We start from the raw sequence: 55,302 nt of genomic DNA on the forward strand, positions 1-55,302 counted from the left end.
CGCCCGCCCGGCCAACGTGCTGGTGCTCGACGAACCGACCAACGACCTGGACATCGACACCCTGGAACTGCTGGAGAATCTGTTGCAGGACTACCCGGGCACCGTCTTCCTGGTCAGCCACGACCGGGCCTTCCTCGACAACGTGGTGACCCAGGTGATCGCCGCCGAGGGCAACGGCGTGTGGCGCGAGCACGTCGGCGGTTACGACGACTGGGCCCGTTGGCGGGTGGCCCAGGGGGCGCGTCCCTCGGGCTTCGCCGACGCGCCCGCCGCGAACGCCGCGCCGCGCAAGGCGTCCAGCGATGCCCCTGTCGAGAAGGCCGCCCCGTCTGGGGTTTCGGCCGATGCCCCGGCCAAGGCCAAGCCGGTCAAGCTGTCCTACAAGGAGCAGCGCGAACTCGATGCCCTTCCCGACCGCATCGCCGCCCTGGAATCCGAACAGGCCGCCCTGACCCAGCGCCTGGAAGACCCCAACCTCTACGCCAACGCCCCCCAGGAGGCCAACGCCTTCGCCGCGCGCCTGTCGGCCATCGACGACGAGCTGCTGGAACTGCTCGGCCGCTGGGAGGAGCTGGAGGCCAAGCAGAAGGGCGCCTGAGCGCCCCGACCTACTCCTGGGATTCGGGGATGGCCTGGCGCACCGGCAGGATGACCTGGAAGCGGGTACCCACCCCTACCTCGCTGTCCACTTCGATGCGCCCGTGGTGGCGCTGGACGATGCCGTAGGAGAGGGAGAGGCCGAGGCCGGTGCCCTTGCCCACCGGCTTGGTGGTGAAGAAGGGGTCGAAGATGCGGGCCAGGTTTTCCCGGGAGATGCCGCAGCCGGTGTCGGTGATGCCGATGCACACCTCGTCCTGTTCCGGCAGGTGGCGGGTGGTGACGGTAATGCGCCCCTTGTCCTGGATGGCGTGGGCCGCATTCACCAGCAGGTTGAGGAACACCTGGTTGAGCTGGCTCAGATTGGCCTCGATGGGCGGCAGCTCTCCCAGGTCGGTGACCACCTCGGCCTTGTACTTCAGTTCGTTGTGCACGATGTTGAGGGTGGAGGCGATCCCCGGGTTCAGGTCCACCCAGGCGAACTTGCCCTCGTCCGGGTGGGAGAAATCGCGCAGGTCCTGGACGATCTTGCGCACCCGGGCCACCCCGTCCCGGGATTCGGCCAGCAGCTTGGGCACGTCGTCGCGCAGGAATTCCAGGTCCCGTTCCGCGCTGGCGGCGAGGATGCGCTGGCGCAGCGGATGCCCGTCGGGCAGGGCGTCACCCACCTCTTCGAGCAGGTCGGCGAGGGCGAACAGGTCCTCCAGGTAGGAGCTCAACGAGCCCAGGTTCGATTGGACGAAGCCCACCGGGTTGTTGATCTCGTGGGCCACGCCGGCGGCCAGCTGGCCGATGGAGGCCATCTTTTCCGAATACAGCAACTGCTGCTTGGTGTCTTCCAGGCGGGTGATCAGGGCCGCCTGTTCCTTCTTTTCTCGTTGCAGGGCGACTTCCGTTTCCTTGCGCTCGACCAGTTCCCGGCGCAGTTCGTCGTTGCGCTGGTTGAGTTCGGTCGAGGTCAGGTCCAGGGCCCGCTTGATCAGGTCCAGATCCCGGTCGGATTGTTCGTAGGCTTCGCTCACGGCGGCGAACAGGGCCGGCCAGGCCGGGGCGTCGGGTGCGGGCAGGGGGGTGTCCTCCGCCGTTTTCAGGTAACGGCGGAGTTGGCGCTGGAGCAGCGGGTGCATGGCGGGGCGTCGCTCGGTCAGTCGTCGAGGTGAATGGCCCCGTCGGGGCCACGCCGGACCTGGGTGATGCCCGGCTCTTCTGCCTCTAGGCGGCGGCGCTCCAGTTCCTCGGCGGACAGCTGGCCCAGCTCGCCGCGGCGCTCGTCGGCCAGGCGTCGGGCTTCCTCGTCCTTGGCCTGGTCCGCCAGGGCCGCCGCCAGGGCGTCGGCCATCTCCCGGTCGTCCCAGGGCTTGATCAGGTAGCGCTGGAGGCCCACGTCGTTGACCGCGCTGACCAGCACGTCGAAGTCGGTGACGCCGGACAGCATCAGCCGCCGCGCCCGGGGCTGGAGTTCGCTGAAGGCCTTGAGGAAGGCCAGCCCGTCGAGTTCGGGCATGCGGTAGTCGCTCACCACCAGGGCGAAGGGCACTTCCAGGGCCCGGGCCAGGGCCGCCCGGGGCGAGGTGTGGGCCTCGACCTGGGCCGTGCCGGCCAGCTCCCGGCGCAGGAGGCGTTGCAGGGCGGACAGCACGTGGGGTTCGTCATCCACCAGCAGGATGCGGGGCAGGGGGCGTTCAGCCATGGCGGGGGGCCTCCACGGGGGGGCGGACGTGCAGTTGCAGGCGGCCGCCCTCGGCGCGCTCGTAGTCGCCGATCTGGCGGATCAGGCCTTCGTCCAGGATGTAGTCGGCGGCCAGGAGCAGGACGCCCTCCCGGCTGATGAAGTCGCGGGACAGCACCATGCCCGGCTTGAGGTCCGCCGGGGCCAGGGCCAGGTCGGTGACCTGGGCTTCCTTGGCGCCGCCGGAGAGGGCGAAGAAAGTCTCCACCACCTGGGGGTCGTAGCGCTTGCCCTTGCCCTGGAGCAGGTGCTGGCGGGCCTCCTGCTCGTCCAGGCGCCGGCCGGTGACGCTGCCCTCGCGCAGGCCGTCGTAGTCGTTGGCCAGGGCCAGGATGCGGGCGCCCAGGGGGATGATCAGACCGGACAGCCCTTCCGGATAGCCCTGGCCGTCGTAACGCTCGTGGTGGGAACGGATCAGCCGGGCGGCGCCGCGCAGGTCCTCCAGGGCCATCAGGGCCTGTTCGCCCTTGGCTGGGTGTTTGCGCCACAGGCCGCGCTCGTCGGCGCTCATCTGGGGTTCCGGCTTGTTCAGCAGGTGGTCGGGGATGCCGATCTTGCCGATGTCGTGGAGCAGACCGGCAAGAAAGACGTCCTGGACTTCCCAGGGGGCCAGGCCCATGTGCTTGGCGATGCGCCGCGCCAGGTCGGCGACCCGGCGGGAATGGCCGGCCATGCGCCCCTCGCGCAGCTCGATCAGGTTGGCGAAGACCCGGATCGAGGTCATGAAGCCGGTCTTGAGCTTGTCGTTGGCCTTGCGCAGTTCCTCGGTGCGGGCCCGGACCTTGTCCTCCAGGCTGGCGTTGAGGGCCTTCAACTCTTCGTTCTGGGCCTGGGTGAGGGCCTCCAGCCGGGCCTTTTCCCGCTCCAGGGACTGGCGATCGAGCACGTCGCGCACCGTCAGCAGCACCTCGCCGTCGTTCCACGGCTTGGCGATGTAGCGGTAGATCTCGCCCTGGTTGATGGCCGCCACGGTGGATTCGATGTCGGCGTAGCCGGTGAGCAGGATGCGCGCCGGCCGGGGCCAGCGGGCCTTGACCTGGGCGAGGAAGCGGGCGCCGTCCATCTCCGGCATGCGCATGTCCGAGATCACCACGTCCACCGCGCCGTTCTCGGCCTCGAGCAGGGCCAGCCCTTCGGCGCCGCCGTTGGCGATCAGGACCCGGTAGCCGGTGGGGCGGAACAGGCGGCGCAGGGCCGAGAGGATGTTGGCCTCGTCATCCACGCACAGGATGGTGGCGGGCTGGGGGGCGCCGTCGGTCATGGGGGTGTTCCCTCTTTGGTCTGGCTGGGCTGGCGTACCGGCAGGACCACCCGGAAGGTGGTGCCCTGGCCGGGTTGGCTGGTGACGAGGATCTGGCCGTGGTGCTTCTGGACGATGCCGTAGGAGAGGGAGAGGCCGAGGCCGGTGCCCTTGCCCACCGGCTTGGTGGTGAAGAAGGGGTCGAAGATGCGGTGCAGGTGCTCCGGCGCGATGCCCCGGCCGGTGTCGGCCACTTCGACCCAGACCCGTTCGTCGGCATCGCTGCCGCTGTGCCCGGTGCGCAGGGTGATGCGCCCGCGCTCGCCGTCGGGCATGGCGTGGGCGGCGTTGACCAGCAGGTTGAGGAAGACCTGGTTGAGCTGGGAGGGCAGGCATTCGATTTCCGGCAGGGCGCCGTAGTCGCGCACCACCTCGGCCCGGTACTTGACCTCGTTGTTGACAATGTTGAGGGTGGAGTCGAGGCCCTGGCGCAGGTCGGCCCGTTGCCAGTCCTGGCCGGAATCGAGGCGAGAAAAATCCTTCAGGTCGGCGACGATCTTGCGCACCCGGTCGATGCCCTCCTGGGACTGGGCCGTCAGGTCCGGCAGGTCTTCGAGCAGGAAGTCGAAGTCCCGCTCCTGCTTGAGCCGGGCCACTTCCTGGGCAGCGGGGTGCTCGGGCGGCAACTGGGCCGCCGCCGCGTCCAGGGCTGCGAGCACGGCATGCACGTCGCCAAGGTAGCGCTCCAGGGTGGTGAGGTTGGACTGGACGTAGCCGATCGGGTTGTTGATCTCGTGGGCGACGCCGGCGGCCAACTGGCCGATGGATGCCAGCTTTTCCGACTGCACCAGCTGTTCCTGGGTTTCCTGGAGGCGGGCGTTCACTTCCACCAGTTCGGCGTTGCGGCGGCGCAGCTCGGCTTCCGAGGCTTCCCGTTTGGCCACGTCCTCTTCCAGGGCCTGCTTGGCCTGGGCGAGCTGGGCGGTGCGGCGTTCCACCAGGGTTTCCAGTTCGGCATGGGCGTTGCGCAGGGCGGCTTCGGCCTCCTTGCGCTCGGTGATGTCCACCAGGGTTTCGATGGCGCCGATGATCCGCCCCTGGTCGTCGTGCAGTGGGGCGGCGGTGAAGAACAGCCAGCGCCCGCCGGTGCCGAAGCGGGGAAAGAATCCCTCGGCCTCGTAGGCGCCGGGGATGACCTCGGAGCGGCGGTAGAAGTTGCCGTAGAAGCTGTCGATGCGCGCTTCGATGTCGCCGTCCACGATCAGGTCGGCCAGCACCGGCCGCTCCGTGTCGTAGAAGCCGGTCCAGGCCAGTCGGGTACCGAGCAGGCGGGCGGCGGGGGTGCCGGTGATCAGGCCGCAGGCGGCGTTCCAGTGGGTGACGCGGTGCTCGGCGTCGATGACGAAGGTGGGCACCGGATCGCCGTCGATGATCTGTTGCAGCACCTGCTGGATGTGGCGCTGGGCGGCTTCGGCCTGGCGCCGCTCGGTGATGTCGATGGCGGTGCCCAGGGCGGCGTAGCCGTCGTCGTAGTCGATGCGGGTGGCGGTGACTTCGAGCCAGCGGATGTCGCCGCCCTTGGTGCGGATCGGTACTTCGTAGATCGGCGCCACCGGTTCGCCCCGCAGCCGTGCGGCGGCCCGGGCGCGCAGGCTCTCCTGGGCGTCCGGCCGGGCCAGCTGGTAGAACGGCATGCCCAGCAGCTCGTCCCGGCTGTAGCCGGAAATGCGCTCCATGGCCCGGTTGGCGTAGATCAACCGTTCGCCCTGGTGGAGAAAAACCGCGGCGCTGATGGTCTCGGTGAGGCCGCGGAAGCGGGCCTCGCTGTGGCGGAACTGCTGCTCGGCCTCCACCAGCCGGGTGATGTCCGAGCCCAGCCCGACGTAGCAACATGGAGCATCGCCGTCCCCGGGCAGGGGCACTACGGTGAGCTCGATCCAGAACTCGCTGCCGTCCTTGCGCCGGTTGGCCACTTCGCCGCGCCAGTCGAACCCGGACCGGGCGGTCTGCCACATGGTGCGGAAGAAGTCCTCGGGGTGGCGCCCGCTGGAGAGCAGGGCGGAGCGCTGCCCGATCAGTTCGTCCCGGGTGTAGCCGCTGGCGTCGCAGAAGCGGTCGTTGACGTAGAGGATGATGCCCGCGTCGTCCACTACGCTGACTTGCAGGTGGCGCAGCAGAACCTGGTCGCCCAGGGCGGCGGAAAGGTCAGGCAATGAGGGCATGGAGGGTGTCCTCGAATTCGCCGGCGATGCGGTCCAGGGCTGGTGGCAGGTTTGCCCAGGAGATGTTGAGGCGGGCCCAGGCGGTGTCGGAAAGGGTCGGCACCGGCTCGTCGGGAGGGGTGGCCAGGGCCAGGGCGTGGGACAGAACGTTGGCGGTGTGGGTGAGGTCCGCCAGGGAATCGGCGGTGGCGTCGTCGGGCTGGTGGTGCAGGGCGATGGCCTCCCGGATCGCCACCGGCAATCCCCAGCGCTCGGCCAGCAGGGCGCCGGCCTCGGCGTGGGTGGTGCCGATCATCTGGCGTTCCACGTCGAGCAGGGGGCTGGCGTGCCGCTGGATCCTCTGGTGGATGGCCGCGTAGTGGGCCGGGAAGGAGACGGCCAATACCAGTTGGCCGATGTCGTGGAGCAGGCCGGCGGCGAAGGCCGATTCCGGGTTGCGCCCGGCCAGCAGGGCCAGGTGGCGGGCGGACACGGCGGTGCCGATGCTGTGGCGCCAGAAGGGGTGGGGGTCGAAGTGCTTGTCTGGCTTGAGGGTGGCCAGGGCCTGGACCGCCGCGGCGGATATGACCAGGGAGCGCACGGCGCGGAAGCCGAGCACGACGATGGCTTCCTGGATCGACACCACCTGGCCCTGGAGGCCGTAGAAGGGAGAATTGGCGACGCGCAGGGCCCGGGCGGCCAGGGTCTGGTCGGCGGCGATGCGCCGGGCGAGCAGGCCCGTGTCCATGTCTTCCATCTCGTTCAGGCTCAGCAGGTCGGAGGCGATGCTGGGCAAGGTGGGCAGGGCCGCGATCCGGGCGGCGATTTCCTCGAGACTGGGCCGGGGCGGGAGATGGTCGGACATGGTCAGTCCTCCGCTTTGCCCAGTTGTCGCGTCAGCAGTACCTGGAAAAGGGCCCGACTGGCCGGGTTGTCGCCTGCCTGGGCGAAGCGCCGTTTCAGTTGGCGGCGGATTTCCTTTTCCCGGGCGGTGGCCGGGTCGCCGGCCGCTGGGTCGGGCGGGACGACGGGCAGGCTGGCGATGCCCTGGCGGGCCAGTTCTTCGAGCCGGCGGGCATCGAGCCGGGAGCCGGCGGTGAGGATCGTCTGGCCGGCAGCATCCAGCAGGTCGGCGCCCAGGTGCATGTCCGGCGCGATGTCGGCGATCGGCATCCAGAGCGGCGGGGTCGTCATGGCGCGGCTCCTTCCGGGATCAGGGTGATGGCGAGCCCTCGCCCCGCCGAGGACAGGCCCAAGGCGTGGCGGCAGGCCCGGTAGGTGCGGCCGCCCAGAGTCACCGGCAATTCCTGGGCATTCTCGCGCAGGAAGCTGTCCACCACCTGAGGTGGGAGCACCGTGCCCAGGGGCAGGCCGAGCAGACCGCCCTGGGGACCCACCAAGTCTTCGGCCAAGTTGTTCATGGCGACGATCAGGCCGTCTTCGTCCACCCCGAGCAAGGGCCAGGGCAGGACTTCCAGGACCTCGTGCAGCACGCCCAGGGCGGTTTCGTTGCGGCTGATGCGCTCTTCCCGCTCGGCGAGCAGCTGTTGCAGGCGCTGGTTGGTCGCCTCCAGCTCCCGGTTGGCCCGTTGCACGGCGCTGGCCAGGCGCAGGTTCTCGTCCGCCAACTCTTTCTGGCGGAAGGCCTCGGCGATGTGCTCGCGCAGGTGGTCGTCGTCCCAGGGCTTGGTCAGGAACTTGTAGATGGCGCCCTCGTTGATGGCGCCGGTGATCGATTGCAGCTCGGTGTAGCCGGACAGGACGATGCGGACCGTGTTGGGGAAGAGAACCTTGGCGCGGCGTAGGAATTCGACCCCGGTCATGCCCGGCATGCGCTGGTCGGAGATGATCACGTCCACCGGATGGTTGGCCAGTACCTCCAGGCCCTCTTCGCCACCCGCGGCGGTGAGAATCTCGTAGCCTTCCTTGCGCAGCAGGCGCTTCATGGCCGAGAGAATGTTGGCCTCGTCGTCCACCAGCAACAGGGTGCGCTTCTTCTCCTGGGGGCGGATCAGGTCGCCTGGAATCGCCTTGCCTGCCATGAGCATCTGCTCCATCTCGGCGGCCGGCACGGGGCGGCTGAAGTAGTAGCCCTGAATCTCGTCGCAGCGGTTGGCGATGAGCAGGGCCAGTTGGGCCTCGGTTTCCACACCTTCGGCGATCACCTTCATTTGCAGGGCGTGGGCCATGGTGATCACCGCCCGGGTGATGGAGATGTCGTTGGGATCGGCGGCAATGTCCTGGACGAAGGAGCGGTCCACCTTCACCGCATCCAGGGGGAAGCGCTTCAGGTAGGCCAGGCTCGAATAGCCGGTGCCGAAATCGTCCACCGACAGCCGTACCCCCATGGCGCGCAACTCGGTGAGGATGGCGATGGTGTCCTCCACATCCTCCATCAGCATCGATTCGGTCAGTTCCAGTTCCAGCCAGCGCGGCGGCAGGCCGGTATCGGCCAGGGCCTGGCGCACCTTGGCCACCAGGTTGCCTTCCTGGAGCTGGCGTCCCGACAGGTTCACCGCCATGGTGAACGGCCCCAGCCCCTGGGCGTGCCACCGGGCGGCCTGGATGCAGGCCTGGCGCAGCACCCAGTGGCCCACCGCCAGCACCAGCCCGCTTTCTTCCATGGCCGGGATGAACTCGGCGGGGGACACCAGCCCGCGCTGGGGATGCTGCCAGCGGATCAGGGCCTCGGCGCCGATGATGGTGCCGTTGCTACAGCTGACCTTGGGCTGGTAGTGGAGGATGAATTGGTCTTCCTGGATCGCCTGGCGCAGGGAGTGTTCGGTCTGGAGCTTGGTGCGCAGCCGCTCGTTGGCGGCGGCCTCGAAGAAGCGGTAGCTGCCGCCGCCGTTTTCCTTGGCGTCGTGCAGGGCGGTTTCCGCCCGGTAGAGCAACTGGTCGATGCTGTCGCCGTCGGTGGGAAAGGCGGCGATGCCGATGCTGGTGCCCAGGTACAGAGTGTGGCCGTCCACATCGAGGGGGGCGGAAGTCTGCTCGATCAGGCGGCGGGCGGCATTGGCGATGTCGATAGGGCTGTCCAGTTCGCTCAGGAAAACGCCGAACAGGTCGCCGCCGAGCCGGCCGAGCAGGTCACCGGCGCGCAGGTCGCGCCCCAGGCGCCGGGCCAGCTGGGCCAGGGCCTCGTCCCCGGTCCGGTAGCCCAGGTTCTCGTTGACGCTCTGGAAACCGTCCAGGCCCAGGCAGAACAGCACCGCCTGGCGGTGGTGCCGCTCGGCATGGCGCAGCGATTCGGCCACCTGCTCGCGGAACTGGTTGCGGTTGGGCAGGCCGGTGAGCTCGTCGAAGTGGGCCAGGTGGTGGGCCCGGGCCTCCGCCGCCAGGGCGTCGGTGACGTCGAAGGCGATGCCGCCGATGGTGTGGGGGCGCGGGCCGTCGCCGATGGCGAAGCTCTTCATGTGCAGCCAGCGCACCTCGCCGGTGGGGCCGATGACCCGGAAGCGGATATCCAGCCCCCCGTAGGGGCGGCGGTGGAGGGAGGCCCGCAAGCGGCCCACCTCTTCCGGATGGACCCGGTTCAGCCAGTCGAAGCGGTCGGCGAAGAGCGCGTCCCGGGAGGCGTTCCAGACCTTTTCATAGGCCGGGTTGGCGTAGACCACCCGCCGTTCGATCACATCCACCAGCCAGAGGCTTTCCGGCAGGAACTCGGCCAAAAGGGCAATACGTTCCGCCAGCCCGGCCGGAGGCGGGCTCGTGGTGATTGTGGACGTGGGTTCCATGCCGGGCGCGTATATGGGGTTTGGCTTCAATCTTTTCGCCAAATCCCAAAAACTGCAAGGGCATATGTCCTATGCCTAGCACCGCATTCGGGGGGAAGACCTGTTTCCCCTGGGGGCGGAGCGGTCAGCCTTTTATCGACTTGGCGTAGCTGGCCCGGTCCAGGTCGGCGATCTCGGCGGAAAGCTGGATCGTCAGGCCGTCCACCGCCGGCACCCCGGCGTGGAGGGCCCCGGCCACGGCGGCGGCCAGTTCCTGCTTCACTTCCGGCGGGCGGCCGGAGAGGATCGCCAGCCGCACATGGACGAAGCCCCGGCCGGTGTTGTGCACGCCGATGGCGTAGTCGTCGAGGCGGATCGCCCGGCTCTTGATGTCCGGCTCGTCGAAATGGCCCGAGGCGGCCAGCTCGGCGTTGATGCCGGCGAGCAGGGTAGGGGCGTCCAGGGCACCGTCCAGGTTGGCGGTGTATTCCAGGGTCAGGTGGGGCATGGGGAATCCTTGGGCGGTGGCGCCCGCCGCGACGGCGGCGGGCAAGGGGCAATGGTAAGGCCGGCCGGGCAGAGGTGTCCGAACGCGGCGCCCGCAAGGGGCGCCTAAAGCGGGGCGCCTTCGGCCCACAGCCAGGGCAGGCCGGCCACGGCGGCGAAGAACAGGGCCAGGTGGAACAGGCACCACAGGCCGTAGCGGCGGGCGAGCTTGGCTTCGGACAGATTGCTCACCAGGAACAGGCGGCCGTCGGCGGGGCGGGCGAGGAGGTGGATGTCCGGGGCGGCGCGCAGGGCGTCGTGGTTGCGCGCCACCTCGCGCTTGGCCGCCTGGCGGGCGAGCAGCCATTCCTGTTCGTCGATGGTGCCGTCGCCGTTCAGGTCGAAGCGCCTGGCCAGGGCGGCCGGGTCCTTCTTCCATTCGGCCAGCAGGTCGCGCACGTCGGCGTTGGGGTCCAGCTCCCCGGACAGGCCGGTGACGGTGCGGAAGTCGCCGATGGCGTAGAGCGGGTCGCCATTGAGCAGCAGCCACAGGGTGGTGCGGGTGTCGTCGGCGACGGTGGTTTCCTTGTGCCGGGTGACGATTTCGGCGCCAGCCGGGTCGATCAGGCACTGGCCGGTGCCGTCGTCGAGGATGAAGGAGCCCTCGGACTCGCTGCGCTGCACCTCGGTCCATTCCCGCTTGTGGTTGCGCTCTTCCACCAGGTAGCGGAACCACAGGCAGGGCACGTGGCGGCCCGGGGCGACGATGGGCAGGCCGTCCAGGGGGCGGCCGGTGCCGGTCAGTTCGGCGTAGCCCTGGGCGGCGGTGGCTACCTTGGCGGTGGGAGTGTCGGTGATGGCGCGGCGGCGCCGGTAGGCCGAGGCCCAGGCGACCAGGCTGATCGCTGCCAGCAGCGCGATGCACACCAGCCAGCCGAGGCGGGAGTGGGTCTGGGCGGCGATGGCCAGCAGCACCAGCTGGACACCGGAGGTGGCCCAGTGGACGCTGCTCCAGCGGCTGAGGCGCAGGCCGTCGAACACAGCGGGAGGGCCTTAGCCGAACAGGGCCTTCAGATCCACGTCGGCCTTTTCGGCGACGCTGAATTCGAGCAGGGGTTGGGATTCGAAGCTGCCCAGGCGGGCCACCAGCACGTCCGGAAACTGCTCCAAGCGCACGTTGAGCAGGTTGGCCGCCTCGTTGTACAGCTCGCGGCGGTCGGCGATGGCGTTTTCCAGGCCGGTGATGCGGGTCTGCAACTGCATGAAGTGTTCGTTGGCCTTCAGTTCCGGATAGGCCTCGGCTACCGCGAACAGGCGCAGCAGCCCCTGGCGCAGGCTGCCTTCGGCCTCGCCCAGGGCGCCCACATCATGGGCTTCCCGGGCCTGCTGCACCTGGGAGCGGGCCTCGATCACCCGTTGCAGGGTGGTCTGCTCGAATTCCTTGTACTGCTTGCACACCTCCACCAGCTTGGGCAGCTCGTCGTGGCGCTGCTTGAGCAGCACGTCGATGTTGGCCCAGGCCTTGGCCACGCCGTGCTTGAGGCCGACCAGGGCGTTGTAGGTCATCACGGCGTAGAGGACGACCACGGCGATGAGGCCGAGGAGGACGGCGGTGCTGATGCTCATGAGGGGGCTCCGGGAAGAGGGGCGGCCGGCGGGCGCACACGCCAGGGAAGGCGAGGACATTCGCCGCGGGCGCCGGCTATCATACCGGGATGGACGACCTTCGTTATGACAAGCCCGTGGGCCATGCCGCACCGGCCCGGGGTGCCCGCCGACTGTGGCTGGCGGTGGGCGCGGCGGCGGCGCTGCTGGCCCTGGCTGCCGGCTTTTTCGCCTACGGGCGGCCGGATCTGCTGCTCGACTTCGCCAACCTGCGCTACTGCGGTTGAGGCGGGGGAGGGGGGGCAGCCTCATCCTGCGGCGCGGACGCGGAATCCGGCGCGCCGCCATCGGTGCCACTGTCGCCATCGCCTTCGCCCGTGCCGTCGTCGGGAGGCGGGGCGCCGACCCGGGCGCGCACCGCTTCCGGGGTCAGGTTGAGCAGTTCGCCGATGGCCGCGTAGTCGTCGGGCAGGGCCGCGTCGTCCCAGCCGTTGGCCGAGTGACGGGCCAGATTCACCGCCAGCACCACGTTGCGCACCCGGGGGTGCTTGGCGTGCTGGTCGTCCATCAGCCGGGGCAGCAGGTCGGGCAGGGCCCAGGCGTGGCACAGGGCTTGTTGCAGTTCGATGAGCTGGATGCCCAGCACCTCCTGCTGCACGGCGGCGCTGCGCAGGGTCCGGTCGCCCCGCTGACGGGCCAGAATCTCCAGGGCCAGGTGGGGGGCGAAACACCACAGCAGGATTTCCGCCAAGTCGTGGAGCAGGGCGGCGATGCGCACTTCCTCGGCGTTCAGGTCGTGGCGCCACAGGGCCCAGTCGTAGGCGTAGCGCGAGGCGCGCTGGGCGCGGCGGGCCACGTGGAGCAGGCCGAGCAGGGCCTGGGGGTGGGCCTTCAGGGTGTCTTCCACCACCAGCACGTTGTGAAAGTGGCGGAAGAAGGGCTCGATGCCGAGCATCATCACCGCCTGTTCGACGGTGGTGATTTCGCCTTGCAGGCGCTTGCCCCGGTAGGGCTGGATGTAGGCCAGCACGCGCACCGTCATGAGCGGGTCGTGCAGGGCCACGGCGGAAACGTCGCGGCCGTTGATGCGGTCCAGGTCCTGGGCCAGGGCCTCCAACTGACGGGCCGTGTGGCGTAGCACCGGGATTTCGTTTTCGGAGAGGTAGGCGACCCAGGAATCCAGGTCCGGCAGGGTGGTCTCGATCATGGCGGGACGATCCGGCGGAGGATGAGTTGCCCTAGGGTATCCCGGGGGCGTAGCGCCGCCAATAGGGACGCGCCAGCATTCGTGGGAATCGGCGAGAATTCTCAGGGATTCGTGGCGTAATGCGCAGTGTGTAGTGTCGAAGCGCTGCCCTGGGGCCGCATGGATGCGTCAGGCCCGCGGCGGGCGCTTTGCGTTGCCGTGGCCCTCACGCAAGATGGCGGCATGAATGCTCCCCCGCTCCCGGGCGGCGTTGCCGCCGCCGTCTGCCCGGGGGCGGTTTTGTCCAGGTTTCATGCGTTCGGGGTATCGGCTGCTTTCCCTTTGTCTCCCTCTGTCCTTTTCCGTGACGCCCACCATGTCTTTTCGTGCTTTCCACGCCCTGGCGGCATCGCTGCTGGCCCTGAACCTGGTGCCGGCCCGGGCCCAGGCGCCCCTGCCCGGCGCGCCGGGTTCGCTCGTTTCAGGCCCCGGCGCCTGCGTCGGCATCGCCAGCCCCCTGGAGCGGCTGGCCTGCTACGACCGGTCCCTGGGGCGGCGCAGCGCCACCGAGCCGGCCCCCGGCGAACAGCCGGCGGCTGGGTCCGAAACCGGCCAGCCCCTGGCCCACGTGCCGCCGGGGGCGCCGGCCCCCGCATCCGCCCTGGCCGAGCAACTGCCGGCCGCCAACGCCGCCGGCGGGCTGCGCGCCGTGCCGGGGGGCGGGCTGGTCAGCGATGCCATCCTCTCGGCCGAGGTGACGCCCTTCGACGACCGCTGGGAGCTGACTCCGGCGGCCAAGCGCGGCACCTGGGTGATCCGCCCCTACAAGCCGGTGTACCTGCTGCCGGTGTTCTACACCCGCACCCCCAACCGGGAGCCCACCAGCCCCAATCCGGCCAATCAGGTGCACAGCCCGCTGCCCTTCGACAGCACCGAGGCCAAGTTCCAGTTGAGCCTCAAGACCAAGGCCTGGGAAAACATCTTCGGCGACAACGGCGACCTGTGGCTGGGCTACACCCAGTCGTCGCGCTGGCAGGTCTACAACGGCGGCATTTCGCGCCCCTTCCGCGAGACCAACTACGAGCCCGAGGCCATGCTGGTGTTCCGCACCAACTACAGCCTGTTGGGCTGGAACGGGCGCCTGGCCTCGATCTCCTTCAACCACCAGTCCAACGGCCGGGCCGATCCCCTGTCGCGCAGCTGGAACCGGGTGATCGGCAGCCTAGGCTTCGAGAAGGGCGACTGGAACGTGATGCTGCGCGGCTGGTACCGGGTGCCGGAAAAGGCCGAGACCAACGACAACCCGGACATTTCCGACTTCATGGGCCGGGGCGATCTGCTGGTGGTGCGCCGCTGGGGCGGCCACGTGTTTTCCCTGGGGTTGCGCCATTCCCTGCGCACGGGCGAGCGCAACCACGGCTCCGCCGAGTTCGACTGGGGCTTTCCCATCTCCGGCAACCTGCGCGGTCACGTGCAGGTGTTCTCCGGCTACGGCGAGAGCATGATCGACTACAACTACCGGGCCACCTACTACGGCCTGGGGATTTCCCTGGTGGAGTGGTAAGCGGGGGCTGCCCCCGGGGCCGGCTTCAGCCCCGGGGGCGCTTCCAGAACACCGGGGTGACTTCCACCGGGTCGCCCTCGCCGGCCACGTAGAGGTGGCCGTCCTGAATGGTCACTTGCAGGCGCATGGTGCGCGCGGCCAGGGTCGCCAGGGCCTGGGTCTCGGCGGCGGCCAGGTTCACCACGGTGAGGTTGTCGAGCCGCGCCAGCTTGTTCTGGTTCTGCTCCCACCAGATCTCGGCGGCCCGGCCGCCGTAGGTGTACAGCACCACCTCGTTGGCCCGGTTGCTGGCCTTGCGGATGTCGCGCTCGTCCGGCAGGCCCACGTCGATCCATTGCTCGATGGCGCCGGTCAGGTCGAGGCGCCACAGATCGGCCTCGTCGTCGGTTGAAATGCCCCGGCCGAACTCCAGGCGCTCGTCGGCGTTCAGCGCAAAGGCGAGCAGCCGCACCATCAGGCGCTCGTCGGTTTCGGAAGGGTGGCGGGCCAGGGTGAGGGAATGGTCGCCGTAGTAGCCGCGGTCCATGTCGGCCACGCCCAGGTCGGCCTTGAATACGGTGGATTTGAGAGCCATGGAAGTCGGGTGAGGTGCCAGGCCGTACAATGCCGGCCTGAACGGAAATCGAAAAACCCGACATGTTAAGTTATCGCCACGCCTTTCACGCGGGGAATCACGCCGACGTGCTCAAGCACGCGGTGGAAATCGCCTGCCTCGACTACCTGGGCCAGAAGGACAAACCCTACTGGTACCTGGACACCCACGCCGGCGCCGGCATGTATTCCCTGGAAACTGGCTTCGCCACCCAGAACGCCGAGTACGAAAGCGGCATTGCCCGCCTGTGGGACGAGCCCGGCCTGCCGCCGCTCTTGGCCCGCTACGTCGAGGTGATCCGCGCCATCAACGCCCGGGAGCGCGGCAACGGCAGGGACGGGGTGCCCCGCGCCCTCAAGGTCTATCCCGGCTCCCCGGTGATCGCCGACGTGGTGGCGAGCGAATCGACCAAGCTGCGCCTGTTCGAGATGCACCCCTCCGATTCGCCCCTGCTGGCCCGCTGCTTCAAGGACGCCGGCAGGCGCGCCCTGATCTACGCCGGCGACGGCTACGAGGGCCTGAAAGCCCTGCTGCCGCCGCCGCCGCGCCGCGCCCTGGTGTTGATCGACCCGTCGTACGAAGACAAGAGCGAATACGCCCGGGTGGTGGCCGCCCTCAAGGACGCCCTCAAGCGCTTCGCCACCGGCACCTACGTGCTCTGGTACCCCCAGCTGCACCGCCTGGAAACCCGCCGCCTGCCCGAACAGTTGAAGGCCCTGGGCGCCAAGAGCTGGCTGCACGTGGCCCTCACCGTGCGCAAGCCCACCGCCGACGGCTTCGGCATGCACGGCAGCGGCCTGTTCATCCTCAACCCGCCCTGGGTGCTGGCCCAGCAACTGGCCGAGGCCATGCCCGCCCTGGTCGAACTGCTCGGCGAGGACGAGAGCGCCGGCTACACCCTGGAACACGACGGGCTGTAAGGGCATTCCCTGCGGCCCGGTCCATTAGGAACGATAAGGAAACACCCGCCATGTGGTTCAAGAACCTGCAGTTGTACCGCCTCGCCAGCCCCTTCCCCCTCGCCCTGGCCCAGCTCGAAGAGCAGCTCGGCCGGGTGGTGTTCACCCGCTGTGGCAGCCAGGACAAGCAATCCCGGGGCTGGGTCCCGCCCCGGGGCAAGCTCGAAAAAGCCGACAAGGACGCCGCCAGCGCCGCCCTGCCCCTGGTCCATTCCGTCGGTGGCCAGTGGTTGATCGCCATGGCCACCGAGCACCGCCTGCTGCCCTCGTCGGTGGTCAACCAGGTTGCCGCCGACCGGGCCGACGAGCTGGAAGCCCAGCAGGGCTTCCGCCCCGGCCGCAAGCAACTGCGCGAACTCAAGGAACGGGTCACCGAGGAACTGCTGCCCCGGGCCTTCACCCGCCGCTCCACCACCTGGCTGTGGCTCGACCCGGTCAACGGCTGGCTGGCGGTGGACGCTGCCAGCCGCGGCAAGGCCGACGACGCCCTGGAGCTGCTGGCCAAATCCCTGGACGACTTCCCGGTCAAGCCGATCAAGACCGAGCGTTCCCCCACCTCGGCCATGGCCGACTGGCTCGCCGCCGGCGAAGCCCCCGCCGGCTTCACCGTGGACCGGGACTGCGAACTGAAGGCCGTCTCCGACGAAAAATCCACCGTGCGCTACGTGCGCCACGCCCTGGACACCGACGAAGTGCAGGCCCAGGTGCGCACCCACCTGGAAGCCGGCAAGCTGCCCACCCGCCTGGCCCTCACCTGGGGCGACCGGCTCTCCTTCGTGCTCACCGAAAAGCTCGAGATCAAGCGCCTCGCCCACCTGGACACCAAGGAAGAAGAGGCCAACGAAGCCAATGGAGCCAACGGCGACGAACTGTTCGACGCCGAATTCGCCCTGATGAGCGGCGAACTGCAACGCTTCCTCCCCGACCTGCTGGAAGCCCTGGGCGGCGAAATCCGCGACGGCGAGGGGGCTTCGGCCGAAGCCGCTGCCGGCGCTACCGCCGCTGCAAAGCCAGCCAGCCCCACTCAGGCTCCGGCCCCGGCCACCACGGCGGACGACGATCCCCCCTTCTAAACCCCAGGTAGGACGGGCATCTCCACGATGCCCCCTTGAAACACCGCGCCCCTGTTGGCTTCTGGCGGATATCCGCTGGAGAGCGAGCAGGGGCGCGGTGTTTGGGGGGGCTCTTATTTGATGTGGTCAGTCTGCAATGATGGTGCACTTATACCAATCATACCAATCGGAGTTTAGGTGGCTGTCTTGAACTTATTTCGGTGGTTGCATTTCCCGAAATTACCGATAGCCGTGTCAGTTGGAAGGTCAGCGCATTTATATCATCCACGCTGATGGAAAGATTTTTAGCGATTTCACCTCGGCCTGAATTATGGCTGTGTAGAAAATCTAGCACCTTGGTCAGCAGCTGAGAGCTTTCATGCTCCATCGGCTCTGGCTCGTTTGTACGGTACCCACTTTTAGCGATTTCAATGCACAGATTACGGTAGGTCCACTCTGTAACTTGCCCCAATGTGTTATAGCGATAGGCTAGCGCGGCCAGCGATACCCCCCAGTATCGCTTGAGCTTCATCAGATATTTGATAGTGAATGCTGGCGGCTTATTGGCGACTACGCTTTCCTTTGGCATGAGAAAGGCTGAGGCGAATGCATCTGCTTGGCGCTCCATTTCTGGGCCGTGGGCCTCGCCATGTTGCATGCTATAGACATCGCGTACCAAGTGGCCGAGTTCATGAGCTGCGTCAAAGCGACTACGTTCGGCAGATTTCATCGTATTGAGGAATACAAACGGCTTGCCGTCGTACCAAGTGCAGAAAGCATCCACTTCGCGGGCCTCTTCTGCCAGCGAAAAGACGCGAATGCCTTTGGATTCCAATAGGTGAATCAAGTTGGGAATTGGTGCATTACCCAGGCCCCACATGCGACGCAAGGTAGCTGCGGCTTCTTCGGGGGTGAGGTCGCTAAGATCAGGTAGATCAGCTTGAGGTAGGTTGAATCTTTTCTCGATCCATTCATTGATCTTGAAGGCAATGGCGCCTGCGTTGAGAGCGCAGTTTTGCATTGCATCTGTCATTTTTGAGAGCGATCGGAAACTGGCTGCATGCTCTCCGATGGTTGGCATCTTTTCTTCGATGTAAAAAAACTGCTGTGGGAAGTTCAGCAGTTTTGCCATCTTTGCCAGGGTTTCAGGGTCAGGAGCAGAGGCCCCTGACTCGTAGTTCTGGATGCTACGGCTAGTGACGCCCAAGTCCTTGGCTAATTGGGCTTTTGTAAGGCGCCTTCTAACCCGGGCAAATGTAATTTGCGAGGGGTTGATTTCTGCCATGATGCTTAATCAAAAAGTACCAGTTTTGGGCTCGACTTCCACGGTGGCTGGGGCATTGGGGATGTCCTTGCGAATGGTGAAGTCTGAAGGGTTGTTGGGGATGCTGCCAAAGATTAGACGTTCACCCCAAGCAGTAATTTTCTTCTTGGTGAATCCTGTGGGGTAAGAGAGTTCGAATCTCACCTCGTTCAACGCTTTATCATAGTGGTAAAGGAAAGCCCAAACCTGAGTTTCCTTTTTCTTCGCTTTTACCAGCTTCAGTGCGTCCTGGTTGAATAATTCAAGCTGACGATTGGATTGGACAAAACCTTCAACGACTACGCCTTTTTCGGCTTGGTTGGTAGGGTCTTCAAAGCCTTGTTTGCCAGTTTCACTGTTACCTGTCATTACCACGATAGATACAGAGCGGTCAGGCGAGCTGATGAAAGGGCAGTTTTTTTCGTTGTGAATGTGCCACTGCTTTTCGCTTAGCAAGGTACGCAATGCCTCTACTGTCCTGAACCATTGCTGTACACCTGCTGCTGTGACGGCAGAGGCACGTGTAGTGTCATTGCGGGCACCAAGTCCACTCTGGATAGAATTGTGCAGGAGCCTGTTTGATAAGTCTGGTGATAGCTCTTGCAGCCGTGTTTCAACAAGCTCTGCCTCGACGATGGTCTTGGCGCGAGGGGTGAGTACGTTGGAATAGGCCAGCTCGAACTTGCGTTTAGGCATAGGTAACTCCTTCAGTGTTTCCGGAAATTATACCTCATGTTGAGGTTGTAAAAGCGGAAATTGGACGTAGGCTGTCAGCCAGTAAATTTCTGCTGGGCTGCTGGGTCCGACTGTAATTTTGAGAAGACCCTTGTACACTAAAAACCAAGCATCCAATCGTATAAGCCGAAGATTCGCTACAGTGTGGTGATAACTGCTAAGCTCCAGTTTTTAAAGTAAAAAATGCTATTTTTTGTCCGTGCCGTCTCAGCACTAGTGGTAGCTGGAGTACTGAATACCTTTGCCCTCGCTGAAGGTTCTCTGGCACCAGCGCGAACGCAGCCCCTCACCCCCTTCGCCTCCCCCGAAGGCCTGGACCGCCTCTCCCGTTCCACGGCAAAAAGCGACTTCGCTCCCTTGGCCAACCAGTTCGAGCCCCAGGCGACGATTGCCTTCTGTGCGCCGGCCATGGCGGCCATCGTGCTCAATGCTCTGGACCCGCAAGGGGTGGAGGCGTCCCACGACCGTAGTCGGCTGACCCCGGCGGATACCCGCTACCTGCCCCGGGGGCTGGAGCTGACGGATCGGCGCTATACCCAGGAAAGCGTGATCGCTGCGGGCAGGAAGACCCGGGCTCAGGTGCTGGGGGAGCCGATGGCGGTGGAGGGGCGGATGGTGCGGGACGGCGGCTACCAGTTGCGCCAACTCGACGAGTTGCTGCGGGCGTACAAGGTGGCGACCAAGCTGGTGATCGTCGATGACCAGAAGCCCGAGGCCGAGATTCGCCGCGACCTGGTGGACAACCTCCAGCGCGGCGGCGACTACGTGATCGTCAATTACCTGCGCTCGGCGGTGGGCCAGGCCGGGGGCGGGCATATCTCGCCGGTGGGCGCCTACGACGCGGCCACGGATTCGGTGCTGATCCTGGACGTGCATCCCAGCCACTACCCATGGGTCTGGATGCCCCTCGCCACCCTCATCCAGGGGATGCGCACCCGGGACGGGGCGGAGAACCGGGGTTACATCCTGGTGCGGCCGCGCTGAACCAGCAGTTAGTTTTTGACGTCCCCCAAGCAAAACGGCGAGGCCCACAAGGCGCCTCGCCGTTTTTGTTTGAACCTGCTTGTCTGGGGGCTAATCGGGCTCGGTCTAGCGCTGCTCTGTGCATCGGGTGGATGCGGCCGGCTAGAATATTGTCATTCTCGTGATGCCGGCGCATGCGGCAACGCGAATGCGGCGATATTTATATCTGGAGAGAACGAATGCTCTGGCAGGTGTTGATGGTTGTGTTGGGGCTAGTCCCCGTGCTGACAGTTGTTGCTTTGGTCTATTGGAAAAAATATCGGCTGGATGCCGATGAACGTCGCGAAGCGCTCACGACGGATTTGCGCCGGTTGCCTGGAGCAAGCCTGCAAGCTGCGCGTGATGAGTTGCTGGATCGCCAGATGGAGCGAGTGCTGAGTGCTCTGCTCATTGGCCTGGCCGTCGTACAGACCATCCTTTCACGGCGGGTCGCTCCTGATTTTTCGACCTGGAGCTGGTTCGACACGATTCTGCTATGCGCTGTCTTGGGGAGCGGCGTCTACTATGGCCGGCTGATCATGGCAGAAATGCCCAAGTCTCGTCGTTTGCGCCAGGCCATCCGCGCCGAGCAGGCTACGGCCCAGGAGATTGCGGTATCGCTGGCAGGCGACAACCACATCTTTCACGACATTCAGGCCGAGGGCTTCAACATCGACCATGTCGTCATCACCCCGGCAGGCGTGTTCGCCATCGAGACCAAATCCCGGATGAAACCTCCGGCGGGCAATGGCGCCGCAGGGGCCAAGGTGCAGTACGACGGTAAGCAATTGCGCTTTCCGTGCTGGACGGAAACGGAACCTATTGAGCAGGCAAGCAGGCAGGCCAAATGGCTGTCGACATACCTCAAGAATTCCACGGGCGAACTCTATCAAGTCATTCCAGTGCTCGCCCTACCGGGGTGGTTCGTCGTGGACAGCGTCAGGCCGACGGGCAGCACCGTGCGAGTCGTCAATCCGAAGAACGTCAGGCGTCTATTTCTACCGGACAGAGCACCTGTACTGGATACGCAAGCCATTCAGCGGGCAGCGTTCCAGCTTGGAAAGCTGGTTCAGGCACCTGCCGTGTAGCGTGCTGATGCTGGAAACGAAAACGGCGAGGCCCGCAAGGCGCCTCGCCGTTTTCGTTTGGATCGGATCGTGGGGGCCAGGACTGCCGGCGTTAGCGGCCCGTCAGGCTGGGGGCCAGCCCTTGCTGCTTGTTGAGGATCAGCAGCAGGCCCATGCCGGCCACCATCACCACGGCGGCGACCACCAGGGAGCCCAGGTAGCTGCCGCTGGCGGCGGCGATGTAGCCGGCCATGGCCGGGGCGGCGATCTGGGCCACGCCGTAGCTCAGAGTGAGGCGGGCCATGGCCTTGGCCGGGTTCTCGGGGAAACAGCGGCCGATCAGGGAGAGGGTGAGGCTGACGATGCCGACGAAGGTGCCGCCGAAGAGCACGGCGCCCACCAGGTTGAGCACCGGGTCCTGGGAGAGCACGGGCAGGACGATGGAGACGATCTGCAAGCCGAAGCCGAGCAGCAGGGCCGGGATCTGGCCCATGGACCCGGCGATGCGGTCCCACAGGAAACAGGAGGGGGTGGCGGCCACGCCGACGATCACCCACACCAGGGCGCCCTTGCCGGTGAGCAGGGGCAGCTTTTCCAGAATGGCGACGATGAAGGTGGCGCTGACGACGAAGCCGAAGCCGGCGCAGAAGTAGGCGGCGATCAAGAGGCCCATCCAGCGCCGCGACGGGGGCGTGGCGGCGGCCTTGGCGGCGCCGGCGGCCAGGCTGGCCGGGGCGGGCAGCCACCACCAGGCGGGCAGGAAGAAGGCCGCGCCGAGGACTCCCAGGGCCAGCCACTGCTCGTCCCAGGCGAGGCGCCCGGCCATGGCGGCGGCGGCCAGGCCCGAGACGACGATGCCCATGCCCAGGCCGGCGAAGTGCAGGCCCAGCTCGGGCTTGTGCCCCTGGCGGATCAGCCAGTTGAGCACCAGGCCGGAGGCGATCAGCATCCCGGCGGTGCTGGAAAGCCCGGCGACGAAGCGCAGCAGCACCCACAGGTAGAGGTTGTCGGTTAGCCCCATGGCCGCCGTGGTGGCCACGGCCAGAATGAGGCCGATGCGGTAGAGGCGGTACTTGAGTTGCAGGTCGCTGATCGAGGCGGCGAACAGGGCCCCGGCGATGTAGCCGACGTAGTTGAAGGTGGCCAGCCAGCCCCCGGCCAGGTACGACAGCCCGGCCTCGTTGCGCATCAGCGGCAGCAGGGGGGTGTAGGCGAAGCGGGCCAGGCCCACGGTGAGGATGAGGGCGCAGATTCCGGCAAAGATGACGCGGTAGCGCTCGGCGGTGCTGCTGTGGGGAAGGGCGGCGGCGTTGGGGGGCATGTCTCGTCCTGATTGTTATGGGTTTGTGGGGCCCATGCTACCGGGACGGGGATTGGGACTCTTTCGATACAATGACGAGTTGTATCGATGAAGCGACACACTGATATATCATCTGGCGAGGTGTGCCTTTCGACGCCGCTACCGCCACCAGTGATGCGCCGGTGCCGCCAACCACCGGGGCAAGCCAGCGGGCACCGCTGGCATGGGGGGCGAATCGGGTGGCGAATAGAGTGGGATAAGCCAGGGAAATTACCCGGAAATTACCCGGACAAGGCCAGGAAGAGCGCCCGGCAGCGAGCCGGATCGCGGGAGACCCCATGCTGGAAACCGCCGGTTGGATCACCATCGACGTGCCCGAGATCGAGACGCTGCCCAAGCCGATCTTTCCCCGCTCCCAGAACCTCACGGCGCGGCAGGTGTTCCCGCTGCACAGCCACCGCTGGAACCAGCTGGTCTATGCCACCTCCGGCACCCTGGTGGTGACCATTGCCGACGCCTGGCACGTGATTACCCCGGAGCAGGCCATCTGGGTGCCCACCGGGGTGCTGCACACCACCGGGGCCCTCAACGGTGCCCAGTTCCGCAACCTCTACGTGGCCGACCAGCCCGGGCTGGACATGCCGGACACCTGCACGGTGCTCGCCGTCACACCGCTGTTGCGGGCGCTGATCGTCGAGCTGGAGGCGGTCAGCCCGGCCATCGGCCCGGCGGGCGTGCCGGTGGGTATTCCCGAGGAGGATGCCGGCGGGGCGGCTGAAAACGACGCCTACATCGACAAGCTCAATGCCCTGATCGTCGAGCAGCTACGCCGCCTGCCGGTGCAGAACTTCCGCCTGCCCTGGCCCCAGAGCCCCATGCTGCACCGCATCTGCGAGGCGCTTTACGCCAACCCGGCGGACGGCCGCAGCGCCGACGACTGGGGGCGGGAACTGGGCGCCTCCGCCCGCACCCTGGCCCGCCACTTCGAGCGGGAGGTGGGCATCACCCTGCGCGACTGGCGCCACCGCCTGCGCCTGTTTCGCGCCCTGGAATGGCTGTGCGCCGGGCGCAGCGTCACCGACATCGCCCTGGACCTGGGCTACGCCTCCACCTCGGCCTTCACCTACATGTTCCGCCAGGAGATGGGCTGCGCCCCCACCGAGTGGCGGGCGCGCTGACGCCTGGGGGTTGGGCAGGCCGGAGCGGCGCAGGCGCCGACGTTATGGCCGATCTATTAATTTTCTTCATGTTTCGCGCCGGCCGTTTTTCAAAACTCAAGAACTGGCGCGGACCTTTGCTTTTTTGCCTGCTCAATACATGAATTTTATTAAAGTATCTGGGAGCACGCCCCGATGCCGGCCGGCCGAAACCGGGGTGGCGGACGGTGGCCGGCGAAACGGAGAAAACGTTCCGCTCAACCCACCCCGGCGTCGGCCAGCTTGAGGCCGAAGCCGATGAACAGGCCGCCGATGCCGCCGGTGGCTCCGGCCGCCAGGCGCCGGCGGCGGCGGAAAGTCTCAGCCAGATAGCTGCCGCCGAAGATCAGGGCCGACAGATAGACGGCGCTGCAAATCTGCACGATGGTCCCCAGGATGAGGAAGGATAGGGCCGGGTGGGCGTAGCCCGGGGAGACGAACTGGATGAAGAAGGACACGTAGAACAGGATCGCCTTGGGGTTGAGCAGGCTGATCAGCAGGGCCACCTGGAACGGCCGGGCGGCCTCCGGCGGCGGGGTTGCCGGTGTTTCCGGGGCGGCCTGGGCCGCGCCCCGCCAGCGCCGGATGCCGGCGCGCACCAGGTTCAGACCGAGATAGACCAGGTAGGCGGCCCCGGCGTACTTGAGCACCACGAACAGGGCCGGGTTGGCCTTGAACAGGGAGGCCACGCCGGTGGCCGCCAGCACCATCAGGATCAGGTCGCCGAGAAAGATGCCGCAGGCGCCCCGGTAGCCGGCGGCGATGCCCTGGCGCGAGGCCACGGTCATCACGTACATGGAGTTGGGGCCGGGCACCAGCACGATGAAGATGGTGCCGAGGACGAAGGTGGCCAGGTCGGTGATGCCGTAGTGCATGGCGGTCGGTCCCAGGGAGGCAAAGGAAGGATGGTAACGCCGCGGGGCCGGGCGGCGCGACCCGGTCCGGGGGTATCGGGGCAGTGCGGCGCGTGGTGCTTGGTGGCAGGGGGCGGTGGCGGTGACGGATGGTTGGCCGTGGCGGGGCCGCTGCCGGTTGATACGGCGCGGCCACACCTACGTTCCGGCTTTCCTCCGCTTGTTCAGCTTGCCGTCGCCCCGTGCGGCCCTGAGGGGGCGGTTCGGCCTTGGCCTTGATTTCGCCCTAAATCGCCAGCCCGAGCGCGCTGGCCAGGGCCGTCAGGGCGTCCCGGGCGCCGGCGGCGATGCTTACGCCCTGGCCCCGGGGCAGGTCCGGATGGCGGGTGTTGATGCGGATCAGCGGCGCATCCAGGGCTTCGCCGATGTGGCGGATGGCGGGCAGGTCGATGCCGGCGCCCAGCTCGATCACCACCGGCTTTTCCACCGTCTGCCGCCATGCCTGGAAGCGGCGCCGCTGGGCGTCGCTCGGGGCGCTGTGCCACTGCCAGTCGTCGAACATCAGGATGTTGGGCCGGGCCAGTCCGCCGCACTGGGGGCAGGCCGGCAGGTCGGCGCCGGTCCATTCGCAGCGCCGGGCGTCGATCTGCGGCACCACGCCGTCGGCCGGCCACACGGCGTTGTCGCACGGCGTGAGGCATTGCAGGTGGTGGATCGAGCCGTGGATTTCCAGCACCCGTTCCGGGGCGAAGCCGGCCTTCTGGAACTGGCCGTCCACGTTGCTGGTGACGACGAAGGCGCCCCCGGGCATGGCCGCGCCCAGGGCGCGCAGCACGGCGAAACCGGCGTGGGGCGCGGTGTCCCGGTAGAGGGCCAGGCGGTGGCCGTAGAAGCCCCAGGCCCGGCGGGGTGCGCGCACGAAGGCGGCCGGGTTGGCGATGCGGGTGAAGTCGATGCCCGCCTCGGCCAGGGCCGGGTAGGCGCGCCAGAAGCCGGCGTTGCCGCGAAAATCGGGCAGGCCCGAATCCACCCCCATGCCGGCGCCGGCGGTGACGATCAGGCCGTCGGCCGTACCGATCAGCGCGGCGGCCCGGGCGATGGCCTGGTCGAAAGGGGAGGTGGGAGCAGTCATCGGCGTGGCGGAACGGGGAGGGCGGTTAATTTGTCGTGCGCACTGGGGGAAAAGCGAACCACCAAGGCACCAAGGGGGCGCCAAGAGTCACCAAGGAAAGACTTGCTGCCGGTTTCCATCTTGGTGCTGCTTGGTGTTCTTGGCGTCTTGGTGGTTCGCCTGTTCTCAGCGTTCTCTGCGGTTCTGCGAACGCTGCGTTGGATGCGGTTCAGCACGTCATCGCTATAGTTCCCATAAAAAAACGGCGAGGGCCACAAGGCGCCTCGCTGTTTTCGTGCCGCTCCCGCTCAGGACGCGGGGGCTGCTGGTTCAGGCTGTCGCGGCCTTAGTCGTCCCGGCCGAAGCGGGACGCCCGGTTGCCGCCATTGCCACCGTTGCCACCGGCGCCACGGCCGTCATGGGCGTGGTGCTGGGCGCGCTCGCCGGGGCGCTTGAAGCCGCCCTGCTTGGGGGCGAAGCCGCCGGGCTTGCCGCCGCCACGGTTCTTGTCGGTGCCGTTGAAGCCGCCCTTGCCCCGGTTGCCGTCGCCGAAACCGTGGTGGGTGAAGCCGGTGTAGTGCTCGGAAGCCCCCTGGGCGCCCTTGCCTTCGCGGGCCAGGAACTCGCGGCGCTGGATCTCGCGCTCGTCGAAGTCCCGGGGACGCTCGGGGCGGGCGTAGGGGTTGGCGTTGCCCCAGTTGGAGGGCTGACGCTCACCGCCGAACTTGCGTTCGCCGTAGGGGCGGTCGTTGCCGAACGGACGGTCGCCCTGGGGACGCTTGCCGTAGGGGCGGTCGCCGCCGTTGCCGTAGGGACGATCGCCTTGCGGCCGGTCGCCGTAGGGACGGGCCGGACGGTCGCCACGGTCGGCGAACTGGCGGTCTCCGCGGTCGCCGTAAGGCTTGCGCTCGCCGCCGCCGAAGCCACCTTCCTTGCGGAAGCCGGGCTTGCCGTTGCCGTAGCCGCCCTTGTTGCCGAACTTGCCGCCCCGGTTGTTGCCGCCTTCGCGGCGTTCCTGGCCGGGCTTGAAGCGGGCTTCCAGGCCCTCGATCTCGGTCACTTTCACCTTGTTGCCGATGAAGCGCTCGATGCGGCGCAGGGTGAACACGTCCTGCTTGCCGACGAAGGACACGGCCATGCCGGTGGCGCCGGCGCGGCCGGTGCGGCCGATGCGGTGCACGTAGTCCTCGGCGAACTTGGGCAGGTCGAAGTTGAAGACGTGGGTGATGGCCGGTACGTCGATGCCGCGGGCGGCCACGTCGGTGGCCACCAGCACCCGGGCGGCACCCTGGCGCAGCTGGTTGAGCATGCGGGTGCGCTGGCGCTGTTGCAGGTCGCCGTGCAGGGCCACGGTGGAGTGGCCGGCGGCGCCCAGTTCCTCGGCGAGCAGCTCGGCGTCGCGCTTGGTGGCGGTGAAGATGATGGCCTGGCCGGTGTCGTCCTTGGCCAGCCAGTGGTCGAGCAGGCGGCGCTTGTGGCCCATGTCGTCCACGTACACCACGTGCTGGTCGATGGCGTCCTGGCGGGACACTTCGGCCTTCACCGAGATCATCTGGGGCGACTTCATCAGCTGGCCGGTCAGGGCCTGCACGTTGGGCGACAGGGTGGCGGTGAAGCACACGGTCTGGCGTTCCGTCGGCAGCGCTTCGGCAATCGCCATCACGTCGTCGGAGAAGCCCATGTCGAGCATGCGGTCGGCTTCGTCCAGCACCAGCATTTCCAGGCGGGAGAAGTCGATGCGGCCGCTGTTCATCTGGTCCATCAGACGGCCCGGGGTGGCCACCAGGATTTCATAGGGGGAGGACAGCACCCGGTTCTGGTTGAAGTAGGACTCGCCGCCGGTGATGCACACCGTCTTCATGCGGTTGATGCCCTTGGCGAAGCTGATGGCGGCCTTGGACACCTGTTGGGCCAGTTCGCGGGTCGGGGTCAGCACCAGGAGGCGCGGGCCGATGGCGCGGGCCTTGGCGGGCTGCTGCTGCATGCGGGTCATGGCCGGCAGCAGGAAGGAAGCGGTCTTGCCGGTGCCGGTGGGGGCAGAGGCGATCAGGTCGGCGCCGCCGAGCAGGATCGGCAGGGCCTGGCGCTGCACCGGGGTGGGGGCGGTGATGCCCAGGGTGGTCAGGTTGCGCACGATGGGCGCGACCACGCCCAGTTCGGCAAAGAGGTTGGCCGGTGCTTCGGCGGCATCAGCGGCATCGGTGGCAATGGCGATGTCGGCGGCCTCGGCAGCAACGGTTTCGGTCGGCTCGGACGCCTGGGCGGGCGCGGCGCTGGCGGTAACGACGGCCTCGGGGGCGGCGTCGGCAGCGTCGGCGATGGCAATGGGGGCAGCGTCGAGATTCTCGATCGAAGAAACGGTCATCAGGTTTTCCTTGGATTGCGTAAAGGCTTGCCTGGTGGCAAGGGCGGGCCTCGGCAAACGCGAACGGCACCCAGCGCGCAAACACGACATGCGCAATTGGCCGCAACGGATTGGCGTAATCAACACCCACATCGACGCCAACCGGTATGCCGACCAGGAAACCCGGAAAACGGGCCCTGACGATAGGGGGCTAGAGATCGATGACTAGCGGTGACGGAAAAGCAATTCTGGCTGCCGGACTACACGGCTACGAGAGCAACGACTTCGCCGGCTGGCGGGGCTTTTCCCTGGAACGGTCAGAAAATTTTCGCCCACGTGACACCGGGCGAGGCACTCTGACTCCGAGGCAAGGGTGAGATTATGGCAGCTTTTGCTGCGCGGCACAAACCCGGGGCGGAAAAAGGCAATGGCCCATGGTCGGGAGCGCAAGCGGTGGGTCGCCCGGAGTGGCCTATAGTGAACGGATGGGCCGGGATGAAACCGGACGGCGCAGCGGTGCACCTGCGCATCGCGCTTGCCGTCCAGCCCCGGCCGTTCAGGAGTTGCGATCATGAGCAAGTTCAGACACGGCACCAAGGAACCGAAGAAGGCGCCCCTTCTCACCCCCAAGGAGCGCAAGGCGGCCAAGATGGCCAAGAAGCACCCCCACGAGGTCGAGGACGTGGTGGCGCCCTTGGTTGCCGGCGCCCAGCCTCATCATCACTGAGGTTGTTTTTCCGGCACGGCCGGCAGGGTGGGTGGGCCGGCGTCGCCGGTTCGTCGCTGCCTTGCCGCTGCTTCGCGCTGCTTCCGCTGGCGCGGCAGGGCGTTGTGGCGTCTGCCCGTCCGACGCCGGGTAGCTTGACCAATACGGCAGCCCGGCGCCGGGTGTGCCGGGCAGGTTGGCGTGTTCAGCCCGCCTTGGGCTTGAGCGACTTTCTGGCGTAGATGTCGTAGCGGCTCGACTTGCCCTCCAGCACGAAGCTGGGGGCCGGGCCGGCGATGGCCGGGGCCTTACGCGGGCGCTTCACCACCACCCGGTGGCTGGCCAGGGGCAGGGCCGCGGCCAGCAGGGCCGGGGCGTCGTCGTCGTCCCCTACCAGGGGGCGGAACAGGCGCATTTCCTTCTTCACCAGGGCGCTCTTGTCCCGGTGCGGAAACATCGGGTCCAGGTAGATCACCTGGGGCGGCTCGTCCGCCCAGGCGGCCATCGCCTCGATGGCGTTGCCCCGGATCAACCTCATGCGCGCCGCGATGGCGCCCACCTCCGGGTCCGCCGCCGCCCGGACCAGGCCGTCGGCGAGCAGGGCCGCCACCACCGGCTGGCGCTCCAGCAGGGTCATGGCGCAGCCCAGTTGGGCCAGCACGAAGGCGTCGCCCCCCAGGCCGGCGGTGGCGTCCAGCACCCTGGGGCGCACCCCGGGCTGCAAGCCCACTGCCTTGGCGATCATCTGCCCGGCCCCGCCGCCGTAGAGGCGCCGATGGGCCGCCGCTCCGGCGACGAAATCCACCCGAATCGGCCCCGGGGCGCCAGGCCCCAATTCCACCAGCTGCACTCCCTCGGGCCCCACCTGCACGGCGAATTCCGCGGCAGATTCCGCCCCGGGTAGGCCCAGTTGCGCCGCCAGGGCGGCGGCGGCAGCAGCGAACTCGGGGGCAAGGGGCTCGACGCGCAGGGCGAGGGCGGGATGGTCGGCGGACATGTGGCGGTGGGGGGAGGAAAGACGTTGGGGCGGATTCTGCTACCGGCTGCCGTGAATCTGTGGGCTGGGCGGGCCGGGCAGGGCCGTCGGGGCGGGAGCCCGAAATCGAGTGCCGCATCCCGGGCCACGCTTGACGGGCCCGGGATGCGGCGATGGGGGTTACGGCTTACTCGGCGGCGCCATTGCCGCCCGTGCCACCCTCGGCCGCCTTGCGCGGCCGGCGGCTGCGTGGGGCGGGCTTGCGGGCTGCGCTGGGCTTGCCTTGGGACGGTGCTTCCGCGGTGGGCGCGGCGGAGGCGGACGGCGTGTCCCCGTGCTTCGGCTGTTCCGCCTTGGCCGGCTTGGCCCGTTTGTTCGATTTTTCCGCCTTGTCCGCTTTCCCTGCTTTTGCCGCCTTGTTGGCGGTGCCCGCGCCGGCCGCACTGTCCGTTGCCGCTTGGGCGGGCGCCGCCGGCGTGTCCGCCGCGGCGGGCGCGGTGGTCTTGGTCGGGTTGCTGCTAGCGGTCCTGGCGGTCCTGGCGGTGCGGGCGCCCTGGCGGGGCGGCTTGCGCGGCGCGGCAGCCGGAGAGGCCGGGGCGGCGCTGTCGGCCGTACTCGCTTCGGCCTGGGCCGGCTGGCTGGGGACGGCGGTCGCGGCGGTATGGTCGGCCGGTACGGAGGGGGCTGCGGGCGTTACCGCGCTTTCCGATCCGGCGCCTTTGGCGCCGCGCGTATCCTGGCCGCGGCCCCGGCCACGGCGGCGGTCGCCAGCGGGCTTGGCCTGGGCCTGGGCCGGTTCTACCAGAGCAGAGTGCGGCTGGGCGACAGCGGCGCTGGCCTCGTCCGAAGCCGTCGATTGGTGCGCGTCGGCGGCCGGCGCCGCCTCGCCGCGGGGGGCGCTCTGGCTAATCTGAACCGCACTGTTGGGGCGGCAGACGTAGGTGCCGGACTTCTCGTCCCGGCCGATTTCCAGCAGGCCCCGGCTCTTGGCCTCGTCGAGCAGGCTGCCGAAGGCGCGGAAGCCGTAGTAGGCCTCGTTGAAGCCCGGGTTGCGGCGCTTCAGGGCTTCCTTGAGCACCGAGGCCCACAGCTTTTCGGTGTCGCTGCGGTCGGCCATCAGGGCGTCGAAGGTGGCGGCCACCATGTCCACGGCCTGGGCGCGGCGCTTGTCCATCTCTTCCTTGCGGCGCTTTTCCTCTTCCGGCGTGCGCTTGGGCGGCTGCTGGCTGTCCCGGTTGCGCTTGGCGGCGGCGCGTTGGCTCTCGCGCACCAGGTCGTCGTAGAAGATGAACTCGTCGCAGTTGGCGATGAGCAGGTCCGAGGTGGATTGCTTCACCCCCACGCCGATCACCTGCTTGGCGTTCTCGCGCAGTTTGGAGACCAGGGGCGAGAAGTCGGAATCGCCGGAGACGATGACGAAGGTATTGACGTGGGACTTGGTGTAGCAGAGGTCCAGGGCATCCACCACCAGGCGGATGTCGGCGGAATTCTTGCCCGACTGGCGCACATGGGGGATCTCGATCAGCTCGAAATTGGCCTCGTGCATGGTGGCCTTGAAGCCCTTGTAGCGCTCCCAGTCGCAATAGGCCTTCTTGACCACGATGCTGCCCTTGAGCAGCAGGCGCTCGAGCACCGGCTTGATGTCGAATTTATCGTACTGGGCATCGCGCACGCCCAGGGCGACGTTCTCGAAGTCGCAGAACACCGCCATGCTGACAGTGTCGTTGGATGAAGCCATGTTGTTCTCCGTGGGGTGCCGGGCAACGGCCCGGGGCACCGAGGGCGCCATGATAACGAGTCCGGGAACGGGGGCGGGGAAATCTGCGGGGGCGAACTGGCGCCGCGCCCGTGGTTTCAGGCCGAATCGGCGAGTCGGTAGAGGATGGCTGCCATTGTGACGGCGACCAGGATCAGGAATTTGCGCAGGTCGCCGTCACGGGCTTTGCCTAGCAGGCCGCGAAAGACGTAGAAGCCGATGAGGAGCCCGAGGGCTTTGATGACGATATCCATCGTATGGCAGGGTTTATTTAATCAAGGTATGCATTATGTATTTTTTGCCTGTTTCTTGGGCGTTCTGTCATAGCCTTGAGCTAAAAGAGTAATTCAGTGTTATCCACAGCCCTGTCCCCATTTTCTGGGGAAAGTGCCGGGCGTCCGAATGGTCGCCCTTCCAAACCCCGCGCCGGACAAGGGATTCCAGAGGGTGCGGCTGGAGAGCGAGGCGGGGCGCGGGGTTTGGCCCTGGCGGGCTGGAGATGGCCGCCCAGCCTGGAGTTTGGGGCCGGCATCTTTATGCGCCTCCATGGTGGCGGCATGGCCGGGGTGCGGCCGGCTAGGTCCGGCGGGCGGGGCGGGCGTAGCATGCGACCTTTGCACCGTGCCCGCCGATGAGGGGCGGCGCGGTCTGGCGTTGGAGCATGCGGCGATGAACGTTGCCTTCCTGAGACGGCAATTCAGCAGCAACCGGTGGCGGGTGCGCGCCACCTTGTGGACGGCGGCCCTGGTGGCGGGCGGCACGGTGGTGTTCTTCGCCAAGCTGGCGGAGTGGGCCTTGCACCTCTTCGACGGCCTGGTGGCGGGGCGGCCCTGGCTGCCCTTCCTGCTCGCCCCGGCCGTCGGCATGGCCACCGTGTGGCTGACCCGACGCTACGTGCCCGGGGCCCAGGGCAGCGGCATTCCCCAGGTGATCGCCGCCACCCGCATCGCCGCCAAGGGGGGCGAGGTGGGGGGGCTGGTGTCCCTGCGCATCGCCGCGGGCAAGGTGCTGCTGGGCGGGTTTGCGCTGCTGGGCGGCTTTTCCGCCGGGCGGGAGGGGCCGTCGGTGCAGGTGGCGGCGTCGATCCTGCATTTTTCCCACCGCTTCCTTCCCTATTCCCGGGCGATTCGGCCCCAGGATCTGTTGATCGCCGGGGGCGCGGCGGGCATCGCGGCGGCCTTCAACACGCCGCTGGCCGGCATCGTCTTCGCCATCGAGGAACTGGGACGGCGCCTGGAGGCTCGCACCAGCGGCGTACTGGTCAGCACCATCATCATCGCCGGCCTGGTGGCCATCGCCCTGCTCGGCAATTACAACTACTTCGGCAAGCTCAAGGTGGCAGCCCTGGGCGATTCGGTGATCCTGCCCGTCCTGGCCGGCGGCCTGGCCACCGGCCTGCTCGGCGGGCTGTTCAGCCGCCTGATGCTGTGGCCCCTGTATCGCAGCGACAGCCCCCTTTGGCAGTGGCGCGCCCGCCATCCGGTGCTCTTCGCCGGGGGCTGCGGCCTGGCGGTGGCGCTGCTCGGCCTGGTCAGCGCCGGGGCCTCCTACGGTAGCGGCTACGCCATCACCGCCCAGGTGGTGGCCGGCGAGGTGCAGCTGCCCTGGTACGTGGCCATCGCCCGCTTTCTCGCCACCCTGGCCAGCTACTTCTCGGGCATTCCCGGCGGCATCTTCGCCCCGTCCCTGGCCATCGGCGCCGGGCTGGGCTCGACCCTGGCCCAGCTCCAGGCCAGCACCGACGCCATTCCCCTGATCGCCCTGTGCATGGCCGGCTTTCTCGCAGCGGTGACCCAGTCGCCGATCACCTCGGCGATCATCGTCATGGAAATGGTGGACGGCCATGAGATGGTCATCAGCCTGATGGCCATCGCCCTGCTGGCCAAGGCGGTCAGCTCGCGCATCAGCCCGGAGCTGTACCAGAAGCTCGCCACGGGCTGGCTGCCCGCGCCGCGCAAGGGGCCCGAGGCGTAGGCCGCGCCATCGCGCCGCCTGTTTTTTGGGCGGTGCGTCATGTGCCCGGGGCAAAAGGGAAAAATCCGGTTGTCCACAGCCCTTTCCCCAGTTTCTGGGGAAATTCTTCAGGCCGCCCCGCCAAGGTCCGCGCCGGATAAGGCGTTCCACGATGCCTGCCTGGAAAACCAATAGGGACGCGGGGTTTGGCGGTGGCAATCCGAAGGTCGGCGCCCCTATTGGTTTTCCGGGGGGCGGATAAAAAAAGCCCGGCAGCGGAAGGGGCGCTGCCGGGCCAAGCGAGTAGCGTGGATCGTGGGAGTCGGGCATCCACGGGGTGGCCGTCACGACCCCGGGCGGGGCCGTGGCGGCCGGTCAGGCGGTGGCGCCCTCCAGGGTCGGGTAGTCCAGGTAGCCCTCGCTGCCGCCGCCGTAGAAGGTGGCGGAGTTGGCTTTGTTGAGGGGGGCGTTTTCGCGCAGGCGGCGCACCAGATCCGGGTTGGCGATGAACGGGCGGCCGAAGGCCACCAGGTCGGTATGGCCGGAGGCGACGGCTTCCACGGCGGTGTCCCGGGTGTAGCCGTTGTTCACGATCCAGGCGCCGGGGAAGGCGCGGCGCAGGGCGTCGTAGTCGAAGGCCGGGGCGTCGGGCGGGGTGCGCTTGCCGCCGGTCTCGCCCTCGATCATGTGCACGTAGGCCAGGCCCAGGGGGGCGAGCTGGTCCACCACGTAGCCGTAGAGGGCCTGGGGATCGCTGTCGAGCGGCGTGGCGCCGCCGAAGGTGGTGAGGGGGCTCAAGCGGATGCCGGTGCGGCCGGGGCCGGCGGCCTGGGCCACGGCCTTGGTCGCGTCGAGCAGCAGGCGGGCGCGGTTTTCGATGCTGCCGCCGTAGGGGCCGCTGCGGTCGTTCACGCTGTCGCGCAGGAACTGCTCGATCAGGTAGGTGTTGGCGGCGTGCACTTCGACGCCGTCGAAGCCGGCCTCGATGGCGCAACGGGCGGCGTGGGCGTAGTCGGCGATCAGGCCGGGGATCTCGTCGTCGCGCAGGGCCCGGGGCGGGGTGGTGTCCACGAAACCTTCACTGGTGAAGGTCTTCAGGCCGGCCGGGGCGTGGTTGGTGGAGGACACCGGGGCGGCGCCGCCGGGCAGCAGGGAGCTGTGGGAGATGCGGCCCACGTGCCAGAGCTGGATGACGATCTTGCCGCCAGCGGCGTGCACTGCGTCGGTCACCTTGCGCCAGGCCGCCACCTGCTCGGGGGTGTAGATCCCCGGGGTGTCCAGGTAGCCCTGGGCCATGGCGTTGATGGGGCTGGCCTCGGCGATGATCAGGCCGGCGGTGGCGCGCTGTCGGTAGTAGTCCACCATGATCTCGGTGGGGATGCCGCCGATGGCCCGGTTGCGGGTCAGCGGCGCCATGACGATGCGGTTGGCCAGGGCGATGTCGCCCACCTGGATGGGGTCGAAGAGGGTGGTCATGCACGTGCTCCTGTGGGTGTGTCGGATGGGGGGGAGGGGACTACAGGGCTGCTTGAAGGATGCGGCGGACGGCGGCGATGTCCACCGTCTGGCGTTCGCCCAGGGCGGTCATGCCGTGGGCCTGGAGCTGGGCGGCGACCTTGTCCGCGGCCTCGGCGCCGATGCCGTAGTCGCCGAGGCGGGTCTTGACGCCGAGGGATTCGAAGAAAGCCTGGGTACGGTCGATGGCCGCGTCGATGCGCTCGTCGGCGCCGCCGGAGTGGATGGCCCACACCTGGGCGGCGTACTGGAGCAGCTTGTCGCGCTTGGCTGCGCGGCACTCGCGCATCAGGGCGGGCAGGACGATGGCCAGGGTCTGGGCATGGTCCAGGCCGTACAGGGCGGTGATCTCGTGGCCGATCATGTGGGTGGCCCAGTCTTGCGGCACCCCGGCGCCGATCAGGCCGTTCAGCGCCTGGGTGGCGGCCCACATCAAGTTGGCGCGCACGTCGTAGTCCTGGGGCGTGGCCAGGGCCTGGGGGCCGACCTCGATCAGGGTCTGCAACAGGCCCTCGGCGTAGCGGTCCTGCACCGGGGCGTTGGCCGGGTAGGTCAGGTACTGCTCCATGACGTGCACGAAGGCATCCACCGCCCCGTTGGCGATCTGGCGCGGCGGCAGGGTGTAGGTCTTGACCGGGTCGAGCACCGAGAACCGGGGGAAGACGTGGGCGCTGGCAAAGCCCAGCTTGGCCTGGCGGGCGCGGCGGCTGACCACGGAGAAGTTGTTCATCTCCGAGCCGGTGGCCGGCAGGGTCAGCACGCAGCCCAGGGGCACGGCTTGGGTCACCTGGGCGCCGTGGGTCTCCAGGATCTGCCACGGATCGCCCGGGTAGTCGACGGCAGCGGCGACGAACTTGGTGCCGTCGATCACCGAGCCGCCGCCCACGGCCAGCAGGAAGTCGAGCTTTTCGGCGCGGATCAGGGCCACGGCTTCCATCAGGGTGTCGAACTCCGGGTTCGGCTCGATGCCGCCGAAGCGGCGCACGGTACGGTTGCCCAGGGCGGCCTCCACCTCGGCCAGGGTGCCGTTGCGCTCGGCGCTGCCGCCGCCGTAGAGCACCAGCACCTTGGCGTCGGTGGGCACCAACTGGTCGAGCTGGGCGATGCTGCCCTGGCCGAAGACGATGCGGGTCGGGTTGTAGTAGTCGAAGTTCTGCATGGCGGGCCTTTGGGAAAACTGTGGTGGATGCGTCGCGGGTACGTCGTGAATGCGGGGGTGCTAATTAGACCGGTCGTCTAGTTGCTGGTTGATGACGGGTACGATGGGAAAACAGTCATGGCGGCCGTTTGGATGGGCTTGGGGGGTTAGGCAGCGGCGGGTTCGGAAGCCGGCGCGAGCAGCCGCTCGGTGGCGGCCATGGCCTGTTCCAGGGGCGTTGCGGTGCGGTGCAGCTTGGCCAGCAGGCTGGCGCCGAGCCACAGCTGGTAGAGGGTTTCGGCAGTTTCCCGGGGCGGCAGGGCGGGTAGGGAGCCGTCCTCGGCGCCGGCGGCGATGCAGCCGGCCAAGCGGCGGATCACCCCTTCGGTGCCGTCGCGCAGGGCCAGGCGCATGGGTTCGGACAGGTCGGCCACCTCGCCGCTCAGCTTCACCACCAGGCATTTCTGGTCGGTGCAGCCGGTGCATTGGGTATCCACCCACTGCTGCCAGTAGCGCAGCAGGCGCCCCCGGGCCGGGTAGGCCGGGTTGGTGAGCAGGGTGTCGACGCGCTCCAGGTAGCAGGCGAAGTAGTCCTCGATGAGGGCCTGGCCGAACTGCTCCTTGGACTTGAAGTAGTGGTAGAAGGAGCCCTTGGGCACATCCGCCGTCTGCAGAATCTCGGTCAAACCGACGCAGGAGAACCCCTTGCCGGCAATGATGCGCTTGCCGGTGTCGAGGATGTGCTGGCGGGTGTCGTCGTAGTGGGCCTTCATGACGACGTAGGATAGGCGAAATTAGACCGGTCGTCTAGTAATTTTCTTGCCGAGGTTCCGGGCGGTGTGAGTGGGTCGGAATGCTGGGCCGGGACACTAGATTCCCGGCGGTCGCGCAGCACCGCACCGGTTGACGGGCTGGGCAACGAGGATGAGAGGAGGTGCGTATGTTTGGTGCTGCTCACGGTGTGGCGGTATTGGTCTTCGTCCTGGCCATTACCGGTGTCCTGCCGGGCTGGCTGGCGGCCATCGTTTTTGCAGCCTTTGGACTGCTGCTGCTGGCGTGGCTCATCCTGATCTTCTTGCCGCCCATCGCCCGCGCTTTTTTCGACTTGTGGCGCTGACTGGCGCGGTGGCCGGGAGCCCAGTGCTATCCCCGGCTACGTTGGCCGACACGGGGTTATATGGGACTGACCGCGCCGGCCTTCACCTGCAACCCGCCTTGACCGATGTGCCGGCCGTGGCGCCTCCCGCCATTGCCCGTTTTGCGGGCATGGCGTCATATGCCTGAGGGCAAAGGGGAAATCCGGCTTATCCACAGACCTTTCCCCATTTTCTGGGGAAAGCCGCCGGGCCGCTGCCCGGAAGGCCGCGCCAGTGCTCGATCTCCACGATGCCTCTTCGAAAAGCCACGGCTGGCGCGGGGTTTGGGATAGGCATCGCGGAGATGCCCGTCCCTATTAGGGTTTGGCGGAGGAGGGGGGCGGGGGCGGCATGCCCACCATGTCCCCGGCGCGCACCCAGCGGTCGAAGTCCTCGGCGTTGACGTGGCCCAGGGCCAGGGCGGCGGCCTTGAGGGTGGTGCCTTCGTGGTGGGCGTGCTTGGCGATGGCCGCTGCCTTGTCGTAGCCGATGTGGGGCGCCAGGGCGGTGACCAGCATCAGGGAGCGTTCCACCAGTTCGGCGATGCGGCCGGTGTTGGGGGCGATGCCGCGCACGCAGTGCAGGGTGAAGCTGGCCATGCCGTCGGCCAAGAGGCGCAGGCTTTGCAGCACGTTGTGGGCGATCAGGGGCTTGAACACGTTCAGCTCGAAATTGCCCGAGGCGGCGCCCACGGTGATCGCCACGTCGTTGCCGAAGACCTGGGCGCAGACCATGGTCAGGGCCTCGCACTGGGTCGGGTTCACCTTGCCCGGCATGATCGAGCTGCCCGGCTCGTTCTCCGGCAGGCTGATCTCGCCCAGGCCGGAACGGGGGCCGGAGGCCAGCCAGCGCAGGTCGTTGGCGATCTTCATCAGCGCCGTGGCCAAAGTCTTGAGCGCCCCATGGGCCGCCACCAGGGGCTCGTGGCCGGCCAGGGCGGCGAAGCGGTTGCCTGCCACGGTGAACGGCAGGCCGGTGGCCGCCTCCAGCTCCCGGGCCACCCGGGGGCCGAAGTCGGGTGGGGCGTTGAGGCCGGTGCCCACCGCCGTGCCGCCCACCGCCAGGGCCAGCACTGCGGGCAGGGTGGCCTCGATGGCGGCGTGGGCCAGATCGAGCTGGGCCACGTAGCCAGAAAATTCCTGGCCCAGGGTCAGGGGCGTGGCGTCCTGCAAATGGGTACGGCCGATCTTGACGATGGGGGCGAACTCCCGGGCCTTGGCGTCCAATTCGGCGCGCAGGGCGGCCAGGGCCGGCAGCAGGTGGTGGTGCAACGCCCGGGCGGCGGCCACGTGCATGGCGGTGGGAAAGATGTCGTTGGACGACTGGCTGCGGTTCACGTCGTCGTTGGGATGCACCCGGCGCTTTTCGCCCCGCTCGCCGCCGAGCAATTCTGAGGCCCGGTTGGCCAGCACCTCGTTCATGTTCATGTTCGACTGGGTGCCCGACCCGGTCTGCCACACCGCCAGGGGGAATTCCTCCGGATGTTTGCCCGCCAGCACCTCGTCGGCAGCGGCAGCGATGGCCGTGGCCGTGTCGGTCGGCAGCCCGGCCAAATCCCGGTTGGCCAGGGCCGCGGCCCGCTTGACCAGAGCCAGGGCCGCCACCAGCTCCGCCGGCATGCGCTCGGTGGAAATGGCAAAGTGTTCCCGGGACCGCTGGGTCTGGGCGCCCCACAACCGCTCGGCCGGAACGGCGATGGGTCCAAAGGTATCCCGCTCGGTGCGGGTGGCGGGGGGCTGGGTGGGGGCAGGCATGGCGTTCTCCGGGTGAGTTTTCATCCTAGACCTGTCGGCGGGTGGAGTCAGGGGGAGGAGGGAGCTGTGGAGGGGGGCGGTTGGCTACGGTTTCGTGCCATGTCTGACTACAGACAATCGCTGAACTGACTACCTCTGCGTCATCAGGCTGTAATCGGCCAGGAGCGGTCAGTCGCCGTTTTCACGTCGCGGTCACTCAGAAGTCGACTCCACTCTGAGAGCGGCCGCCCAGCAAACGCGAGTCACTCCGCCTCAACGTCCATTCAGGTATTCTTTAGTCATGAATATCTTCAGAGTGTTATGCCTACGGCACTCATCGAAAACTAAGCCAAAAGAGAGATATGCCCTCCGGACCGACTCAAATCCCCTCTAGGGGTAAGTGCATCTATTGTGGAAAAAGCAATTGCCGACTAACAGATGAGCATATCGTGCCACTCAGCTTAGGAGGGGTGCATGTGCTCAAAGAGGCCAGCTGCGATGTCTGTGCAAAGATAACATCGAATTTTGAGCGAGAGGTGGCGCGTAATCTCTGGGGTGATGCTCGTATCAGTTATAACGCCCCATCTAGACGAAAAGCGAAAAGACCAAAGTATTACCTTCACCCAAATACGCTTTCCCCCGCAAACCCACTGAAAATCCCTTATTCTGAATATCCAGCTCCGATGCTTTTCTATCGGATGCCTCTGGCGGGGATACTGCTTGGCCTCCCTCCTAGTGTTGATCAATCAGCACTCTGGCAGCTTGTAATGGTCAGTGATCCAGAAAAAGCAAAGGCTTTTGAGGAGAAATGGGGGGTTGCACTAGTAGCAAAGATCAAACATGTACCCGACGATTTTGCACGGTTACTCATTAAGATCGCTTATGGACAAATTTTAACGTCGCTTGGACCTGAAGATTTCAATCCGATCTGCCTTCCGTATCTGCTAAATCCAGGCATGAATTACTCATACATTGTCGGAGGGCGCTGGGACTACCCACCTGCGATGGAAGGGATTGGGTATTCGATGAGTACGAACTGTATTAGTTTCCCCGACCGGTTGCTCCTGATTGCAGAAATCAGGCTTGTTGCCAACTGCATGACCCCGGTGTACCACGTTGTGGTCGGGGATGTTGTAGGAAGGGAGCAGGTTAAAAATGCCATGTCGAAAATTGAAGCAACAGTTGAAGTAAAAGTATCTGACGAGCATTTATATAAAAAACCGGACTCACCCCAATTCCATTGGATGCCGACCACATGGCCAATGCCAGGATGGACCGACTAAATACATATGGTCAAAATCCAAGCACTCCAGGGGGCAGTTAGCTTGTAGTTCAACCTTGCCAGCTTGTGACCAACTCGGCATCAGCGGCAGCCTAGGCACATCCTCGTTTATGACCAATCTCATCGACTGGCTGCTGTACTCTATTACTAGCCTTTCAGTTGGCCGCAGCAGGAAGGTCGCCTCTGGGTCGATTACTGCCGTTTAAGCCTGTGTTTACTCAATGCCCGGACAAGATGTATATCGGGATTAGGCTGACTACGAAGAAGTTGGACTAGAAGGTTTGGTGCTGGGGCTACAGATGGTGGAGACGAGCAGGTCGCTGGCCTCGGGGGCGAAAGGAACAGCCGACGCCCCCCGGATCACCCCTTGACCGTCTCTTAGCGGCCGCTGTCTTGCCCCAGCCCCGCTCCCGGAGGCAGCCCAGGCAGCACACTAGCCAGCATCCGCTCAGTAAGTTCCGCCGCGCTCTGGCTGCCGCCGGGCTGGAACCACTGCACGGTCCAGTTCATGCCGCCGAGGATGAAGCGACGCAGGATGCGGGTGTCGCCGTGGACCAGGCCGGCCTTGGCGGCGTCGTCGAGCACCGACTGCCACAGGGCCTCGTAGGCATCGCGCAGCACCACGATCTCTTCCCGGCCTTGGGGCGAGAGGCTGCGCCACTCGTAGAGCAGGGCGATCATGGCGTCGTGGCCGACCCCTTCGAGCAGGGTGATCATGTGGCTGCGGAACAGGGCGGCGAGCCGGTCGGCCGGGTCGGTGTAGCGGGCCACGGCGGCGTTGCCGAGGCGGATCACCGCCTCGATGCCCTGGGCCATCACCGCCATCAGGATTTCTTCCTTGTTGCGGAAGTGGTGGAACAGGCTGCCCGATTGCAGCCCCACCGCCTTGGCCAGTTCACGCACCGTGGTGCGCTCGTAGCCCAGCTCGCGGAAGAGGCGGGCGGCGGCGCTGACCAGCTCGTCGCGGCGGCTGTCGGGGGAGGCGTCCGGCGTGGCGGAAGGGGTTGGGGCGTCCGGCGTGGCGGGCATGGCGGTTCCTGGGGCGGTGTAAGGGCGGGGCGCCGGGCCATCCCGGCCGCCGGGCGGAATTATAGGGGAGTCGGCGCCGGGCTTCGGTTTGGAACTATCGGCGCGACTTGGCCGGGCCTGCGGTGAAAGCGGGGCGAACCACCAAGGCTCCAAGAGAGTGCCAAGTTTCACCAAGGAAAGGCGATTGCCCCGTTTTATGTGGTGTTCCTTGGTGTTCTTGGCGTCTTGGCGGCCCACCTTTCCTTCGGCCGGCAAGTTGCCCGGCCATGCTTATTTCCCTTCGCTTCCCGCCCTCTTTACTTCGGTTGCAGGCGGATGGCCCCGTCGAGGCGGATCACCTCGCCGTTCAGGTAGCCGTTCTCGGCGATGTGGCGCACCAGGGCGGCGAACTCGGTGGCCCGGCCGAGGCGGGGCGGGAAGGGCACGGTGGGGCCGAGGGAATCCTGCACCTCTTGCGGTAGCCCGTGCAACATGGGCGTCTCGAAGATGCCCGGGGCGATGGTCATCACCCGGATGCCGTGGCGGGCCAGTTCCCGGGCCAGGGGCAGGGTCATGGCCACCACGCCGCCCTTGGTGGCGGAATAGGCGGCCTGGCCGATCTGGCCGTCGAAGGCGGCCACCGAGGCGGTATTGACGATCACCCCGCGCTCGCCGCCGGCGTCCGGGGCGTTGCCGGCCATGGCCTCGGCGGCCAGGCGGATCATGTTGAAGGTGCCCACCAGGTTCACCTGCACCGCCTTGGCGAACACGCCCAGGCGGTGGGGGCCGTCCTTGCCCAGCACCTTTTCGCCCACGGCGATGCCGGCGCAATTGACCAGGCCGCGCAGGCCGCCGAAGGCTTCGCGGGCCAGGGCCACGGCGTTGGCAGCGCTGGCCTCGTCGGCCACGTCGGTGTGGGCGAAGCGGGCGGCGTCGCCCAGTTCGGTGACCAGGGCCTCGCCGGCTTCCCGGTTGAGGTCGGCGATCACCACCTTGCCGCCGGCGGCGACGATGGCCCGGGCGGTGGCGGCGCCCAGGCCGGAGCCGCCGCCGGTGACGATGAAGGGACTGTCGGTCAGGTTCATGGTTGTTCCTTGATTGGCTTCTTGTTGGGATTGAGGTCGGGGTTGGGGGGGGGCGGAGCTGGCGTTACAGCCGCTCGATGATGGTGGCGGTGGCCATGCCGTGGCCGATGCACATCACTTGCAGGCCGAACTGGCCGCCGGTGGCTTCCAGGCCGGTGAGCAGCTTGGCCATCAGTCCGGCGCCGGTGGCGCCCAGAGGGTGGCCGTGGGCGATGGCGCCGCCCCAGGGGTTAACCTTGGCCATGTCCGGCTTGAATTCCCGGGCCCAGGCCAGCACCACGGTGGCGAAGGCCTCGTTGATCTCGACGCGGTCGATGTCGGCCAGGGTCAGGCCGGCCTTGGCCAGGGCCAGGCGGGTGGCGGGGATCACCCCGTCGAGCTGCATCACCGGGTCGGAGCCGGTCACCACCCGGGCACGAAAGCGCGCCCGGGGGCGCAGGCCGTCGGCCTGGGCCACGGCCCGGTCGGCGATGAGCAGGGCGGCGGCGCCGTCGGACATCTGGCTGGCGTTGGCGGCGGTGACCACGCCCTGGCCCTCGGGGCGAAACACCGGGGCCATGGCGGCCATGCGCGCCTCGTCGAGCACCTCGCGCACCCCTTCGTCCCGGGCCAGCACCATGGGGTTGCCGTCCGCATCGACCCCCGGGGTGGGCAGAATCTCCTTATGCACACCGGCCTGGTGGGCGGCGGCGGCGCGGCGGTGGCTCTCCTTGGCGTAGTCGTCGGCCTCGGCGCGGCTGATCTGCCAGCGGTCGGCCAGGCGCTCGGCGCTTTCCACCTGGTGGACCAGGGCGTGGCGCTCGAACAGGGCCGGGTTGAGGTCCTCGAAGCCGCGGAATTCGTGGCGGCCCAGGGTCACGTCGAGGAACATCGGCACCCGGGTCATGCTCTCGACGCCGCCGGCCACCACGTAATCCATGTCGCCAGCGGCCACCGCCTGGGCGGCGAAGTGGGCCGCCTGCTGGCTGGAGCCGCACATGCGGTTGAGGGCCACGCCGGGCACGCAATCGGGCAGGCCGGCCAGCATCGAGGCCAGGCGGCCCACGTTGGCGCCCTGTTCGCCAGCCTGGCTGACGCAGCCGGCGATGACGTCGCCGATGCGCTCGGGGGCGACGCCGCTGCGCTTGACCAGGCTGCCCACGGCGTGGGCGAGCAGGCTGTCGGGGCGGGTGTCGCGCAGGGCGCCCTTGCGCCGGCCGAAGGGGGTGCGCAGGGCGTCGATGATGACGGGTTCGTGCATGGCAAGCCTCGTAAGAATGTTGGAGTGTTGAAAACGTCGGGAAGGTAGAAAAGGGGGTGCAGGGATCTGGAACGCGGGGCGGCGCTCAGGTCCGCAGCAGTTCGCGGGCGATGATGTTGCGTTGGATCTCGCTGGTGCCTTCGTAGATCTGTAGCACCTTGGCGTCGCGGAACAGCTTTTCCACCGGGTATTCGGTGCTGTAGCCCATGCCGCCGAACACCTGCACCGCCTCGGTGGCGGCCCACATGGCGCCGTCGGCGGCCACCGCCTTGGCGATGGAGGCCTGGCGGGTGTTGGGCAGGCCCGCATCCACCAGGCTGGCGGCTTGGTAGGCGAGCAGCCGGGCCGATTCGCCGCGCATCGCCATCTCCGCCAGCTTGTGGGCGATGGCCTGGTGCTCGACGATGGGTCGGCCCATGGTCTGGCGCTCCCGGGCGTAGGCCAGGGATTCGTCCAGGCAGCGCTGGATCAGGCCGACGCCGAAGGCCGCCACCATGGGGCGGGAGCGGTCGAACACCTTCATGGCGATGGAGAAGCCCGTGCCCGGGGCGCCGATCACCGCGTCGTCCGGAACGAACACCTGGTCGAGGAACACCTCGGCGGTGGGGGCGGCCCGCTGGCCGAGCTTTTCCAGGGGCGCACCGATGCGCAGCCCGGGGCTGCCGGCTTCCACGGCGAACACGGTCATGCCCCTGTGGCCCGCCTCCGGGTCTGTCTTGGCGAACACCAGCAAAAAGCCGGCGATGGGGGCGTTGGAAATCCAGATCTTGCTGCCGGACAGTTGCCAACCGCCGGCGACCCGCTCGGCCCGGGTGCGGATGGCGGCCACGTCGGAGCCGGCGCCCGGCTCGGTGAGGGCGTAGCTGGCGAATTCGCCTTCGGCCAAGCGGCCCAGGTAGCGGCGCTGCTGTTCCGGGGAGCCGGCCACCAGCAGTACCTCGGCGGCCAGGGCGTTGATCGACAGGGCCGAGCCGATGCCTAGGCAGGCGTGGGAGAGCTGCTCGGTGACCAGCACCAGCTCGGTGCTGCCCAGGCCGGCGCCGCCGCAGTCGGCGGGCAGGGTGACCTTGGTCAGGCCAAGCTCCAGGGCCTGGCGGGCCACGTCGAGGGGGAATTCATGGCGCCGGTCGGCCTCCGCCGCCCGGGGAATGATCTCGTTGCGGGCGAAGTCGGCGGCCAGGTCGCGGATCAGGCGCTGCTCGTCGGTGAGGGTGAAGTTCATGGCGGTTGTCGGAATGCGGGCGTGAGTCGGGCCGGCCTTCCCCGCCGGGGCGGGGAAGGGGCTGGGAAAACAGGGGGAAAGGGGAGGGGGAGGGAGTTAGCCCGGCTGGCTGTAGCGCACCCGCAGCTCGCGCTTGAGCAGCTTGCCCGAGGCGTTGCGCGGCAATTCGTCCACGAAGAAGATGTTCTTCGGCACCTTGAAGGGGGCCAGCTTGCCCTTGGCGTGGGCCACCAGGTCGTCGGCGCTGGCCTGCTGGCCGGCCTTGAGGGTGACCACGGCGGTGACGGCCTCGATCCACTTCTCGTCGGGGAGGGCGATCACCGCCACCTCGGCCACCGCCGGGTGGGTGTAGAGGCACTCTTCCACCTCGCGGCTGGAAACCACCACGCCACCGGTGTTGATGATGTCCTTGATGCGGTCCACCACGTACAGGTAGCCGCCCTCGTCCAGGGTGCCCACGTCGCCGGAGTGGAACCAGCCGCCGGCAAAGGCTTCGGCGCTCTGCTCGGGCTTGTCCCAGTAGCCGACCATGGCCTGGGGGCTGCGGTGGATGATCTCGCCCATCTCGCCCGGGGCCACGTCCTCCATGGCGTCATTGACCACCCGGGTCTCGACGTTGAGCACCGGACGGCCGGCGGAGGCCGGGCGCTCGGCGTGCTCGGCGGGGGAGAGGACGGTGGCCAGGGGCGCCACTTCGCTCTGGCCGTAGCAGTTGTAGAGACCCACCGCCGGCAGACGCTGGCGCATTTCCTGGAGCACCGGCACGGGCATGATCGAGGCGCCGTAGTAGCCCTTGCGCAGGCTGGTCAGGTTGTGGCGGTCGAAGCCCGGGTGGCGCAGCAGGGCGATCCACACCGTGGGCGGGGCGAAGAAGGAGGTGATGCCCTCCTTTTCAATCAGCTCGAAGCACAGCTCGGGCAGGGGCGCCGGAATCACCAGGGTGGTGGCGCCCATGAGCAGGTGCGGCATCAGGAAAACGTGCATCTGGGCCGAGTGGTAGAGCGGCAGGGACGCCAGGGAGCGATCCTCGCCCTTCAGGTCGCAGGCGACGATGCAGCTGACGTACTCGGCCAGCAATGCCCGGTGGGTCATCATCGCGCCCTTGGGGGCGGCGGTGGTGCCCGAGGTGTACAACAGCTGGGCCACGTCGTTCTCGTCGATTTCCACCTCCGGCGTGGTAGCCGGCAGGGACGCGTCACCGGCCGCGGCCAGCACGTCCCGGGCGGCATCGGCGCCGCCGTGCAGGGTGCCGAAGGCGGCGCACTTCAGTTCGGGGCGCACGTGGTCCACGTGTTCGGCGATGGCCGGATCGTAGAACAGGGCGCTGGCGCCGGACTGGGCGACGATGTACTTCAGCTCGCCCTCGGTCAGGGCGTAGTTGATCGGCACATGGATCAGCCCGGCTCGGGTGCAGGCCAGCCACAGGATCACGTAGGCGTCCGAGTTCTTGCCGTAGGCCGCCACCCGGTCGCCCCGGGACAGGCCCAGGCCGAGCAGCCGGTGGGCGACCCGGTTGGCCGCCGCGTCCAGTTCGGCGTAGGTCCAGCGCCGCTCGGCAAAGATCAGGGCGGTCTTGTCCGGGGACTTGCTCACGGCGCGACGGACGGCATCGCCGATGGTGTTGCGGGTGACGCGCCGCATTTCTGCGATGTCTGCGGAGTGCTGCACAGCCATGGTTGTCTCCTCTTGTGTCCTTGTCTGACCCAGGCCGGCAGCAGCGGGCAACAGGGTTTTACCTTGTGCTTCGGCCGCTTTGCCGGCTCGGAAAATCCGGAATCTTTTTCAACCAAGCAAGCGCTTGGTTTGGCGTAAGGTAGCAAGAGGTGGCGGGTACGTCAAACGTTGCCGTGCTACGCCTCTCGATGCCGCCACAAGCCCGGGAGCGCGAGACGAAGGCCGTTGCCGCACGGGGCGAACAGCTGCGACCACGGCGGGCCTCTGCCATGTCGGCCATGCCTGGGATGAAGACTCAGGCTGCCCGGAAAGGACATGGGCAGTTCCGGAGTCCGGAACCGTCCATGACCGGGCCGGCCAGGGAGAATCAGCGCTTGATGCGCGTGATCTTGGTGCCTTCGATGCTGAGGCTGACCATCAGTCCCTGCTGGTCGAAGATGAAGGCGTAGGCGTCGTCCTTCAGGGTCGAGGTCGACAGGTTCTTGGCGATGCCTTCATTGACGACCACCACCGATGGTCCGACGCCGATTTCCCAGCCCTTGGACTTGTCCAGGTATTTGATGGCCTTGTTGTTCATCAGAAAGACGACGTAGCCGTAGGATTCGGCGCCGGCCTGCCAGCCCCAGGAGGCGGACACGGAGTTGTAGTAGCCCAGGCGCTTGGCGCCCTGGTTCAGCACTCCCTCGCCGTAACTGCCGCCGAATACCAGGCCGGCCTTGATGACCTTGGGGAAAACCAGCACCGCCCGGGCCTTCTTGCCCAGGCTCTCGGCGAGGGGGTTGGATTTGTAGAGAATCTGCAGCGCCTGATCCGCCTCTTTGTCCAGGTCTTCGGCGCTGGCCGCGTGGGCGAAGCCGTTGAACATGCCGAGGGAGAGGAACGCCAGCAGGGCCAGGGCAAACGTGTGAAGAGTGGGACGTGCATGGTTCATGGTTGTTTCCTTCATGTCGTTCCGCGACCAAGGCGCAGCGGAGGTGGCGTCATGGCGGCCCCGGCCGGGGCGCCTGGTATTACAACTTCCCGCAAAGCGGGAGCGGCTAGTGCGCCCTGACGGATGGCAATGCATACCCCGCCATCCTCTGCACCGATATCTAGGGTCGCCATGGCTGTTTCTTTATAGTTCCCGCCCGGCTGCCGCGCCAATCCGGCGGGGGCGGTCAGTCCAGGGACTTGCGGAAGCGCAGTACCGCGGCGGCCAGCAGCACGGCGGCGATGGCCGCCAGGGCGAGCATCTGGGGCCATAGGGCTTCCAGGCCAACGCCCTTGAGGAAGGTGGCGCGGATGATCACCAAGTAGTAGCGCAGCGGGTCCACGTAGGTCAGCCATTGCAGGACCGGGGGCATGCTGGCGATGGGGAAGCTGAACCCGGAAAGGATGAACATCGGGTTGAGCACGAAGAAGTTGGACGAGAAGGCCTGCTGCTGGGTGCGGCAGATGGTGGAGATGAGCAGGCCGATGGCCAGGGTGGCGAAGAGGAACAGGCAGGTGCCGAGCAGCAGCACCAGGGGATTGCCGCGAAAGGGCACGCGGAACCAGGCCATGCCCACCCCGGCGACGATGGACACTTCGAGCAGGCCGATGAGGAAGAAGGGCAGGGTCTTGCCGATGATGAATTCGAAAGGCCGGATCGGCGTGACCAGGATCTGCTCCAGGGTGCCCACCTCCCGCTCGCGCACGATGGCAAAGGCGGTGAGGTTGACGATGGTGATCAGGGTCAGTGTGCCGATCACCCCGGGGACGAAGAACCAGCGGCTGTTGAGGTTGGGGTTGTACCAGTAGCGCTCGGCCACCTCGACGCTGACGATGGGCTTGCCCTGGAGCCGGCCGGTGCGTTCCGCCAGGTTCTGGGCGTAGGTCTGGCCGAAGTCTCCGGCGATCTGGCCCACGTAGCCCAGGGCGATCAGGGCCGAGTTGGAATTGGTGCCGTCCACCAGCACCTGCAATGGCGCCGTCTGGCCCTTGCGCAGCAACTCGGCGAAGCCGGCCGGGATGACGATGCCGAGCTGGGCGTCGCTGGCCTCCACCGCGTCGCGCACGTCGGCCACCCGGCGGGCCGGGGCCGCCAGGGCGAAGCGGCTGCTGCGCAGGAAGGCGTCTTCCAGGGCACGGCTCTCCTGGCTGCGGTCCTGGTCGAGGATGACCGTGGAAACGTTGAACACCTCGAAGGTGGCGGCGTAGCCGAACAGCACCATCTGCACGATGGGCGGGATGAGCAGGCGGAAGCGGGCCGACTTGTCGCGGCGCAGCTGGAGGAATTCCTTGATCAGCAGGTGCAGGATGCGGCCGAGCATGGCGGGCCTTTGCCTCAGTCCAGGGTCTTGCGGAAGGCTCGGGCCGCCAGCACCACCACCACGGCGGCGTAGAGGGCGAGGCAGAGAATCGGCACGGCCAGTTCCATCACCCCGGCGCCCTTGAGGAACACGGCCTTGAGAATCTCGACGTAGTAGCGGGCGCTGACCAGGAAGGTGGCCGCCTGGACCGCAGCCGGCATCTGCTCGATGGGGAAGGAAAAGCCCGACAGCAGGGTGGTGGGCAGCATGGTCGCCAGCAGGGCCACCTGGCTCGCCCCCACCTGGCTGCGGATCGACACCGACACCAGGTAGCCGATGCACAGCACCACGGTGAGGAACAGGCTGCTGGTGAACAGCAGGGTGGCCACCGTGCCATGGAACGGCACCTCGAACCAGAACACCGCCAGGCCCAGGCAGATGGCGGCGTCCGCCAGCCCCACGGCGAAGTAGGGCAGCAGCTTGCCGATCATCAGTTCCATGGGCTGCACCGGGGTGGAGACCAGCAATTCCATGGTGCCCCGCTCCCATTCCCGGGCGATGGTCAGGGAGGTGAGCTGGGCGCCGACGATGGCCATGACCAGGGCGACGATGCCCGGGACGATGAAGTTGCGGCTTTCCAGGGCCTCGTTGAACCATACCCGGGCCTCGACCCCTACCGGGGTCTGGGTCTGCAAGGTGCCGCCACGACGCTGCACCGCGTCCAGCTGGGCGGCGGCGGAAAAGGCCGCCACCACAGACTTGGCGTAGCCGGCGGCGATGTTGGCGGTGTTGGAGTCGGTGCCGTCGAGCAGGGCCTGGACCGTGGCCCGGCCGCCGTCGTTGAGGCGCTGGGAGAAGTCGGCGGGGATCACCAGGGCGATGCCGCAGTCGCCCTCGTCCAGGGCCTGAGCCACCTCCCGGTCGCTGCCGGCGGCGCGGCGCAGAGAGAAGTAGTTGGAGGCGGCGAAGCGCGCCACCAGGTTGCGGGACTGCTGGCCGTTCTCGTGGTCCAGGACGCACAGGGGAATGTGGCGGATGTCCAGGTTCACCCCGTAGCCGAAGATCACCATCTGCATCAGGGGCACCAGCAGGGCGATCATCAGGCTGCGCGGGTCGCGCACGATTTGCAGGGCCTCCTTGACGGCGATGGCCTGGATGCGGCGCAGCTTCATGGTCGGGCTCCCGCTGCATTGGCCGAGGTTGCTGCATTCAAGGCCGCCTTGCCCACCAGGCTGACGAAGCTGTCCTCCATGGTGGGGGCGATGGGCCGGGCCGTGGCGCCGGCGATTCCCCGGGCGGCGAGCAGGGCTTCCAGTTCCGGGCCGCGCCGGGCGGCCTCGTCCACCGTGACGTGGATGCGGCTGCCGAACAAGGCCGCGTCCCGTACCCCGGCGGCGCCTTGGACCAGGGGCAGGGCCCGGCCCAGGTCGGCGCAGGCGAGGGCCAGCAACTCCCCGTCCAGGCTGTGGCGCTTGATCTCCAGGGGCGTGCCCAGGGCGATCAGCCGGCCCCGGGCGATCAGGGCGATGCGGTGGCAGTACTCGGCCTCGTCCATGTAGTGGGTGGACACCAGCACCGTCACCCCGTCGCCGCTCAGGGTGTGGATCAGCTCCCAGAAGCGCCGCCGCGATTCCGGGTCCACCCCGGAGGTGGGCTCGTCGAGGAACAGCACCGGCGGCCGGTGCAGGATCGCCGCGCCCAGGGCCAGGCGCTGCTTCCAGCCCCCGGCCAGGTTGGCCACCAGCGTGTTCTCCTGGCCCCCCAGGCCAGCCATGGCCACCGCGTAGGCGATGCGGCCGGCCATCTCGGCGCGGGGCACGCTGTAGATGCCGGCGAAGAAGCGCAGGTTCTCCACCACGCTCAGGTCGCCGTAGAGCGAGAATTTCTGCGACATGTAGCCGATGCGGGCACGCACCGCCTCGGGCTGCCGGGCCACGTCGATACCCGCCACCCGGGCCTGGCCGGCGCTGGGGTGGAGCAGACCGCAGAGGATGCGGATGAGGGTGGATTTGCCCGCCCCGTTGGGGCCGAGAAAGCCCATGATCTCGCCCTGCCCGGCGGCGAAGCTGACGCCGTCCAGGGCGGTGAAGGCGCCGAAGCGCTTGGTCAGGCCGTCCACGGCGATGGCGGGGGCGGCGGAGGTGGTAGCAAGAGCGGCGTCCGGGGGATTCATGCCGGCGTCTCCGCGTTGTCGAGCAGGGCGACGAACAGGTCCTCGATGCTCGGCGCCACCTCCGCGATCTCGCTCACTGGCACCCCGGCGGCGGCCAGGGCGGCGGCGAGTCCGTCGCTGCGGCCTGCCGCGTCCACATGCACGTGCAGGCCGATGCCGATCAGCAGTACGCCGCGAACCCCGGGCTGGCCGGCCAGGGCGTCCCGGGCGCGGCGCGGCTCCGGGCTGACCACTTCGAGCATGGCCCCGGGCATGCGCGCCTTGAGGCCGGCCGGGGTATCGCAATGGACCATGTGCCCGCCGTGGAGCAGGGCCAGCCGGTCGCAGCGCTCGGCCTCGTCCAGGTAGGCAGTGGAAATGACCAGGGCCACGCCCTCGGCGCGCAGGCCGTAGAGGATTTGCCAGAACTCGCGCCGCGACAGGGGATCAACCCCGGTCGTGGGCTCGTCGAGCAGCACCACCTTGGGGGTGTGCACCAGGGCGCAGGTGAGCCCCAGCTTCTGCTTCATGCCACCCGAGAGCTGGCCCGCCAGGCGCTTGCGGAAGGGCAGCATGTCGGAGGCGGCGAGCATGGCCACGGCCCGGGTCTCGCGCACGTCCCGGGGCACGTCGAACAGGTCGGCGTAGAAGCGGATGTTCTCGTCCACCGTCAGGTCCTCGTACAGGCCGAAACGCTGGGGCATGTAGCTGATGTGGCGCTTGGCTTGTTCCGGGTGGGCCAGCACGTCCACCCCGTCGGCCACGATCTGTCCGCCGTCGGGGCGCATCACCCCGGCCAGCATGCGCATGGTGGTGGTCTTGCCGGCCCCGTCCGGCCCCACCAGGCCGAAGATCTCGCCGGGCGGGACGGCAAAGCTGAGCCGGTCCACGGCAACGAGGGCACCGAAGCGCTTGCTCACCTCCCGGGCTTCGACGATGGGCGTGCTGGCGGTCATCCCGTTTCCTTCATTGCCGTGGGGCCTTGGGCGGGCCGGCGCTCAGCGCGGGGCAATGGCAAGGGCGGCATCCGCCGGCATGCCCGGCACCAGCTCGTGGCTCGGATTGTCGATGTCGATCTTGACCCGGTACACCAGGGTCACCCGCTCGGCGTGGGTTTCCACGCTCTTGGGGGTGAACTCGGCCTTGTCGGCGATGAAGGACAGGCGCCCCCAGTAGCGCTTGCCCGGGTAGCTGTCGGTGGTGACCGTCACCTCCTGGCCCAGGCGCGCCTTGCTCAGGTCGGTTTCGTTCAGGTAGGCGCGCAGCCAGACGTGGTCCAGGTCGGCGATGGTGATGACCGGGGTGCCGGGCACCACGATCTCGCCCAGCTCGGCCTGACGGGTGGTGACCACGCCATCGAAAGGTGCGGCGAGGGTGGCATAGCCCCGCACGATGCGGGCCAGCCGGGCGCTTTCCTCGGCGCTGTGGATGCCGGCCTCGGCCACCAGCACGTTGCGTTCCGCCGCGGCGGCCAGGGCCCGGTCCCGGGCCAGCACCGCCTCGGCCTGCTTGTAGGCGGCCTCGGCCTGGTCCAGGGCGGCGGCGGAAACGAAGTCCTTCTTGCGCAGGTCCCGGTTGCGTCGCAGGTCGGCCTGGCGCAGGGCCAGCTCCGCCTCGTCGGCGCTCACGGTGCGCAGGGCCGCCTCCCGGTTCTGCAAGGCGGAATCATGCTGGCGCTGCTGCACGGCCAGGCCGGCCTCGGCCACCGCCACCTGCTGGGCATAGTCGCTGTCGTCGGCCCGGGCCACCACGGTGCCCTGCTTGACCCACTGCCCTTCGTTGAAGGGCAGCTCGACGATGCGCGATTGCACCGTCTTGAAGCCGAGCACGCTTTCGTGGGCCTCGATGTTGCCGGACAGCACCAGGGTGCCGGCGCCTTCGCGGCCTTCCAGCCAGTCCAGCAGGGGGCGCCCCAGGACGGCGGCGAGCGCCGCTAGGGCGAGGAGGGCGCCAAGGGCGAGGATCGTTCTTCGTGGTGCGAGAGCCATGGCCAACTCCCTGGGGTGCCGGCCGCGGGGGCGGCCGTGAGCGGGAAACCCGGACCTACTCTATTCCATTCGTCTGACGGCGGGTTGAGGCCTTGGTTCGTCATGACGCCTCCGGCGGTGGCGGTGGGGCATGTCCCTGTCCCTGTCCTGCGCCGTGCTTGCCAGACAATCTAACAATCGTTAGATTGAAGAAATGAAAGCAAATATCGCCAAGTCCTGCCTCTATGAACACGTCGCCCGGATCGGCAAGGTGCTGTCCAGCCCGAAGCGGCTGGAATTGATCGACCTGCTGGCTCAGGGCGAAAAGACGGTGGAGCTTCTCGCCGAGCAGGCCGGCATCGACATGCGCCTGACCAGTGCCCACCTGCGCGCCCTGCGCGAGGCACGGCTGGTGGAGACGCGCCGCGAGGGCAAGTTCATCCACTACCGGTTGAGCGGGGCCGACGTGGGCCGGCTCTGGGTCAATGTCCGCGAGGTGGCCGAGGAGCATCTGGTGGAACTGCGCGTGGCCCTGGAACAGATGGCCGCCGCCCCCGGTGCCCTCAGTGCGGAAAGCCGCGAATCCCTGCTGGCCAAGGCGCGCAGTGGCGACATCGTGGTGATCGACGTGCGTCCGGAGGCGGAATTCGCTGCCGGCCACCTGCCCTGCGCCCGCTCGATACCCCTGGCCGAGCTGGAACAGCGCCTGGCCGAGCTGCCCCCGGGCAAGGCGGTGGTCGCCTACTGCCGGGGTCCGTTCTGCCTGATGTCCGACGAAGCCGTGGCACTGCTGCGCCAGCGCGGCTACCAGGCATCCAAGATCAGCGACGGGGTGGCCGAGTGGAGCGCCGGCGGCCTGCCCATCGAAAACTGACGACAAAAACATAACCACAACAACATAACCACAACCAACAGAGGAAACCCCCATGACCCGAGTAACCGCCGCTTGGCGTGGCGGAATGGTGACCGTGTGCGCCCTGGCCTGCCTGTCCGCTCAGGCGGCGGACATTTCCATGCCGGTGCCCGGCGCCCAGACCGCCGACGGGCTGAAGGTGTTGACCTTCATCGCCAAGGACCCGCCGGGCCAGCGCTGCAACGGCAACCTGCAAGTGGCGGCCGAGGTGGCCAACACCTACCGGATTCCCGTGCAGTTGCTGCCCGCCAGCCTGGCTCCCGGGCTGCCGGCGCCGGCCGTCTTTTACGGCAGCCAGGCGATCGTGGCCGACGGCCGGGACTTCAACGGTGCGGCCAGTTACCAGATCGTCGCCGACGTGCTGGACCTGGAGAACGTGCCCAAACAGGCTGCGTCGGGCCTGCTCTTCAAAGACGGTGTCCGCCGCGACTTCGACGCCCTGAAGTCCGCTATCAAGGCGGGCGGTAAATAGGGACGCCGCAGTCCCAACCTTTTGCATTCCAGGGGCTCCTCTCGCCTAGACGGCAGGCACGGCGCCCGGCTGCCTGTGCTTGGAGAGGCCCATCCCCAGCCCCAATCCCCCAGCAGGAGAATCCATGTCGTTCATACTGATGCGCGCTGCTGCATTCACCTTCATCCTGGCCATGGCCAGCGCGCCGGCGTTGGCCAGCGAAGAGGCCGTCCAGGCCATGGAGGAATACCTGGAGTTCGTCGATTACGGCCGCGCCACCATCTTCCCGGAGCAGATCCCGAAGGAGGATTGGCATAAATTCCACGTCATCGACGCTAGGGACAAGGCCCTGTACGCCAAGGAGCACATCCCCGGGGCGGTGAACCTGGAATGGCGCCAGGTATTGGCCCAGAAGGCGTCCATCCCCCGGAACAAGCCGGTGCTCATCTACTGCAACACCGGCAGCCTCTCGGCCCAGGCTGGTTTCGCCCTGCGCGTCGCCGGCTACGACAACGTGCGCATCTTGCAAGGCGGCTTCGCCGAGTGGAAGGCCAAGGGCGGGCTGGACGCCGCGGCCCGGGCCATGGGCCCGGTGGGGCACTGAGATGGCGCTCCTGTTCCCCGGGCGGCGCAACGTTCTTCTGCTGGCGGTCTGCCAGTCCCTGCTGCTTTCCGCCATCGTCATGGCCATGGCCCTGGGCGCCCTGCTCGGCAACACCCTGGCCCCGGACAAGCGCCTGGCCACCTTGCCGGTGGCCCTGATGGTCATCGGCACCGCTTTGGCTTCCCTGCCGGCCGGGTTGCTGATGCGCCGCATCGGCCGGCGCGCCGGCTTCCTGCTCGGCGTCTCCCTGGGCGTGGCCGGCAGCCTGGTGTGCGCCTTGGCCCTGCACCGGATGTCATTTGCCGGCTTCGCCTTCGGGTATTTTTTGCTGGGGGCCTATCAGGGCTTCGGCAACTACTACCGTTTCGCCGCCGTGGAGGCCACCGATGCCGCCCACGGCAGCAGGGCCATTTCCTGGGTGGTGGCGGGCGGCGTGGTGGCCGCCTTCCTCGGCCCCCAGCTAGGCCAGTGGGGGCGGGATTGGGTAGCCGGCGAGTTCTTTGTTGGCTCCTACCTGGTCCAGGGCCTGCTGTCCGTTGCCGCCTTCGTCCTGCTCGCCCGTCTGGCGCTGCCGCCGGCCGCCGCACCCCAGGCGGGCGAGGCCCGGCCCCTGGCGGAAATCCTGGCCCAGCCGGCGTTGCGCACCGCCATCCTGGGGGCGGCCGCGGGCTATGCGGTGATG

At 67.6% G+C, this 55,302-nt stretch carries 52 protein-coding genes (2 of these 52 cut by a window edge); 16 read left to right on the forward strand and 36 right to left on the reverse strand.

The genetic code is table 11. From position 1 onward, the window contains the following. Window positions 1–598, forward strand: the end of a protein-coding gene (locus V7Z98_RS13070; RefSeq protein ID WP_334158434.1) for an ATP-binding cassette domain-containing protein. 1,370 nt of this gene lie to the left of the window's left edge; only the last 598 of its 1,968 coding nucleotides appear in the window; its start codon lies beyond the left edge, outside the window; the stop codon is at window positions 596–598. Between the two features lie 10 nt (window positions 599–608). Here V7Z98_RS13070 and V7Z98_RS13075 read toward each other — a convergent pair whose 3' ends face one another. The 10 genes from V7Z98_RS13075 to V7Z98_RS13120 form a co-directional block, all read right to left on the reverse strand. Then, window positions 609–1,724: an ATP-binding protein gene (locus V7Z98_RS13075; RefSeq protein WP_334158435.1), complete on the reverse strand. Its 1,116-nt coding sequence runs from the start codon at window positions 1,722–1,724 to the stop codon at window positions 609–611. A 17-nt stretch (window positions 1,725–1,741) separates the two neighbouring features. Next, a complete protein-coding gene (locus V7Z98_RS13080; protein ID WP_334158436.1) occupies window positions 1,742–2,287 on the reverse strand; it encodes a response regulator in 546 nt (181 codons plus the stop codon). Continuing rightward, window positions 2,280–3,587, reverse strand: a complete 1,308-nt coding sequence (locus V7Z98_RS13085; protein ID WP_293260122.1) for an HD domain-containing phosphohydrolase — start codon at window positions 3,585–3,587, stop codon at window positions 2,280–2,282. The genes V7Z98_RS13080 and V7Z98_RS13085 overlap by 8 nt, the downstream gene beginning before the upstream one ends. After that, the gene (locus V7Z98_RS13090) at window positions 3,584–5,788 is read right to left on the reverse strand and encodes a PAS domain S-box protein (protein WP_334158437.1); all 2,205 of its coding nucleotides are present in this window, start codon (window positions 5,786–5,788) and stop codon (window positions 3,584–3,586) included. Before V7Z98_RS13090 ends, V7Z98_RS13085 begins: the two co-directional genes overlap by 4 nt. Beyond that, entirely contained in the window at window positions 5,772–6,632 is an 861-nt protein-coding gene (locus V7Z98_RS13095) for an HDOD domain-containing protein (protein ID WP_293260128.1), read from the reverse strand. Before V7Z98_RS13095 ends, V7Z98_RS13090 begins: the two co-directional genes overlap by 17 nt. Window positions 6,633–6,634: 2 nt before the next feature. Continuing rightward, window positions 6,635–6,961, reverse strand: coding sequence for a hypothetical protein (locus V7Z98_RS13100; RefSeq protein ID WP_293260131.1), 327 nt, complete (start codon window positions 6,959–6,961; stop codon window positions 6,635–6,637). Continuing rightward, on the reverse strand, window positions 6,958–9,504 hold the full coding sequence (locus V7Z98_RS13105) for an EAL domain-containing protein (RefSeq protein ID WP_334158438.1): 2,547 nt from the start codon (window positions 9,502–9,504) through the stop codon (window positions 6,958–6,960). The genes V7Z98_RS13100 and V7Z98_RS13105 overlap by 4 nt, the downstream gene beginning before the upstream one ends. A 124-nt stretch (window positions 9,505–9,628) precedes the next feature. Beyond that, window positions 9,629–9,991: a 5-carboxymethyl-2-hydroxymuconate Delta-isomerase gene (locus V7Z98_RS13110; RefSeq protein WP_293260137.1), complete on the reverse strand. Its 363-nt coding sequence runs from the start codon at window positions 9,989–9,991 to the stop codon at window positions 9,629–9,631. A gap of 104 nt (window positions 9,992–10,095) precedes the next feature. After that, entirely contained in the window at window positions 10,096–11,010 is a 915-nt protein-coding gene (locus tag V7Z98_RS13115; protein ID WP_334158440.1) for a hypothetical protein, read from the reverse strand. Window positions 11,011–11,022: 12 nt separating this feature from the next. After that, window positions 11,023–11,595, reverse strand: coding sequence for a LemA family protein (locus tag V7Z98_RS13120; RefSeq protein WP_293260141.1), 573 nt, complete (start codon window positions 11,593–11,595; stop codon window positions 11,023–11,025). A gap of 89 nt (window positions 11,596–11,684) precedes the next feature. Here V7Z98_RS13120 and V7Z98_RS13125 point away from each other — a divergent pair, with 89 nt between their 5' ends. After that, the gene (locus tag V7Z98_RS13125; RefSeq protein ID WP_334158442.1) at window positions 11,685–11,861 is read left to right on the forward strand and encodes a hypothetical protein; all 177 of its coding nucleotides are present in this window, start codon (window positions 11,685–11,687) and stop codon (window positions 11,859–11,861) included. Here the strand turns inward: V7Z98_RS13125 and V7Z98_RS13130 are convergent. After that, window positions 11,849–12,781: an HDOD domain-containing protein gene (locus V7Z98_RS13130; RefSeq protein ID WP_334158444.1), complete on the reverse strand. Its 933-nt coding sequence runs from the start codon at window positions 12,779–12,781 to the stop codon at window positions 11,849–11,851. The two genes, V7Z98_RS13125 and V7Z98_RS13130, sit on opposite strands and share 13 nt — an antisense overlap. Before the next feature lie 355 nt (window positions 12,782–13,136). Here V7Z98_RS13130 and V7Z98_RS13135 point away from each other — a divergent pair, with 355 nt between their 5' ends. Continuing rightward, window positions 13,137–14,324, forward strand: a complete 1,188-nt coding sequence (locus V7Z98_RS13135; RefSeq protein ID WP_334158445.1) for a phospholipase A — start codon at window positions 13,137–13,139, stop codon at window positions 14,322–14,324. Between the two features lie 25 nt (window positions 14,325–14,349). Here V7Z98_RS13135 and V7Z98_RS13140 read toward each other — a convergent pair whose 3' ends face one another. Further along, on the reverse strand, window positions 14,350–14,898 hold the full coding sequence (locus tag V7Z98_RS13140; protein ID WP_334158446.1) for a YaeQ family protein: 549 nt from the start codon (window positions 14,896–14,898) through the stop codon (window positions 14,350–14,352). A 62-nt stretch (window positions 14,899–14,960) separates the two neighbouring features. Here V7Z98_RS13140 and V7Z98_RS13145 point away from each other — a divergent pair, with 62 nt between their 5' ends. Next, entirely contained in the window at window positions 14,961–15,836 is an 876-nt protein-coding gene (locus V7Z98_RS13145) for a 23S rRNA (adenine(2030)-N(6))-methyltransferase RlmJ (protein ID WP_334158448.1), read from the forward strand. A gap of 50 nt (window positions 15,837–15,886) precedes the next feature. Then, on the forward strand, window positions 15,887–16,948 hold the full coding sequence (locus V7Z98_RS13150) for a recombination-associated protein RdgC (RefSeq protein WP_334158450.1): 1,062 nt from the start codon (window positions 15,887–15,889) through the stop codon (window positions 16,946–16,948). Between the two features lie 157 nt (window positions 16,949–17,105). Here V7Z98_RS13150 and V7Z98_RS13155 read toward each other — a convergent pair whose 3' ends face one another. Together V7Z98_RS13155 and V7Z98_RS13160 are read right to left on the reverse strand one after the other, a co-directional pair. Then, window positions 17,106–18,212, reverse strand: a complete 1,107-nt coding sequence (locus tag V7Z98_RS13155) for an ImmA/IrrE family metallo-endopeptidase (RefSeq protein ID WP_334158452.1) — start codon at window positions 18,210–18,212, stop codon at window positions 17,106–17,108. 9 nt (window positions 18,213–18,221) lie between these two features. Next, entirely contained in the window at window positions 18,222–18,926 is a 705-nt protein-coding gene (locus V7Z98_RS13160; RefSeq protein ID WP_334158454.1) for a hypothetical protein, read from the reverse strand. Window positions 18,927–19,148: 222 nt separating this feature from the next. On the opposite strand from V7Z98_RS13160, the gene V7Z98_RS13165 reads away from it, so the two are divergent. Together V7Z98_RS13165 and V7Z98_RS13170 are read left to right on the forward strand one after the other, a co-directional pair. Next, window positions 19,149–19,949, forward strand: a complete 801-nt coding sequence (locus V7Z98_RS13165; RefSeq protein WP_334158456.1) for a phytochelatin synthase family protein — start codon at window positions 19,149–19,151, stop codon at window positions 19,947–19,949. Between the two features lie 218 nt (window positions 19,950–20,167). After that, the gene (locus tag V7Z98_RS13170; protein ID WP_334158458.1) at window positions 20,168–21,055 is read left to right on the forward strand and encodes a nuclease-related domain-containing protein; all 888 of its coding nucleotides are present in this window, start codon (window positions 20,168–20,170) and stop codon (window positions 21,053–21,055) included. Between the two features lie 91 nt (window positions 21,056–21,146). Here the strand turns inward: V7Z98_RS13170 and V7Z98_RS13175 are convergent, their stop codons facing one another. Further along, complete coding sequence (locus V7Z98_RS13175) at window positions 21,147–22,355, reverse strand: YbfB/YjiJ family MFS transporter (protein WP_334158459.1); 1,209 nt, start codon at window positions 22,353–22,355, stop codon at window positions 21,147–21,149. Between the two features lie 317 nt (window positions 22,356–22,672). Between V7Z98_RS13175 and V7Z98_RS13180 the strand changes: the two genes are divergently transcribed. Then, on the forward strand, window positions 22,673–23,512 hold the full coding sequence (locus tag V7Z98_RS13180; RefSeq protein ID WP_334158461.1) for an AraC family transcriptional regulator: 840 nt from the start codon (window positions 22,673–22,675) through the stop codon (window positions 23,510–23,512). A gap of 236 nt (window positions 23,513–23,748) precedes the next feature. Here V7Z98_RS13180 and leuE read toward each other — a convergent pair whose 3' ends face one another. The 3 genes from leuE to V7Z98_RS13195 form a co-directional block, all read right to left on the reverse strand. Next, a complete protein-coding gene (gene leuE / locus V7Z98_RS13185; RefSeq protein WP_334158464.1) occupies window positions 23,749–24,405 on the reverse strand; it encodes a leucine efflux protein LeuE in 657 nt (218 codons plus the stop codon). A 265-nt stretch (window positions 24,406–24,670) separates the two neighbouring features. Then, the gene (locus tag V7Z98_RS13190; RefSeq protein ID WP_334158466.1) at window positions 24,671–25,516 is read right to left on the reverse strand and encodes an SIR2 family NAD-dependent protein deacylase; all 846 of its coding nucleotides are present in this window, start codon (window positions 25,514–25,516) and stop codon (window positions 24,671–24,673) included. Between the two features lie 325 nt (window positions 25,517–25,841). Further along, a complete protein-coding gene (locus V7Z98_RS13195) occupies window positions 25,842–27,860 on the reverse strand; it encodes a DEAD/DEAH box helicase (RefSeq protein ID WP_334158468.1) in 2,019 nt (672 codons plus the stop codon). Window positions 27,861–28,410: 550 nt separating this feature from the next. Here V7Z98_RS13195 and V7Z98_RS13200 point away from each other — a divergent pair. Next, window positions 28,411–28,566: a hypothetical protein gene (locus tag V7Z98_RS13200; RefSeq protein WP_334158470.1), complete on the forward strand. Its 156-nt coding sequence runs from the start codon at window positions 28,411–28,413 to the stop codon at window positions 28,564–28,566. A 184-nt stretch (window positions 28,567–28,750) separates the two neighbouring features. On the opposite strand, the gene V7Z98_RS13205 is transcribed toward V7Z98_RS13200, so the two are convergent. The 3 genes from V7Z98_RS13205 to V7Z98_RS13215 all read right to left on the reverse strand — a co-directional run bounded on the left by V7Z98_RS13205 (window position 28,751) and on the right by V7Z98_RS13215 (window position 31,531). Further along, on the reverse strand, window positions 28,751–29,542 hold the full coding sequence (locus tag V7Z98_RS13205) for a class I SAM-dependent methyltransferase (protein WP_334158471.1): 792 nt from the start codon (window positions 29,540–29,542) through the stop codon (window positions 28,751–28,753). A gap of 166 nt (window positions 29,543–29,708) precedes the next feature. Continuing rightward, window positions 29,709–31,259: an NYN domain-containing protein gene (locus tag V7Z98_RS13210; protein ID WP_334158473.1), complete on the reverse strand. Its 1,551-nt coding sequence runs from the start codon at window positions 31,257–31,259 to the stop codon at window positions 29,709–29,711. A 116-nt stretch (window positions 31,260–31,375) separates the two neighbouring features. Next, complete coding sequence (locus tag V7Z98_RS13215; RefSeq protein WP_334158474.1) at window positions 31,376–31,531, reverse strand: hypothetical protein; 156 nt, start codon at window positions 31,529–31,531, stop codon at window positions 31,376–31,378. 415 nt (window positions 31,532–31,946) lie between these two features. Between V7Z98_RS13215 and V7Z98_RS13220 the strand changes: the two genes are divergently transcribed. Next, window positions 31,947–33,251: a chloride channel protein gene (locus V7Z98_RS13220; protein WP_293260191.1), complete on the forward strand. Its 1,305-nt coding sequence runs from the start codon at window positions 31,947–31,949 to the stop codon at window positions 33,249–33,251. A gap of 354 nt (window positions 33,252–33,605) precedes the next feature. Here V7Z98_RS13220 and V7Z98_RS13225 read toward each other — a convergent pair whose 3' ends face one another. The 3 genes from V7Z98_RS13225 to V7Z98_RS13235 all read right to left on the reverse strand — a co-directional run bounded on the left by V7Z98_RS13225 (window position 33,606) and on the right by V7Z98_RS13235 (window position 36,656). Continuing rightward, complete coding sequence (locus V7Z98_RS13225; protein WP_334158475.1) at window positions 33,606–34,706, reverse strand: alkene reductase; 1,101 nt, start codon at window positions 34,704–34,706, stop codon at window positions 33,606–33,608. Between the two features lie 40 nt (window positions 34,707–34,746). Next, complete coding sequence (locus V7Z98_RS13230) at window positions 34,747–35,904, reverse strand: iron-containing alcohol dehydrogenase (RefSeq protein ID WP_334158477.1); 1,158 nt, start codon at window positions 35,902–35,904, stop codon at window positions 34,747–34,749. 146 nt (window positions 35,905–36,050) lie between these two features. Further along, window positions 36,051–36,656 (reverse strand): TetR/AcrR family transcriptional regulator, encoded by a 606-nt coding sequence (locus tag V7Z98_RS13235; protein WP_334158478.1) that lies wholly within the window; start codon window positions 36,654–36,656, stop codon window positions 36,051–36,053. A 167-nt stretch (window positions 36,657–36,823) separates the two neighbouring features. On the opposite strand from V7Z98_RS13235, the gene V7Z98_RS13240 reads away from it, so the two are divergent. Further along, window positions 36,824–37,000 (forward strand): hypothetical protein, encoded by a 177-nt coding sequence (locus tag V7Z98_RS13240; protein ID WP_293260203.1) that lies wholly within the window; start codon window positions 36,824–36,826, stop codon window positions 36,998–37,000. Window positions 37,001–37,336: 336 nt separating this feature from the next. On the opposite strand, the gene fumC is transcribed toward V7Z98_RS13240, so the two are convergent. After that, window positions 37,337–38,773: a class II fumarate hydratase gene (gene fumC / locus V7Z98_RS13245; protein ID WP_334158481.1), complete on the reverse strand. Its 1,437-nt coding sequence runs from the start codon at window positions 38,771–38,773 to the stop codon at window positions 37,337–37,339. A 341-nt stretch (window positions 38,774–39,114) separates the two neighbouring features. Between fumC and V7Z98_RS13250 the strand changes: the two genes are divergently transcribed. Next, the gene (locus V7Z98_RS13250; protein ID WP_334158482.1) at window positions 39,115–40,035 is read left to right on the forward strand and encodes an HNH endonuclease; all 921 of its coding nucleotides are present in this window, start codon (window positions 39,115–39,117) and stop codon (window positions 40,033–40,035) included. Window positions 40,036–40,412: 377 nt separating this feature from the next. Here the strand turns inward: V7Z98_RS13250 and V7Z98_RS13255 are convergent, their stop codons facing one another. The 11 genes from V7Z98_RS13255 to V7Z98_RS13305 form a co-directional block, all read right to left on the reverse strand. Beyond that, window positions 40,413–41,063 (reverse strand): TetR/AcrR family transcriptional regulator, encoded by a 651-nt coding sequence (locus V7Z98_RS13255; RefSeq protein ID WP_334158484.1) that lies wholly within the window; start codon window positions 41,061–41,063, stop codon window positions 40,413–40,415. A 296-nt stretch (window positions 41,064–41,359) separates the two neighbouring features. Beyond that, complete coding sequence (locus tag V7Z98_RS13260) at window positions 41,360–42,127, reverse strand: SDR family NAD(P)-dependent oxidoreductase (protein ID WP_334158485.1); 768 nt, start codon at window positions 42,125–42,127, stop codon at window positions 41,360–41,362. Window positions 42,128–42,191: 64 nt separating this feature from the next. Further along, a complete protein-coding gene (locus tag V7Z98_RS13265; protein WP_334158487.1) occupies window positions 42,192–43,367 on the reverse strand; it encodes a thiolase family protein in 1,176 nt (391 codons plus the stop codon). 85 nt (window positions 43,368–43,452) lie between these two features. Then, a complete protein-coding gene (locus V7Z98_RS13270) occupies window positions 43,453–44,589 on the reverse strand; it encodes an acyl-CoA dehydrogenase family protein (RefSeq protein WP_334158488.1) in 1,137 nt (378 codons plus the stop codon). Window positions 44,590–44,685: 96 nt separating this feature from the next. Continuing rightward, window positions 44,686–46,263 (reverse strand): acyl-CoA synthetase, encoded by a 1,578-nt coding sequence (locus V7Z98_RS13275; protein ID WP_334158490.1) that lies wholly within the window; start codon window positions 46,261–46,263, stop codon window positions 44,686–44,688. Between the two features lie 367 nt (window positions 46,264–46,630). After that, window positions 46,631–47,194, reverse strand: a complete 564-nt coding sequence (locus V7Z98_RS13280) for a lipid-binding SYLF domain-containing protein (protein WP_334158492.1) — start codon at window positions 47,192–47,194, stop codon at window positions 46,631–46,633. A 226-nt stretch (window positions 47,195–47,420) separates the two neighbouring features. Then, window positions 47,421–48,554, reverse strand: coding sequence for an ABC transporter permease (locus V7Z98_RS13285; RefSeq protein ID WP_293260229.1), 1,134 nt, complete (start codon window positions 48,552–48,554; stop codon window positions 47,421–47,423). A 14-nt stretch (window positions 48,555–48,568) separates the two neighbouring features. Continuing rightward, window positions 48,569–49,705, reverse strand: a complete 1,137-nt coding sequence (locus V7Z98_RS13290; RefSeq protein ID WP_334158495.1) for an ABC transporter permease — start codon at window positions 49,703–49,705, stop codon at window positions 48,569–48,571. Beyond that, window positions 49,702–50,706: an ABC transporter ATP-binding protein gene (locus V7Z98_RS13295; protein WP_293260235.1), complete on the reverse strand. Its 1,005-nt coding sequence runs from the start codon at window positions 50,704–50,706 to the stop codon at window positions 49,702–49,704. Before V7Z98_RS13295 ends, V7Z98_RS13290 begins: the two co-directional genes overlap by 4 nt. Further along, window positions 50,703–51,641, reverse strand: coding sequence for an ABC transporter ATP-binding protein (locus tag V7Z98_RS13300; RefSeq protein WP_334158497.1), 939 nt, complete (start codon window positions 51,639–51,641; stop codon window positions 50,703–50,705). The genes V7Z98_RS13295 and V7Z98_RS13300 overlap by 4 nt, the downstream gene beginning before the upstream one ends. A 42-nt stretch (window positions 51,642–51,683) precedes the next feature. Beyond that, window positions 51,684–52,673, reverse strand: coding sequence for an HlyD family secretion protein (locus V7Z98_RS13305; RefSeq protein ID WP_334158498.1), 990 nt, complete (start codon window positions 52,671–52,673; stop codon window positions 51,684–51,686). A 193-nt stretch (window positions 52,674–52,866) separates the two neighbouring features. Between V7Z98_RS13305 and V7Z98_RS13310 the strand changes: the two genes are divergently transcribed. From V7Z98_RS13310 to V7Z98_RS13325, 4 genes are all read left to right on the forward strand, one after another. Further along, window positions 52,867–53,526: an ArsR/SmtB family transcription factor gene (locus V7Z98_RS13310; RefSeq protein ID WP_334158499.1), complete on the forward strand. Its 660-nt coding sequence runs from the start codon at window positions 52,867–52,869 to the stop codon at window positions 53,524–53,526. A gap of 52 nt (window positions 53,527–53,578) precedes the next feature. Continuing rightward, window positions 53,579–54,037: a hypothetical protein gene (locus V7Z98_RS13315; protein WP_334158501.1), complete on the forward strand. Its 459-nt coding sequence runs from the start codon at window positions 53,579–53,581 to the stop codon at window positions 54,035–54,037. A gap of 124 nt (window positions 54,038–54,161) precedes the next feature. Continuing rightward, entirely contained in the window at window positions 54,162–54,620 is a 459-nt protein-coding gene (locus tag V7Z98_RS13320) for a rhodanese-like domain-containing protein (RefSeq protein ID WP_334158503.1), read from the forward strand. Window position 54,621: 1 nt separating this feature from the next. Beyond that, window positions 54,622–55,302, forward strand: the 5' portion of a protein-coding gene (locus V7Z98_RS13325) for an MFS transporter (RefSeq protein ID WP_334158505.1). 510 nt of this gene lie beyond the right edge of the window; 681 of the gene's 1,191 nt are visible here — the first part of the coding sequence; the start codon lies at window positions 54,622–54,624; its stop codon lies beyond the right edge, outside the window.

It is taken from the genome of Oryzomicrobium sp. (assembly GCF_036820405.1).
In the GTDB taxonomy this organism is placed as follows: Bacteria; Pseudomonadota; Gammaproteobacteria; order Burkholderiales; family Rhodocyclaceae; genus Oryzomicrobium.

Coding starts and splice junctions, on each gene's coding strand:
- V7Z98_RS13210 (WP_334158473.1), bottom strand. CDS start 31,259: ATGGCTTCATCCAACGACACTGTCAGCATGGCGGTGTTCTGCGACTTC.
- V7Z98_RS13130 (WP_334158444.1), bottom strand. CDS start 12,781: ATGATCGAGACCACCCTGCCGGACCTGGATTCCTGGGTCGCCTACCTC.
- V7Z98_RS13125 (WP_334158442.1), top strand. CDS start 11,685: ATGGACGACCTTCGTTATGACAAGCCCGTGGGCCATGCCGCACCGGCC.
- V7Z98_RS13150 (WP_334158450.1), top strand. CDS start 15,887: ATGTGGTTCAAGAACCTGCAGTTGTACCGCCTCGCCAGCCCCTTCCCC.
- V7Z98_RS13285 (WP_293260229.1), bottom strand. CDS start 48,554: ATGCTCGGCCGCATCCTGCACCTGCTGATCAAGGAATTCCTCCAGCTG.
- V7Z98_RS13190 (WP_334158466.1), bottom strand. CDS start 25,516: ATGACTGCTCCCACCTCCCCTTTCGACCAGGCCATCGCCCGGGCCGCC.
- V7Z98_RS13100 (WP_293260131.1), bottom strand. CDS start 6,961: ATGACGACCCCGCCGCTCTGGATGCCGATCGCCGACATCGCGCCGGAC.
- V7Z98_RS13155 (WP_334158452.1), bottom strand. CDS start 18,212: ATGGCAGAAATCAACCCCTCGCAAATTACATTTGCCCGGGTTAGAAGG.
- V7Z98_RS13290 (WP_334158495.1), bottom strand. CDS start 49,705: ATGAAGCTGCGCCGCATCCAGGCCATCGCCGTCAAGGAGGCCCTGCAA.
- V7Z98_RS13270 (WP_334158488.1), bottom strand. CDS start 44,589: ATGAACTTCACCCTCACCGACGAGCAGCGCCTGATCCGCGACCTGGCC.
- V7Z98_RS13250 (WP_334158482.1), top strand. CDS start 39,115: ATGCCCTCCGGACCGACTCAAATCCCCTCTAGGGGTAAGTGCATCTAT.
- V7Z98_RS13095 (WP_293260128.1), bottom strand. CDS start 6,632: ATGTCCGACCATCTCCCGCCCCGGCCCAGTCTCGAGGAAATCGCCGCC.
- V7Z98_RS13195 (WP_334158468.1), bottom strand. CDS start 27,860: ATGACCGTTTCTTCGATCGAGAATCTCGACGCTGCCCCCATTGCCATC.
- V7Z98_RS13180 (WP_334158461.1), top strand. CDS start 22,673: ATGCTGGAAACCGCCGGTTGGATCACCATCGACGTGCCCGAGATCGAG.
- V7Z98_RS13255 (WP_334158484.1), bottom strand. CDS start 41,063: ATGCCCGCCACGCCGGACGCCCCAACCCCTTCCGCCACGCCGGACGCC.
- fumC (WP_334158481.1), bottom strand. CDS start 38,773: ATGCCTGCCCCCACCCAGCCCCCCGCCACCCGCACCGAGCGGGATACC.
- V7Z98_RS13215 (WP_334158474.1), bottom strand. CDS start 31,531: ATGGATATCGTCATCAAAGCCCTCGGGCTCCTCATCGGCTTCTACGTC.
- V7Z98_RS13320 (WP_334158503.1), top strand. CDS start 54,162: ATGTCGTTCATACTGATGCGCGCTGCTGCATTCACCTTCATCCTGGCC.
- V7Z98_RS13090 (WP_334158437.1), bottom strand. CDS start 5,788: ATGCCCTCATTGCCTGACCTTTCCGCCGCCCTGGGCGACCAGGTTCTG.
- V7Z98_RS13075 (WP_334158435.1), bottom strand. CDS start 1,724: ATGCACCCGCTGCTCCAGCGCCAACTCCGCCGTTACCTGAAAACGGCG.
- V7Z98_RS13145 (WP_334158448.1), top strand. CDS start 14,961: ATGTTAAGTTATCGCCACGCCTTTCACGCGGGGAATCACGCCGACGTG.
- V7Z98_RS13170 (WP_334158458.1), top strand. CDS start 20,168: ATGCTCTGGCAGGTGTTGATGGTTGTGTTGGGGCTAGTCCCCGTGCTG.
- V7Z98_RS13080 (WP_334158436.1), bottom strand. CDS start 2,287: ATGGCTGAACGCCCCCTGCCCCGCATCCTGCTGGTGGATGACGAACCC.
- V7Z98_RS13205 (WP_334158471.1), bottom strand. CDS start 29,542: ATGTCCGCCGACCATCCCGCCCTCGCCCTGCGCGTCGAGCCCCTTGCC.
- V7Z98_RS13235 (WP_334158478.1), bottom strand. CDS start 36,656: ATGAAGGCCCACTACGACGACACCCGCCAGCACATCCTCGACACCGGC.
- V7Z98_RS13160 (WP_334158454.1), bottom strand. CDS start 18,926: ATGCCTAAACGCAAGTTCGAGCTGGCCTATTCCAACGTACTCACCCCT.
- V7Z98_RS13110 (WP_293260137.1), bottom strand. CDS start 9,991: ATGCCCCACCTGACCCTGGAATACACCGCCAACCTGGACGGTGCCCTG.
- V7Z98_RS13260 (WP_334158485.1), bottom strand. CDS start 42,127: ATGAACCTGACCGACAGTCCCTTCATCGTCACCGGCGGCGGCTCCGGC.
- V7Z98_RS13220 (WP_293260191.1), top strand. CDS start 31,947: ATGAACGTTGCCTTCCTGAGACGGCAATTCAGCAGCAACCGGTGGCGG.
- V7Z98_RS13165 (WP_334158456.1), top strand. CDS start 19,149: ATGCTATTTTTTGTCCGTGCCGTCTCAGCACTAGTGGTAGCTGGAGTA.
- V7Z98_RS13280 (WP_334158492.1), bottom strand. CDS start 47,194: ATGAACCATGCACGTCCCACTCTTCACACGTTTGCCCTGGCCCTGCTG.
- V7Z98_RS13200 (WP_334158470.1), top strand. CDS start 28,411: ATGAGCAAGTTCAGACACGGCACCAAGGAACCGAAGAAGGCGCCCCTT.
- V7Z98_RS13310 (WP_334158499.1), top strand. CDS start 52,867: ATGAAAGCAAATATCGCCAAGTCCTGCCTCTATGAACACGTCGCCCGG.
- V7Z98_RS13295 (WP_293260235.1), bottom strand. CDS start 50,706: ATGAATCCCCCGGACGCCGCTCTTGCTACCACCTCCGCCGCCCCCGCC.
- V7Z98_RS13230 (WP_334158477.1), bottom strand. CDS start 35,904: ATGCAGAACTTCGACTACTACAACCCGACCCGCATCGTCTTCGGCCAG.
- V7Z98_RS13135 (WP_334158445.1), top strand. CDS start 13,137: ATGTCTTTTCGTGCTTTCCACGCCCTGGCGGCATCGCTGCTGGCCCTG.
- V7Z98_RS13225 (WP_334158475.1), bottom strand. CDS start 34,706: ATGACCACCCTCTTCGACCCCATCCAGGTGGGCGACATCGCCCTGGCC.
- V7Z98_RS13140 (WP_334158446.1), bottom strand. CDS start 14,898: ATGGCTCTCAAATCCACCGTATTCAAGGCCGACCTGGGCGTGGCCGAC.
- V7Z98_RS13265 (WP_334158487.1), bottom strand. CDS start 43,367: ATGCACGAACCCGTCATCATCGACGCCCTGCGCACCCCCTTCGGCCGG.
- V7Z98_RS13120 (WP_293260141.1), bottom strand. CDS start 11,595: ATGAGCATCAGCACCGCCGTCCTCCTCGGCCTCATCGCCGTGGTCGTC.
- V7Z98_RS13175 (WP_334158459.1), bottom strand. CDS start 22,355: ATGCCCCCCAACGCCGCCGCCCTTCCCCACAGCAGCACCGCCGAGCGC.
- V7Z98_RS13305 (WP_334158498.1), bottom strand. CDS start 52,673: ATGGCTCTCGCACCACGAAGAACGATCCTCGCCCTTGGCGCCCTCCTC.
- V7Z98_RS13085 (WP_293260122.1), bottom strand. CDS start 3,587: ATGACCGACGGCGCCCCCCAGCCCGCCACCATCCTGTGCGTGGATGAC.
- V7Z98_RS13275 (WP_334158490.1), bottom strand. CDS start 46,263: ATGGCTGTGCAGCACTCCGCAGACATCGCAGAAATGCGGCGCGTCACC.
- V7Z98_RS13315 (WP_334158501.1), top strand. CDS start 53,579: ATGACCCGAGTAACCGCCGCTTGGCGTGGCGGAATGGTGACCGTGTGC.
- V7Z98_RS13240 (WP_293260203.1), top strand. CDS start 36,824: ATGTTTGGTGCTGCTCACGGTGTGGCGGTATTGGTCTTCGTCCTGGCC.
- V7Z98_RS13105 (WP_334158438.1), bottom strand. CDS start 9,504: ATGGAACCCACGTCCACAATCACCACGAGCCCGCCTCCGGCCGGGCTG.
- V7Z98_RS13300 (WP_334158497.1), bottom strand. CDS start 51,641: ATGACCGCCAGCACGCCCATCGTCGAAGCCCGGGAGGTGAGCAAGCGC.
- leuE (WP_334158464.1), bottom strand. CDS start 24,405: ATGCACTACGGCATCACCGACCTGGCCACCTTCGTCCTCGGCACCATC.